General features: G+C 71.3%; 32 protein-coding genes. 8 read left to right on the forward strand and 24 right to left on the reverse strand.

Going from position 1 to position 41,447, the window contains the following annotated elements; genetic code table 11:
- Positions 1-147: 147 nt before the first annotated feature.
- From infB to rimP, 4 genes are all read right to left on the reverse strand, one after another.
- Positions 148-3,258, reverse strand: coding sequence for a translation initiation factor IF-2 (gene infB, locus ACWGKQ_RS43110; protein ID WP_453297518.1), 3,111 nt, complete (start codon positions 3,256-3,258; stop codon positions 148-150).
- A 154-nt stretch (positions 3,259-3,412) separates the two neighbouring features.
- Complete coding sequence (locus ACWGKQ_RS43115; protein WP_350792162.1) at positions 3,413-3,682, reverse strand: YlxR family protein; 270 nt, start codon at positions 3,680-3,682, stop codon at positions 3,413-3,415.
- A gap of 146 nt (positions 3,683-3,828) precedes the next feature.
- On the reverse strand, positions 3,829-4,815 hold the full coding sequence (gene nusA / locus ACWGKQ_RS43120; RefSeq protein WP_453297519.1) for a transcription termination factor NusA: 987 nt from the start codon (positions 4,813-4,815) through the stop codon (positions 3,829-3,831).
- Positions 4,816-4,817: 2 nt separating this feature from the next.
- Entirely contained in the window at positions 4,818-5,327 is a 510-nt protein-coding gene (gene rimP, locus ACWGKQ_RS43125) for a ribosome maturation factor RimP (protein ID WP_453297520.1), read from the reverse strand.
- A 321-nt stretch (positions 5,328-5,648) separates the two neighbouring features.
- Here rimP and ACWGKQ_RS43130 point away from each other — a divergent pair, with 321 nt between their 5' ends.
- Genes ACWGKQ_RS43130 through ACWGKQ_RS43140 form a run of 3 tightly spaced genes read left to right on the forward strand, consistent with a single transcriptional unit; the run spans position 5,649 to position 7,596 of the window.
- On the forward strand, positions 5,649-6,137 hold the full coding sequence (locus ACWGKQ_RS43130; protein ID WP_453297547.1) for a hypothetical protein: 489 nt from the start codon (positions 5,649-5,651) through the stop codon (positions 6,135-6,137).
- Entirely contained in the window at positions 6,134-6,676 is a 543-nt protein-coding gene (locus tag ACWGKQ_RS43135) for a ferritin-like domain-containing protein (RefSeq protein ID WP_453297521.1), read from the forward strand. Before ACWGKQ_RS43130 ends, ACWGKQ_RS43135 begins: the two co-directional genes overlap by 4 nt.
- Before the next feature lie 23 nt (positions 6,677-6,699).
- Entirely contained in the window at positions 6,700-7,596 is an 897-nt protein-coding gene (locus ACWGKQ_RS43140) for an aminoglycoside phosphotransferase family protein (RefSeq protein WP_453297522.1), read from the forward strand.
- An 86-nt stretch (positions 7,597-7,682) separates the two neighbouring features.
- On the opposite strand, the gene ACWGKQ_RS43145 is transcribed toward ACWGKQ_RS43140, so the two are convergent.
- The 11 genes from ACWGKQ_RS43145 to dxr all read right to left on the reverse strand — a co-directional run bounded on the left by ACWGKQ_RS43145 (position 7,683) and on the right by dxr (position 18,683).
- Positions 7,683-7,883, reverse strand: coding sequence for a ferredoxin (locus ACWGKQ_RS43145; RefSeq protein WP_453297523.1), 201 nt, complete (start codon positions 7,881-7,883; stop codon positions 7,683-7,685).
- A gap of 1 nt (position 7,884) precedes the next feature.
- Positions 7,885-9,102, reverse strand: coding sequence for an NADH-ubiquinone oxidoreductase-F iron-sulfur binding region domain-containing protein (locus tag ACWGKQ_RS43150; protein WP_453297524.1), 1,218 nt, complete (start codon positions 9,100-9,102; stop codon positions 7,885-7,887).
- Positions 9,099-9,677: a ferric reductase-like transmembrane domain-containing protein gene (locus ACWGKQ_RS43155; protein ID WP_453297525.1), complete on the reverse strand. Its 579-nt coding sequence runs from the start codon at positions 9,675-9,677 to the stop codon at positions 9,099-9,101. The genes ACWGKQ_RS43150 and ACWGKQ_RS43155 overlap by 4 nt, the downstream gene beginning before the upstream one ends.
- The gene (locus ACWGKQ_RS43160) at positions 9,674-10,645 is read right to left on the reverse strand and encodes an FAD:protein FMN transferase (RefSeq protein ID WP_453297526.1); all 972 of its coding nucleotides are present in this window, start codon (positions 10,643-10,645) and stop codon (positions 9,674-9,676) included. Before ACWGKQ_RS43160 ends, ACWGKQ_RS43155 begins: the two co-directional genes overlap by 4 nt.
- Positions 10,642-11,019 carry a hypothetical protein gene (locus ACWGKQ_RS43165; protein WP_453297527.1) on the reverse strand — a complete coding sequence of 126 codons (378 nt, stop codon included), beginning with the start codon at positions 11,017-11,019 and terminating at the stop codon, positions 10,642-10,644. Before ACWGKQ_RS43165 ends, ACWGKQ_RS43160 begins: the two co-directional genes overlap by 4 nt.
- A gap of 168 nt (positions 11,020-11,187) precedes the next feature.
- Entirely contained in the window at positions 11,188-12,894 is a 1,707-nt protein-coding gene (locus tag ACWGKQ_RS43170; protein ID WP_453297528.1) for a proline--tRNA ligase, read from the reverse strand.
- 87 nt (positions 12,895-12,981) lie between these two features.
- Complete coding sequence (locus tag ACWGKQ_RS43175; RefSeq protein ID WP_453297529.1) at positions 12,982-13,512, reverse strand: GNAT family N-acetyltransferase; 531 nt, start codon at positions 13,510-13,512, stop codon at positions 12,982-12,984.
- A 106-nt stretch (positions 13,513-13,618) separates the two neighbouring features.
- A complete protein-coding gene (locus ACWGKQ_RS43180; protein ID WP_453297530.1) occupies positions 13,619-14,467 on the reverse strand; it encodes a GNAT family N-acetyltransferase in 849 nt (282 codons plus the stop codon).
- A gap of 315 nt (positions 14,468-14,782) precedes the next feature.
- Positions 14,783-15,940 (reverse strand): flavodoxin-dependent (E)-4-hydroxy-3-methylbut-2-enyl-diphosphate synthase, encoded by a 1,158-nt coding sequence (gene ispG / locus ACWGKQ_RS43185; protein ID WP_453297531.1) that lies wholly within the window; start codon positions 15,938-15,940, stop codon positions 14,783-14,785.
- Between the two features lie 170 nt (positions 15,941-16,110).
- Positions 16,111-17,415, reverse strand: coding sequence for a M50 family metallopeptidase (locus tag ACWGKQ_RS43190; RefSeq protein ID WP_453297532.1), 1,305 nt, complete (start codon positions 17,413-17,415; stop codon positions 16,111-16,113).
- Positions 17,412-18,683 (reverse strand): 1-deoxy-D-xylulose-5-phosphate reductoisomerase, encoded by a 1,272-nt coding sequence (gene dxr / locus ACWGKQ_RS43195; RefSeq protein WP_453297533.1) that lies wholly within the window; start codon positions 18,681-18,683, stop codon positions 17,412-17,414. The genes ACWGKQ_RS43190 and dxr overlap by 4 nt, the downstream gene beginning before the upstream one ends.
- Before the next feature lie 201 nt (positions 18,684-18,884).
- Between dxr and ACWGKQ_RS43200 the strand changes: the two genes are divergently transcribed.
- Positions 18,885-19,343 (forward strand): lamin tail domain-containing protein, encoded by a 459-nt coding sequence (locus ACWGKQ_RS43200; protein ID WP_453297534.1) that lies wholly within the window; start codon positions 18,885-18,887, stop codon positions 19,341-19,343.
- A gap of 60 nt (positions 19,344-19,403) precedes the next feature.
- Here the strand turns inward: ACWGKQ_RS43200 and ACWGKQ_RS43205 are convergent, their stop codons facing one another.
- Positions 19,404-21,338 carry an acyl-CoA dehydrogenase family protein gene (locus ACWGKQ_RS43205; RefSeq protein ID WP_453297535.1) on the reverse strand — a complete coding sequence of 645 codons (1,935 nt, stop codon included), beginning with the start codon at positions 21,336-21,338 and terminating at the stop codon, positions 19,404-19,406.
- 143 nt (positions 21,339-21,481) lie between these two features.
- Positions 21,482-22,291, reverse strand: coding sequence for a GH12 family glycosyl hydrolase domain-containing protein (locus tag ACWGKQ_RS43210; RefSeq protein WP_453297536.1), 810 nt, complete (start codon positions 22,289-22,291; stop codon positions 21,482-21,484).
- A 253-nt stretch (positions 22,292-22,544) separates the two neighbouring features.
- On the opposite strand from ACWGKQ_RS43210, the gene ACWGKQ_RS43215 reads away from it, so the two are divergent.
- The 3 genes from ACWGKQ_RS43215 to ACWGKQ_RS43225 all read left to right on the forward strand — a co-directional run bounded on the left by ACWGKQ_RS43215 (position 22,545) and on the right by ACWGKQ_RS43225 (position 26,991).
- Positions 22,545-23,558, forward strand: coding sequence for a LacI family DNA-binding transcriptional regulator (locus tag ACWGKQ_RS43215; RefSeq protein WP_453297537.1), 1,014 nt, complete (start codon positions 22,545-22,547; stop codon positions 23,556-23,558).
- A 65-nt stretch (positions 23,559-23,623) separates the two neighbouring features.
- Positions 23,624-25,678 carry a glycoside hydrolase family 31 protein gene (locus ACWGKQ_RS43220; protein ID WP_453297538.1) on the forward strand — a complete coding sequence of 685 codons (2,055 nt, stop codon included), beginning with the start codon at positions 23,624-23,626 and terminating at the stop codon, positions 25,676-25,678.
- A gap of 131 nt (positions 25,679-25,809) precedes the next feature.
- On the forward strand, positions 25,810-26,991 hold the full coding sequence (locus ACWGKQ_RS43225; protein ID WP_453297548.1) for a sulfotransferase family protein: 1,182 nt from the start codon (positions 25,810-25,812) through the stop codon (positions 26,989-26,991).
- A gap of 45 nt (positions 26,992-27,036) precedes the next feature.
- Here the strand turns inward: ACWGKQ_RS43225 and ACWGKQ_RS43230 are convergent, their stop codons facing one another.
- From ACWGKQ_RS43230 to ACWGKQ_RS43260, 7 genes are all read right to left on the reverse strand, one after another.
- Positions 27,037-27,750, reverse strand: a complete 714-nt coding sequence (locus ACWGKQ_RS43230; RefSeq protein ID WP_453297539.1) for a glycoside hydrolase family 12 protein — start codon at positions 27,748-27,750, stop codon at positions 27,037-27,039.
- A 35-nt stretch (positions 27,751-27,785) separates the two neighbouring features.
- A complete protein-coding gene (locus ACWGKQ_RS43235; RefSeq protein ID WP_453297540.1) occupies positions 27,786-30,026 on the reverse strand; it encodes a glycosyl hydrolase family 95 catalytic domain-containing protein in 2,241 nt (746 codons plus the stop codon).
- Positions 30,023-32,008, reverse strand: coding sequence for a beta-galactosidase (locus ACWGKQ_RS43240; protein ID WP_453297541.1), 1,986 nt, complete (start codon positions 32,006-32,008; stop codon positions 30,023-30,025). The genes ACWGKQ_RS43235 and ACWGKQ_RS43240 overlap by 4 nt, the downstream gene beginning before the upstream one ends.
- Positions 32,005-34,194: a 1,4-beta-glucanase gene (locus ACWGKQ_RS43245; protein ID WP_453297542.1), complete on the reverse strand. Its 2,190-nt coding sequence runs from the start codon at positions 34,192-34,194 to the stop codon at positions 32,005-32,007. The genes ACWGKQ_RS43240 and ACWGKQ_RS43245 overlap by 4 nt, the downstream gene beginning before the upstream one ends.
- Before the next feature lie 244 nt (positions 34,195-34,438).
- Positions 34,439-35,383, reverse strand: coding sequence for a carbohydrate ABC transporter permease (locus tag ACWGKQ_RS43250; RefSeq protein ID WP_453297543.1), 945 nt, complete (start codon positions 35,381-35,383; stop codon positions 34,439-34,441).
- Entirely contained in the window at positions 35,380-36,420 is a 1,041-nt protein-coding gene (locus tag ACWGKQ_RS43255; protein ID WP_453297544.1) for an ABC transporter permease, read from the reverse strand. The genes ACWGKQ_RS43250 and ACWGKQ_RS43255 overlap by 4 nt, the downstream gene beginning before the upstream one ends.
- A gap of 27 nt (positions 36,421-36,447) precedes the next feature.
- Complete coding sequence (locus ACWGKQ_RS43260; protein WP_453297545.1) at positions 36,448-38,136, reverse strand: extracellular solute-binding protein; 1,689 nt, start codon at positions 38,134-38,136, stop codon at positions 36,448-36,450.
- Positions 38,137-38,523: 387 nt separating this feature from the next.
- Here ACWGKQ_RS43260 and ACWGKQ_RS43265 point away from each other — a divergent pair, with 387 nt between their 5' ends.
- The gene (locus tag ACWGKQ_RS43265) at positions 38,524-41,373 is read left to right on the forward strand and encodes a glycoside hydrolase family 3 C-terminal domain-containing protein (protein WP_453297546.1); all 2,850 of its coding nucleotides are present in this window, start codon (positions 38,524-38,526) and stop codon (positions 41,371-41,373) included.
- Positions 41,374-41,447 lie beyond the last annotated feature (74 nt).

Consider the following 41,447-nt stretch of genomic DNA (forward strand, 5'->3'; position numbering starts at 1 on the left):
GTCGAAGCCTTCTCGAACGACCGAGTCGGGTGGTGGGCGGGCGAAGGCCCGGGGGCCGGGGCGGAGCCGCGTGGTGGGCGCATCCCGGTGGGAAAAGTACCGGCCGACGGTACCGAAGTCCCGTCGGCCGGCTACCAACCGTAGGCCTTACACCCGCGGCTTCTCGCGCATCTCGTACGTCGCGATGACGTCGTCGATCTTGATGTCGTTGAAGTTTCCGAGGTTGATACCGCCCTCGAAGCCTTCGCGGATCTCGGTGACGTCGTCCTTGAAGCGGCGCAGGCCCTCGATGTTGAGGCTCTCCGCGATGACCTTGCCGTCGCGGATGAGGCGCGCCTTGGTGTTGCGCTTGACCTCGCCCGAGCGGATGAGGACACCGGCGATGTTGCCCAGCTTGGACGACTTGAAGACCTCGCGGATCTCCGCCGTACCGAGCTCGACCTCCTCGAACTCCGGCTTCAGCATGCCCTTCAGGGCCGCCTCGATCTCCTCGATCGCCTGGTAGATGACCGAGTAGTACCGGACGTCCACACCCTCGCGCTCGGCCATCTGCGCCGCGCGGCCGGCCGCGCGGACGTTGAAGCCGATCACGATGGCGTCGGAGCCCATCGCCAGGTCGATGTCGGACTCCGTGACCGCACCGACGCCGCGGTGCAGGACGCGGATGTCGACCTCTTCGCCGACGTCCAGCTGGAGCAGGGAGGACTCCAGGGCCTCGACGGAACCAGAAGCGTCACCCTTGATGATCAGGTTCAGCTGCTGGACCTCGCCGGCCTTGAGCACCTTGTCCAGGTCCTCCAGGGACACGCGGCGCGTGCGCTTCGCGAAGGCCGCGTTGCGCTCACGGGCGGCACGCTTCTCGGCGATCTGTCGGGCCGTACGGTCCTCTTCGACCACCAGGAAGTTGTCGCCGGCGCCCGGGACGTTGGTCAGACCCAGGACCTGGACCGGCGTGGAGGGGCCGGCCTCGGCGACGTTGTTGCCGTTGTCGTCGAGCATGGCGCGGACGCGACCGTAGGCGTCGCCCACGACCATCGTGTCGCCGACCCGCAGCGTGCCTCGCTGGACGAGGACCGTCGCCACGGCACCGCGGCCGCGGTCGAGGCGGGACTCGATCGAGATGCCCTGCGCGTCCTGGTGCGGGTTGGCCCGCAGGTCGAGCGAGGCGTCCGCGGTCAGGACGACCGCTTCGAGCAGGTCGTCGATGTACAGACCCTGCTTGGCGGAGATGTCGACGAACATGGTGTCGCCGCCGTACTCCTCGGCCACCAGGCCGTACTCGGTCAGCTGACCGCGCACCTTGGTCGGGTCGGCACCCTCGACGTCGATCTTGTTGACCGCGACGACGATCGGGACGTCGGCCGCCTTGGCGTGGTTGAGCGCCTCGACCGTCTGCGGCATGACGCCGTCGTTGGCCGCGACGACCAGGATCGCGATGTCGGTCGACTTCGCACCACGGGCACGCATGGCGGTGAACGCCTCGTGACCCGGGGTGTCGATGAAGGTGATCTTGCGCTCTTCGTCGTTGACCTCGGTCGCGACCTGGTAGGCACCGATGTGCTGGGTGATGCCGCCGGCCTCGCCCGCGATGACGTTCGTCTTGCGGATGGCGTCGAGCAGTCGGGTCTTACCGTGGTCGACGTGACCCATGACGGTGACGACCGGCGGACGGACCACCAGGTCCTCCTCGTCGCCCTCGTCCTCGCCGAACTCGATGTCGAAGGACTCGAGCAGCTCGCGGTCCTCCTCCTCCGGGCTGACGATCTGAACCTGGTAGTTCATCTCGCCGGCGAGGAGCTGGAGGGTCTCGTCGGAGACGGACTGCGTGGCAGTGACCATCTCGCCGAGGTTCATCATGACCGCGACGAGGGACGCCGGGTTGGCGTTGATCTTCTCCGCGAAGTCGGTGAGCGACGCGCCGCGGGAGAGACGGATGGTCTCGCCGTTGCCGCGCGGCAGCATCACGCCGCCGACGCTCGGGGCCTGCATGGCCTCGTACTCCTGGCGACGCTGCCGCTTCGACTTGCGACCGCGACGCGCCGGACCGCCGGGACGGCCGAAGGCGCCCTGCGTGCCACCACGGCCGCCGGGACCGCCCGGACGACCGCCGAAGCCGGGACGACCGCCGCCGCCACCGCCGGGGCCGCCGCCGAAGCCGCCGCCACCGCCGCCGGGGCCACCGCCACCGGGACGACCGGCGAAGCCGCCGCCGCCACCGGGACGGGCACCGCCGCCACCGCCGCCGGGACGACCGGCGAAGCCGCCGCCGCCACCACCGGGACGACCGGCACCGCCGGGACGACCCGCACCGCCGGGACCGCGACCGCCGCCACCGGGGCCGGGACGCGGGCCGGCAGCAGGACGCTGCGGCATCATGCCGGGGTTCGGACGCGGACCCGCGGAACCGCCGCCGGGACGCGGACCGCCCTGCGGACGGGGCATGCCGGACGGGCTCGGACGGGAACCGCCGGGAGCCTGCGGACGCGGACCGCCGCCCTGGGCGCCGGGCGCCTGCGGACGCGGACCGGCGCCGGGGGCACCGGGGCCACCCGGGCGCGGACCGCCCTGCGGGCGCGGGGCCTGCGGGCGGGCCATGCCGGTGGAGCCACCGGACGTGAAGGGGTTGTTGCCCGGACGCGGACCGGCCGGACGGGCACCGCCCGGACGGGGGGCGCGCTCACCGGGACGCTGACCGCCGCCCTGACCCGGACGGGCCTGACCCTGACCGGGGGCGGGACGACCGCCGGGACGCGGAGCGCCCTGACCGGGACGGGGACCGCCACCCTGCGGACGCTGACCCTGCGGCGCGGCGGCCGGGCTCGGCGCCGCGGCGGCCGGAGGCGCCGGCGGAGCCGTGAACTCGGGCGCGGCCGGGGCCGGGCGCGGGGCGGGCTTGGGACCCGGGACGGGACCCGGACGCGGGCCGGAGGCGGCCGGCGCGGGGGTGACCGGCGCCGGAGCCGGCGCCGAGGGCGCGGCCGGGGCCGGGGGCTGCGGGGAGGCCGGGCGCGGGGCCGGCTTCGGGGCAGCGGGACGAGCCGCCTGCGCCGGAGAGGGCGCGGCGGGCCTGGGGGCCGCCTTGCGGGGGGCGGACTTGCCGCCGCCCTGGAAGGCGTCGGTCAGCTTGCGTACAACGGGCGCCTCGATCGTCGAGGACGCCGAACGGACGAATTCACCGAGTTCTTGGAGCTTGGCCATGACGACCTTGCTCTCAACCCCGAACTCCTTGGCGAGTTCGTATACCCGGACCTTAGCCACTTCGCTCCTTTTAGGTCCGGGTGTGTCCGGACCGTCGCTACTTCATGGGCGTACTCATCGCGTGCTCATCGAGTGCTCATCGCAATCTCGACCTACTTCCAACTCGCGGGGTACCAGAGCCGCACGGATGTTCCGTACGACGCTTCTTACGGTGTTACTGCTCGACGTACCGGCGCAACGCCTTTACGTCGAGCGGACCCGGGACGCGGAGCGCCCTCGGAAGTGCCCGGCGGCGTACCGCCTGGTCCAGACAGACCTGGGCGGGGTGTACATATGCACCCCGGCCGGGCAGCGTACCGCGAGGATCGGGGACGCATTCGTCCTCGACCGCCACGATCCGCAGCAGTTCGGTCTTGGCCGCTCGCTGCCTGCACCCCACACAGGTGCGCTCAGGGCATGCGCGGGCTCGCGTCCGGCCAGACACTGCTAAGTCTACCTCCCCGCACCGACCTCACCCCTTCGGGGCAAAGATCGAACGGCTGTTGTCGTAATCCAAGCGACCTGCGGCTTGGAACTATTCCCCCCGTCCGAGTGAACCCCGGACGGGGTCGGCAGCGTCCGCCGGGTGCTCTACTCGGACACCTGTTCGGTATCCGGGCGGATGTCGATGCGCCAGCCGGTGAGCCGGGCGGCGAGCCGGGCGTTCTGTCCCTCTTTGCCGATCGCCAGCGACAGCTGGTAGTCCGGCACGGTCACCCGGGCGGACCGGGACGCCAGGTCCACGACCTCGACCTTGGAGACACGGGCCGGGGACAGCGCGTTCGCCACCATCTCGGCCGGGTCGTCCGACCAGTCGACGATGTCGATCTTCTCGCCGTTCAGCTCGCCCATCACGTTGCGGACCCGGCCGCCCATGGGGCCGATGCAGGCGCCCTTGGCGTTCAGGCCCGAACGGGTGGAACGGACCGCGATCTTCGTACGGTGACCGGCCTCGCGGGCGATGGCGGCGATCTCCACGGACCCGTCGGCGATCTCCGGCACCTCGAGCGCGAAGAGCTTCTTCACGAGGTTCGGATGCGTGCGGGAGAGCGTGACGGAGGGACCGCGGACACCCTTGGCCACCCGTACGACGTACGACCGCAGCCGCATCCCGTGCGGATAGGTCTCGCCGGGAACCTGCTCCTGCACCGGCAGGATGGCCTCCAGCTTGCCGATGTCGACGAGCACGTTCTTCGGGTCACGGCCCTGCTGGACCACTCCGGTGACGATGTCGCCCTCACGGCCGGCGTACTCGCCGAGCGTGGCGTCGTCCTCGGCGTCGCGCAGCCGTTGCAGGATCACCTGCTTGGCGGTGGTGGCGGCGATCCGCCCGAAGTCCGACGGGGTGTCGTCGAACTCGCGCGCCTCCTGCCCCTCCTCCAGGTCCTCGGGGTCCTCCTTCGCCCACACGGTCACGTGCCCGGTGTTCCGGTCGAGCACCACGCGCGCGTGGCGGCGGCTTCCCTCGGTGCGGTGGTAGGCGATGAGGAGGGCCGACTCGATCGCCTCGACCAGCAGGTCGAAGGAGATCTCCTTCTCCCGAACCAAGCCCCGCAGGGCGCTCATGTCGATGTCCACGGCTACGCCTCCTCTTCTTCCGTCATGTCCTTCTTGTCCTTGCGGTTGAACTCGACCTGCACGCGCGCCTTGTCGATCCCGGCGAAGCCGAGTCTGCGGCCGGTCGCCTTGCGCCCCTTGACACCGGGCACTTCCAGATCGAGGCCCTCGTCGTCGACGTCCAGGATCCTGGCGACCAGTTCCCCGCCCTCGGCCAGCTGGAACCGCACCAGGCGGTCCACGGCGCGCAGGTAGTGCCGGTGCTCGGTGAGCTGGCGCTCCGCACCGGGGGTGCCGACCTCCAGGGTGTACTCCCCCTCGCCCATCGCGTCCGCCTCGTCGAGCTTCGCCGAGAGCTCACGGCTCACATCGGCGATCTGGTCCAGGTCCGCCCCGGTGTCGGAGTCGACGACGACGCGCAGCACGCGCTTGCGTCCGACGGCGTCCACCGCGATCTCTTCCAGATCCAGTCCCTGGGAGGTGACGAGCGGTTCCAGGAGCTCTCGCAGCCTCTCGCTCTGGGTGGTGCTCATCCGGGTGACTCCTCGGCCGCGTGTGCTGTTGTGGGATGGGTCGCGCGTCTGGTCAAAGGGTATCGGGTCGCGGGGGGTGTTGCGTGCGGGTGCCTCCGGCGGGGGGGCCGTTCGCCTATGGGGGTGGGGGCTGTGGTGTGCGGGCGGGTGCGGGTGGTTTGTGGCTGGTCGCGCAGTTCCTCGCGCCCCTTGGGTTGGCTGTCGAGCCGGTGACATGAGTTCGAGGGGCACGCGGGTAACGTGATCACGGCGGAGTGCATGTCCGCCCGTGTGTTCGTACGAGCCCTCTTGAGGACGTCTGTCGTGTCGTTCCCCTCGCTGATGCGAAGAAGGAGCCTGATCGTTTCGGTGGCCTCGGCTGCCGTGCTGGTGGGCTGCTCCACTGATTCGGACTCCGCCGGAAGTGGTGGGAGTACGTCGGTGTCCGCGCGGGCACGCGCGCGTGCGGCACGGGACAGCCGGGAGCTGCTGCGGCAGTACGACGCCGTCCTCGCCGTCCATCCGGGGCTCGCGGAGCGGTTGCGGCCGCTGCGGGCGGAGGTGGCGGCGCATGCGGCGGCCTTCGAGGAGGGCACCGCCTCGCCCACGGCGAGCGGTTCGCCGTCGGCCACGGTGTCCCCGGCGGCCTCGCCGACCGTGCCCGCCGACGAGAAGTCCGCGCTCGCCTCACTGGCCGCGGCCGAGCGGAGCCTGGCCGACCGACGGGCCAAGGCGCTGCTGGACGTGCCGGGCGAACTGGCACGGCTGCTGGCCGGGGTGGCCGCGGCCGGAGCCGGCCACGCCTACCTGCTGACGAAGGGCGACCGGTGAGCGACGAGGCGAAGGCAGGCCTGCTCAAGGCGCTCCAGGCCGCGCTGGCGGCCGAGCACGCGGCGGTGTACGGCTACGGTGTCGTCGGCGGCCGGATCGACGGACAGCGGCTGGCCGAGGCACGCTCGGCGTACGACGCGCACCGGGCCGGCCGGGACGCGCTGGTCCGCGAGGTACGGGACCTGGGCGGTGCGCCCGTCGCCGCGAGCGCGGCGTACGCGCTGCCGTTCGCCGTCACGGACCCGGCGACGGCCGTACGGCTCGCCGCCGTGCTGGAGCAGCGGATCGCCGACGTGTACTCCGACCTGGTCCGGGCATCCTCCGGCGAGCGGCGCGGCTCGGCGGCCGGGGCGCTGCGGGAGGCCGCGGTGCGGGCGGTGCGCTGGAGCGGGGAGAGCGTAGCCTTCCCTGGGCTCGCCGAGCGGGCGAGTGCCGGGACGGGTGCCGGGGCCGCGGCCGGTGGGTCGGTCTCGCCCTCGGCTTCGCCTTCGGTATCGGTTTCGGTTTCGGTTTCGACTTCGGTTTCGGCGACTCCCTAGAGCTGGAAAGGAACGACTCGCGTATGGCTTTCGAACCGCCGCGGCGCCTGGTGAGGGCGCTCGGTGAGACGGCGCCGGACGGTGACGAGTGGCTGGACAGGCTGCCGGAAGCGGTGGAACAGGCCGTCGCGCTACGCGAGTTGACCGTGGAGCGGGTGCAGGTGCCGGGCGGGCGCAGCAGTGTGGTGCTGCTGGTGCGGCGGGCGGACGACACCCCTGCCGTGCTGAAGCTGGCGCCGCGGAGGGCTCGGCCAAAGAGCGAGGCGGTTGCGCTGGCGCACTGGGGTGGGCTCGGAGCGGTGCAGGTGCTGGAGGCCGACGGGGCCGCGGGGGTGCTGCTCCTTGAGCGGCTGCACCCGGAGGTGTCGGTGCGGTCGCTGCCCGAGGCGAAGGCGCTGCTGGAGGCGGCGGGGACGCTTCGGCGGCTCTGGGTGCGGCCGCCGCAGGAGCACGCCTTCGAGACCGTGGCCGAGCGGACGGGCCGGCAGGCCGCGGCGATGGCCTGGGCGGCCGGCGACGCCGAGTTGGCGCCGTTGGTGGCGGCGGCGGTCGCGGCCCGGGAGGAGTTGCTGGCCGCGCCGCCAGAGCGGCTGCTGCTGCACGGGACGTTCCGGCAGAGCAAGGTGCTGGCCGGGGAGCGGATGCCGTGGCTGGCGGTGGGGCCGGATCCGGTGGTCGGGGAGTGTGCGTTCGATCTGGCGCGGTTGGTGCGGGACCGGGTGGAGGATCTGATCGCGTCGCCGTCGGGGGCGAACATCACTCGGCGGCGGATCAAGCGGCTTGCGGAGTCCTTGGAGGTCGACCAGGAGCGGTTGCGGGGGTGGACGTTGTTCCGGGCGGTGGAGTCGGGTGTGCGGGCGCTTCGCGTGGGGCGGCCTAAGGATGCGGAGCTGTTGCTTGAATTCGCCGGGTGGGTTTGACGTTTTCGAGTGCGGATGCGTGGGGGCTGGTCGCGCCCCCGCGGCGGAGCCGCGTATCGACACAGCCCCGCGCCCCTAACGGGCGCTCACTCCTGCCTCAGTTTCAAAGCGAGGACCGGGCAGTCGGCGGCCGCTCTGCGGGCTCGTTTGCGGGTGCGGGGTGGGACGGGACGGCCGTCGAGCAGTGGGTAGCCCCATTCGTCGAGGGTGATGTGCTCCGGGAGGAGTTCCGCGCACAGGCCGTGGGCCTGGCAGGACGTCCAGTCGATGGTGATGTGCTGGTCCATGTCAGGTCCTTTCCGCCGGTACGGGGAGCAGCGGGGTGTGGTCGGTCGCTGTGCAGTGGCCGTGGGCGTGGGCGTCGAGTTCGGTCGCGAACGTGGTGAGCGCGCTGCGGACCAGGCGGACCGTGCCATCGGGGTGGTGGCAGGCGCCACGGCCCTCCACCAGGCCCGCCCAGCGGGAGATGTCGGTGCGGGCGGTGCCCTGGGGGCCGGGCGTGGCCAGGGTCTGGAAGGCGGCGGCGATCCGGGGCAGGCCGTTCCGGCAGGGGCCGCACTGGCCGGCGGATTCCAGGGCGAGGTGGCGCAGGACGCGGGCGGTCTCGGTCGGGCCGCAGCGGTCGGCGGGGAGGGCGGCGAGGACGCCCGCGCCCAGGTAGGCCGAGGAGAGCGGGACCTGGGCGGCCTCCGCGGCCGGGATCCAGGTGCCGTGGTAGCCGCCGACCAGGACCGCGGACGCGCCCTCCAGCGGGAGGAGCCGTCCGACGGGCATGCCGAACGGGGCTTCCACGACCCGGACTTCGCGGCCGGACACGTGCAGGGTGCAGAGGGTGCTGCCGGGTTCGGCGGGGGTGCCCGCCGAGCGGAACCAGTCGGCGCCGTACCGGGCGATCAGGGCCAGATGGGCCAGGGTTTCGACGTTCTGTACCAGGGTCGGGGCACGGCGCACCCCGCGTTCGCGGACCGGCGGGACCGGGTGGGTGGGGCGGGCGGGACCGCCGGAGAGGTACTGGACGAGGGCCGAGGCCTGGCCTGAGAGGAAGCGGGCGGGCAGCCGTACGACCTGCACGCGCACCGGGTCGCGGCGCTGGACGAGGGCCGACTCCAGGTAGGAGGCGCCGTCCTCGACGGCGAGGTACGCCTCCGCCGCGCCGATCGCCTCGGCCGCCAACTGGAGCCCGTCCAGGACCAGATGGGGCGAGAGCCGGAGCAGGGTCCGGTCCTTGTGGCTGGCCGGCTCGCTCTCCGCGCCGTTCGCGACGACGATCGGCGCGCGCTCGGTACGGCGGGCCGCGTCGGCGACCGCGGCGAACTTCCGGTACGCGGGGAAGCCCGCCCCGCCGCGTCCGGTCAGGCCGGATTCGGCCAGGGTGCGCAGGACGGCCGCCGGATCGCCGTACCCGAGCGGGCCGTAGCGCTGTTCGTGCGTGGTGAGGTCGGCCGGGGTGCCGCCGGGGGCCAGCAGGCGCGGGGACATGTAGACGTCGGTGAAGAGCGTGGTCATCGAAGGGCCCCTTCGGTGTGCAGCAGTGCGGCGGGGGTCTGGCGGGAGGCTCGGACGGCTTGCGCGGTGCGCAGGGCGAAGGCCGTGATCACCGTCGCCACGCAGGCCACGGTCAGCCAGGTCATCCAGTCGGTGCCGGCGTCCGTGCCGATACCGATGCCGTGGACCAGGGCGACGGGCCAGGAGGCGTACGCCAGCCAGTGCACGGTCCGCCAGGTGCGGTGGCCGAGGCGGTCCCTCAGGAGGCTGGTGACCAGGACCGCGAGCATCAGGTCGAAGGCGACCGTGCCGAGGCCGAGCCAGAGCGGCTGGTAGGCGGAGGCGAAGGGGACGAGGGCGTCCAGCGGACTGATGTCCACATAGCCGTCGACGACCGCGGTGGTGATGTGCAGGGCCAGGAAGGCGGTCGCGGAGAGGGAGAGCGTGCGGTGCAGGCTCATGGTGCCGAAGCGCGGAAGGCCGGGGAGGCGGGTGCGCAGGCGGACGGCGATGCCGAGGAGGACGACGACCGTGAAGAGGACCAGGCAGACGGCGCCGGTGGCACGGTTGGCGTACCAGAGGGTCTCGGAGGTCATGCGGCGGCCTCCAGCGCCGTGCGGGGTGCGGGCCAGCCGGGCGTGGTGACGACGGTGCCGTTGTGTGCGACCAGGCGGGCGGGCAGGCCCCGGCGGGTCAGCCAGCGTTCCGCGCCCGCGCCCTTGACCAGGGCGGCCGTGCTGGCGGCGTTGGCGTCGGCGCAGGTGGCCGCGGCCACCGAGACCGTGCGCCACGGGGAGCGGACCGGCAGTCCGGTGCGCGGGTCGACGATGTGGTGGAGGTCGTAGCCGCCGCGCCGCCAGCGGCGGGCGCCGGTGCCGGAGGTGGCGAGGCCGCCCGAACGCAGGCCGACGGTGTCGTACGACCCCTGCGCGGGCGTCTCGTCCACCGGTCCGGTGATGTCCTGGACGCGGATCTGCCAGCCGCCCGCCGGGGGCCCGCCGGCGACGGCGGTGTCGCCGCCGAGGCTCACCAGCACTCCGCAGCCGGCCGCGTCGGCCAGCATCTTCGCGGCCCGGTCGGCGGCCCAGGCCTTGGCGGTGGCGCCCAGGTCCAGGCGGACGCCCTCGGGGACGGTGACCCTGCCGGTCGCCGGGTCCAGGGCGACCTTGCGCCAGCCCGGGGCGCGGCGCACCCGCAGGGAGACCGGGCGGTCGTCCTCGCGGACCAGGGTGAAGTCGCGGTCGTAGCCGATCGCGTCCATCGCCGAGCCGACCGTGGGGTCCACCGCGCCGTCCGTCGCCTCGGCCGCGCGCAGGGCGACGGCGAGGGCCTCGGCGAGCAGCGGGCTGACCCGGACCGGGCGGCCGTGGCTGGTGTCGAGGGCGGCCAGTTCGGAGTCGGTGCGGAACCTGCTGCACGCCGCGTCGACCTCGGCGAGCTGCCGGACGAGGAGCAGGTTGCAGGAGTCCAGCAGGGCCGGATCGGTGACGACCAGGCGGACGGTGGTGCCGAGCGCACGCCACTCGGCGGCGGCCGTCGGCCGCGGGGCGGACCTGGTGGTCATGACGCCCCCGAGGTGGAGTCGGTGGAGCCGCTGCCGGAGGTGAGGCCGTCGGAGGAGGACTGGAGGTCCGAGGACGACGAGGACGAGTCGGTCGACGACGAGGACGACGAGGACGACGACGAGTCGGTCGAGGTGGAGGGTGAGGAACTCTCCGTGCCGGAACGTGAGTCGGAGCTGGAGCTCGACGTCGTGCCGGTGCCGCTGCTCGCCGTCGTCTCGGCGTCCGACTGCATCGTGCCGACCAGGGCGAACACCCCGGCCGCCGCGGCGAGCGTGACCGCCGCCGCCAACGCCGCCGTGCGCCGGGCTCCCCGGCGAACCGCCGCGGCCGCGCCCCGCTCCCCCTGCTCGCTGCCTTGCACTCTCTCGGTCATGACCGATCCCCTCCCACGTGACTCTCTGTCACGCATTACGTTCGGGTATCGGCCTGAGAGAAGTCTGTGAGGCTCCCATACGGAGCGGAAGAACTGTCTGAGACGTTCCTGAAAAACCGCGGCGGCCCCCGGTGTGTCACCAGGGGCCGCCGCGGCGGGAGTTGAGGCTCAGTTGGCGGTCAGGCGGGCGATCGCCTCGTCCACCGTCAGCTCCTCGCGCTCGCCCGTCCTGCGGTCCTTGAGCTCCAGGACACCCTCGCCGGAGCGGCGGCCCGCGATCAGGATCTGCGGTACGCCGATCAGCTCGGCGTCCGTGAACTTCACGCCCGGGGAGACCCCGGCCCGGTCGTCGACCAGGACGCGCAGCCCGGCCGCCCGCAGCTTCTCGGAGACGTCCAGGGCCAGTTCGGTCTGCAGGGCCTTGCCCGCGGCGACCACGTGCACGTCGGCCGGGGCGACCTCGCGGGACCAGACCAGCCCCTTCTCGTCGGCGGTCTGCTCGGCGAGGGCGGCGACGGCGCGGGAGACACCGATGCCGTAGGAGCCCATCGTCACGCGGACCGGCTTGCCGTTCTGGCCGAGGACGTCGAGCTTGAGCGCATTGGTGTACTTCTGGCCCAGCTGGAAGATGTGGCCGATCTCGATGGCACGGTCCAGCTTGAGGCCGGTGCCGCACTTCGGGCAGGGATCGCCCTCCAGCACGACGACGACATCGACGTACTCGTCGACGGTGAAGTCACGGTCCGCCACGACGTTCTTGGCGTGCGTGCCCGCCTTGTTGGCACCCGTGATCCAGGCGGTACCCGCCGCCACCCGCGGGTCGGCGATGTACTTCACCTTCTCGCCGAGGCCCTGCGGGCCGACATAGCCGCGGACCAGGTCGGGACGGCCGGCGAAGTCGGACTCGGTGACCATTTCGACGGCGGCCGGGGCGAAGTGCTCCTCGACCTTGCCCATGTCGACCTCACGGTCGCCCGGTACGCCCACGGCCACGATCTCGCCGTCGACCTTCACCAGGAGGTTCTTCAGGGTGGCGGAGGCCGGGACGCCGAGGTGGGCGGCGAGGGTCTCGATGGTCGGGGTGTCCGGGGTCGGGATCTCCTCGAGGGCGGGCACGCCGGAGGCGTCCACCGACTTCAGCTCGTACGTGATCGCCTCGGTGTTGGCCGCGAAGTCGCAGTTCGGGCAGTCGGCGAAGGTGTCCTCGCCCGCCTCGGCCGGGGCCAGGAACTCCTCCGACTTCGAGCCGCCCATGGCACCGGCGGTGGCGGCGACGATGCGGTAGTCGAGGCCGAGGCGCTCGAAGATCCGCTGGTACGCCGCGCGGTGCAGGGCGTACGACCTGGCGAGGCCGTCGTCGTCCAGGTCGAAGGAGTAGGAGTCCTTCATCAGGAACTCGCGGCCGCGCAGGATGCCGGCCCGCGGGCGGGCCTCGTCCCGGTACTTGTTCTGGATCTGGTAGAGGATGACCGGCAGGTCCTTGTAGGAGGACGCCTGGTCCTTCACCAGCAGGGTGAAGATCTCCTCGTGGGTGGGGCCGAGGAGGTAGTCGCCGCCCTTGCGGTCCTGGAGGCGGAACAGCTCCTGGCCGTACTCGTCCCAGCGGCCGGTGGCCTCGTACGGCTCCCGGGGCAGGAGGGCCGGGAGCAGCACCTCCTGGGCGCCGATCGCGTCCATCTCCTCGCGGACGACCCGCTCGATGTTGGACAGCACCTTCAGGCCCAGCGGCAGCCAGGACCAGATGCCGGCCGCCGTACGGCGGACGTAGCCGGCGCGGACGAGGAGCTTGTGGCTGAGGACCTCGGCGTCCGCCGGGTCGTCACGCAGCGTCTTCGCCATCAACTGGGACATGCGTTGGACCGGTGCGTTCGCCATGGTTCTCGTACTCCTGCCGGAAAAGGTTGATGGCTAGGAGGTTAGCCGGGCTCGCTGTGCCGGTGGAAATCGGTTAGCGGCCACGCGTCACTTACGGCGGAGCGGCAGGGGCGCGCCCATCACGGCGTACGGCTTCGGGGCGCTGGGGAAATGCACCCGGCGGGCCAGGTCGACGTAGCCGAGGGAGTGGTAGAGGCCGCGGGCCGGGCTGTCGGTGTCGATCGCGGAGAGGATCGAGCGGGGCTCGGCGGCGCCGTCGGTGATGAGGGTGATCAGGCGGCGGCCGATGCCGCGGTTCTGGTGGTGGGGGTGCACGTGCAGTTCGGTGATCACGAAGGAGTCGTCGAGCCAGTCGGCGTTGCCCTGGGAGCGGAGGTAGGGCTCCACGACCGTGGACCACCAGTGCGTGCGGGAGTTGGGCATGCCGTAGACGAATCCGACGAGCCGGCCTTCGGCCGTGGCGCCGAAGGCCCTTGCCCCGGGGTACTGCATGTGGCGGAGGACGATCTGGCGGCGGACGGCTACCTCGTCGGGGCCCAGGCCGAAGGCGATCGCTTGGACTGCCAGGGCCTCGTCCACGTGGGTGGGGAGGTCCAGGAGGCCGATCACGAGGGTCATGTGGGGAGGGTACAGGGGGCGGAGCGCAGTCGTCCGGGTGCGGCTCCATCGGGGCTGGTCGCGCAGTTCCCCGCGCCCCTTTGGGGCGCGTTTCCCCTGGCGTCGGCTAGAAAAGGACGCTCATGAACGCGCCGACCTCCTGGAAGCCCACCCTCAGATACGTCTTTCTCGCCGCGGTGTTGAAGTCGTTGACGTAGAGGCTCACCACCGGGGCCACGTCGGCCAGTGCGTAGCGCAGGACCGCTGCCATGCCGGGGGCCGCCAGGCCCATGCCCCGGTATTCGGGGGCCACCCACACGCCCTGGATCTGGCAGGCCTCGGCCGTCGCCGCGCCGATCTCCGCCTTGAAGGCGACCTTGCCGTTGTCGTCGAGCCGGGCGAACGAGCGGCCGGAGCCGACGAGTTCGGCGACCCTCGCCTGGTAGAGGAGGCCGCCGTCGCCGGCCATCGGGGAGACGCCCACCTCCTCCGTGAACATCGCGACGCACGCCGGCATGATCGTCTCCATCTCGTCCTTGCGGATGCGGCGGACGTACGGATCCGGGGCGATGTCGGCGGGCATGCGGTCGGTGACCATGAGGGGCTGCTGGGCGCGAACCTCGCGGGCCGGGCCCCAGTGCGGTTCCAGGAGGCGCCACAGCTGGGCGGTGGCCTCGGCGGGGCCGACGATCGAGGAGCAGCGGCGGCCGGCCCGGCGGGCGCGGTCGGCGAAGGCGCGGACGGCACGCGGGGTGGCGCAGATCGGGACGAGGTTGGCGCCGGCGTAGCAGAGGGACGTGAGCATGCCGTCCTCGTACCAGCCCCACATCTCGCCGCCGAGGCGCCAGGGGTCGAGGCCGGCCACCTGGACGCGGGAGGTCACGAAGGCGTTCGTGACCGGCTCGCGGTCGAGTACGGCGAGCGCGGCGTCCAGGTCACTCGGTTCGAGCACCCGTGAGGTGGTCTGCGTCAACACGTGCGGGGCCTCACACTGAGGGGTTCTGCTGATCTCCGCACTGTACCTGCGGAAGCTTGGCCGTGCCGCCCCGTGCACTGTGAAGTGGCCGCCGGCTGGCCTTCCGTCCCTGGGGGCTGCCGCCCCGGACCCCCGCTCCGGCCTCCGGCCTCGTCCTCAAACGCCGGACGGGCTGAGTATTTCAGCCCCTCCGGCGTTTGAGGAGCGGGGTCCAGGGGCGGAGCCCCTGGCGGGGTCGAAGGGGCGGAGCTCCTTCAGGACGGGACGGGCAGGGGCGGCGGGGGCGAGGAAAACCGCCGTCGCCCGAAGACGGCCTCAGCCCGCCACCGACACCGACGGCTCCCCCGACTCCGTGCCCTCCGCCTCCATCTGTTCGGCCAGCTTCATGGCCTCCTCGATGAGGGTCTCGACGATCTTGGACTCGGGGACCGTCTTGATGACCTCGCCCTTGACGAAGATCTGGCCCTTGCCGTTGCCGGATGCGACGCCGAGGTCGGCCTCGCGGGCCTCGCCGGGGCCGTTGACGACGCAGCCCATGACGGCGACGCGGAGCGGGACCTCCATGCCGGTGAGCCCGGCGGTGACCTCTTCGGCGAGCTTGTAGACGTCGACCTGGGCGCGCCCGCAGGACGGGCAGGAGACGATCTCCAGGCCGCGCTGCTTGAGGTTCAGGGACTCCAGGATCTGGTTGCCGACCTTGACCTCCTCGACCGGAGGCGCGGAGAGCGAGACGCGGATGGTGTCACCGATGCCCTGCGACAGCAACGCCCCGAAGGCGACCGCCGACTTGATGGTGCCCTGGAAGGCCGGGCCGGCCTCCGTCACGCCGAGGTGGAGGGGGTAGTCGCACTGGGCGGCCAGCTGCCGGTACGCCTCGATCATCACGACCGGGTCGTTGTGCTTGACCGAGATCTTGATCTCCCGGAAGTCGTGCTCCTCGAAGAGGGACGCCTCCCACAGGGCGGACTCGACCAGGGCCTCGGGGGTCGCCTTGCCGTACTTCTGGAGCAGCCGGCGGTCCAGGGAGCCGGCGTTGACGCCGATGCGGATCGGGGTGCCGTGGTCCTTGGCGGCCGCCGCGATCTCCTTGACCTTGTCGTCGAACTGCTTGATGTTGCCGGGGTTGACGCGGACCGCGGCGCAGCCGGCCTCGATCGCGGCGAAGACGTACTTCGGCTGGAAGTGGATGTCCGCGATGACCGGGATCTGCGACTTCCTCGCGATGGTGGCCAGCGCGTCGGCGTCGTCCTGGGTGGGGCAGGCCACCCGCACGATCTGGCAGCCGGACGCGGTGAGCTCGGCGATCTGCTGGAGGGTCGCGCCGATGTCGGACGTACGGGTCGTGGTCATCGACTGGACCGAGACCGGGGCGTCCCCGCCGACCGCCACGGAGCCGACCTGGATCTGCCGGCTCTTCCGGCGCTCGGCGAGCTTGGTCGGAACGGACGGCATGCCGAGAGAAATCGCAGTCATCTGCTGTGCAACCCCAAGTCGTGGATCTAGGTCCAGGTCCCGTCGTGAGCGGGTTCCAGGCTTCGAGATTACGGCACCGGCACCGGACCGAGCACATCCCCCACCTGTAAACCCACTCAATGGAAGCGGCCCGGAACACAGTGTTCCGGGCCGCTTCGAACGTCGTATGGCTAGGAGATTTTCACCGGGTTAACCACGTCGGCGATCAGGACGAGGACCGTGAAGCAGACGAAGATCCCCGCCACCACATAGGCCACCGGCATCAGCTTCGCCACGTCGAACGGGCCGGGGTCCGGGCGGCGCAGCACCTTGGCCAGGTTCCGGCGCAGCGACTCCCACAGGGCGCCCGCGATGTGCCCGCCGTCCAGCGGGAGCAGCGGGAGCATGTTGAAGAGGAACAGGGAGAGGTTGAAGCCGGCCACCAGCATCAGGGCCATGGCCAGCTGCTCGGTGGGCGGGATGTCCAGGGTGAAGATCTCGCCGCCGACGCGTGCCGCGCCGACCACGCCCATCGGGGAGTCCGGCTGGCGGGGGGCGCCGTCGAAGGCCGCGTCCCACAGGGCCGGGATCTTGCCGGGCAGGCTGACGATCGAGTCGACGGCCTCGCCGACGCGGTCGCCCATCCAGGTCACCGATTCACCGAAGTCCTGGCGGACGATGCCGGTGGCGGCGCTGAAGCCGAGGAAGCCGGCGGAGACGTACTGTCCCTCGACGATCTGGCCGCTGGAGTCCTTCTTGGCGACCTGGTTGGTGGCGATCTTCGCGTGCAGGGTGACGTCCTGGCCCTTGCGGTCGACGACGATCGCGACCTCCTTGCCGGGGGCGGACCGGATCAGGTCGGAGAGCTGGTTCCAGCTGGTCGTCTGCACCCCCTCGAAGGAGAGGATCTTGTCGCCCGCCTTGAGGCCCGCGGCGGCGGCCGGGGAGTCCGCGTCGGTCTTCTTGCAGGTGTCGCGGTTCTCGCTCTGCGCGATCACGCACTGGGAGACCGAGCTGACCGTGGTGGTCTGCTGGCTGATGCCGAAGCCCATCAGGACGGTGAGGAACAGCGCCACCGCCAGGATCAGGTTCATGAAGGGGCCCGCGAACATCACGATCACGCGCTTCCAGGGGGCGCGGGTGTAGAAGAGGCGGCTCTCGTCGCCGGGCTGGAGCTCCTCGAAGGCGGCCGAGCGGGCGTCCTCGATCATGCTGCGCCAGGGCGAGGTGGAGCGGGCGGTGACCCGGCCGTCGGCGCCCGGCGGGAACATGCCGATCATGCGGATGTAGCCGCCCAGCGGGACGGCCTTGATGCCGTACTCCGTGTCGCCCTTGTGCCGCGACCAGATGGTCGGGCCGAAGCCGACCATGTACTGCGGGACGCGGATGCCGAAGAGCTTGGCGGTGGAGAGATGCCCCAGCTCGTGCCAGGCGATCGACACCAGCAGGCCGATCACGAAGACGACTATGCCGAGGATCATCATCAGGGCTGTCATGCACGCGCCTCCGCGGTCGCCTTCTGCGCTGTCAGTTCCCGGGCCCGGACCCGTGCCCAGGTCTCCGCTTCGAGTACGTCCGGCACGGTGAGCGAAGTTCCCGTACGAGGGGTGCCGTGTTCCTCGACCACCCGGGTCACGGTCTCCATGATGCCGTTGAACGGCAGCAGACCGGCCCGGAAGGCCTCGACGCACTCCTCGTTGGCCGCATTGAACACCGCCGGCGCGGTGCCCGCGAGCTCACCGACGTGCCGGGCCAGGTTCACGGACGGGAAGGCCTCGTTGTCCAGCGGGAAGAACTCCCAGGTGGAGGCCTTGCTCCAGTCGAAGGCGGGCGCCGCGTCCGGGACCCGTTCGGGCCAGCCGAGACCGATGGCGATCGGCCCCCGCATGTCGGGAGGCGTCGCCTGCGCGATCGTGGATCCGTCGGTGAACTCGACCATCGAGTGGACATACGACTGCGGGTGCACGACCACCTCAATGCGGTCGAAGGGAATGTCGTAGAGGAGGTGCGCCTCGATGACTTCCAGCCCCTTGTTGACCAGGGTCGCGGAGTTGATCGTGATGACCGGCCCCATCGCCCAGGTGGGGTGGGCGAGCGCGTCCTCGACGGTGACGTGCGCCAGGTCGGCCTTGGTACGGCCGCGGAAGGGCCCGCCGGACGCGGTGACGACCAGTTTGCGGACGTCGGCCCGGGTCCCCGCCGCCAGCGACTGGAAGAGCGCCGCGTGCTCGGAGTCGACCGGGATGATCTGGCCGGGCTTGGCCAGCGCCTTGACCAGCGGGCCGCCGACGATCAGCGACTCCTTGTTGGCGAGCGCGAGGGTGCGGCCCGCCTCCAGGGCGGCCAGAGTGGGCGCGAGGCCGATGGAGCCGGTGATGCCGTTGAGGACGGTGTGGCAGTCGGAAGCGGCGACCTGGGTGGCCGCGTCGGGTCCGGCGAGGATCTCGGGGAGCGGCTCACCGGCGCCGTAGTGCGCCGTGAGCGCCTCGCGCAGGGCCGGTACGACGTCCTCGCGGGCGACCGCGACGGTCCGCACCCGCAGCCGGTGCGCCTGCTCGGCGAGGAGGGCGACCCGGCCGCCGTGGGCGGACAGGGCGGTGACCCGGAAGCGGTCGGGGTTGCGCAGGACGAGGTCGATGGCCTGGGTGCCGATCGATCCGGTGGAGCCGAGGATCACCACGTCCTTCGGGCCGTCGCCCGCGAGCGGGTCGTACACGAGGTGCGGGTCGGCGAGGGGTGCCGGACTGGCGGGACTGTCGGTCATCCCCCCATTGTGGCCGCATCCGGCGGCCGGGAGGACAGCGCGTCCCTCCCGCGGGTGCCCCCACGGGTGGCTTATCAGTTCTTGGCGCCCTATGAAGCGGAATTCCCTTTGTGAGGTTCAGGTGAAGATCGTGTGATAACACTTCTGTCGGGCCGGCGGGGATGACCGGCCCGACCGGAAGACATCTGGGGGGATCTCTCCATGCGCACTGCGCACATACGCGCCGCCCTGCCCGCGCTCGCGGGCGCCGCGCTGCTCACCGGCACCGTGTTCAGCACCCCGGCCCAGGCGGCCGGCGGCGTGACCATCTACCACGTGTGGTTCGACAGCCCGGGCGGCGACAACCGCTCCAACGCCAGCCTCAACGCCGAGTGGGTGCAGATCAAGAACACCGGCGGCTCGGCGGTCTCGCTCAAGGGCTGGGTCCTGAAGGACGTCTCCAACCACCGGTACGTCTTCGAGAACATCAAGATCGGCGCCCACAAGACGATGAAGGTGCACACCGGCCGGGGCACGGACACCGCGTCGGACAAGTACCAGAACCGTCGCGCCTACGTGTGGAACAACACCAGCGACACGGCGACGCTGACCAAGGCGAGCGGCGCCAAGGTCGACTCCTGCTCCTGGACGACGCGGGACCCGAGCGACAAGTACTGCTGAATCGCTACTTCAGCAGTATCGCGTGAGGGCCCTCGGGCGAGGGCCCTCACGCGCAGGGCCTCACTTGAACGGGCGGCGCACGTTGTCCCGCTGGGACGGTCCGGGCGCCGCGTCGGCGATCCACGGCCCCTCGCCCGACGGGTCGACGATCCCCCGTTCCAGCCATTCGAAGGAGCCGCCGAGCACGCCCTTGACGACCTTGCGGTCCAGGTCGTCGGTGTTCGACCAGAGGCGGTTGAACAGCTCGTCGACACGGATGCGGGCCTGCCGGCAGAACGCGTCGGCGAGCAGGTACGCCTCGCGGCCGTGATCGCCCTGGCGGCGCAGCAGTTCGGCGCGCACGCAGGCCGCGCTCATCGCGAACAGCTCGGCGCCGATGTCCACGACCCGGCCCAGGAAGCCCTGCTTGGTCTCCATCCGGCCCTGCCAGCGGGACATGGCGTAGAAGGTGGACCGGGCCAGCTTGCGGGCGTGCCGCTCCACGTAGCGCAGGTGCGGGGCGAGGTCCACGCCGTGCTTGAAGTCGCCGTACGACGTGGGCAGCTGGCCCGGTCCCGCGACCAGCTTCGGCAGCCACTTGGCGTAGAAGACGCCCGCGTTGGCGCCCGCCTTCGCCTTGTCCTGGAGGGACTTGTCGGGGTCGATGAGGTCGCCGGCGACCGAGAGGTGGGCATCGACGGCCTCGCGGGCGATCAGCAGGTGCATGATCTCCGTGGAACCCTCGAAGATGCGGTTGATGCGCAGGTCGCGCAGGAGCTGCTCGGCGGGGACGGCGCGTTCGCCGCGGGCCGCCAGCGACTCGGCCGTCTCGAAGCCGCGGCCGCCGCGGATCTGGACCAGCTCGTCCGCCATCAGGCAGGCCATCTCGGAACCGTAGAGCTTGGCGAGGGCGGCCTCGATGCGGATGTCGTTGCGGTTCTCGTCGGCCATCTGGGAGGAAAGGTCGACGACCGCCTCCAGGGCGAAGGTGGTCGCCGCGATGAAGCTGATCTTGGAGCCGACCGCCTCGTGCAGCGCGACCGGCTTGCCCCACTGCTCGCGGACCGCCGACCACTCGCGGGCGATCTTCAGGCACCACTTGCCGGCGCCTACGCACATCGCGGGCAGCGAGAGCCGGCCGGTGTTGAGCGTGGTGAGGGCGATCTTCAGGCCCGCGCCCTCGGCGCCGATGCGGTTGGCGGCCGGGACCCGGACCTGGTGGAAGCGGGTGACGCCGTTCTCGATGCCGCGCAGGCCCATGAAGGCGTTGCGGTTCTCGACGGTGATGCCCGGCGAGTCCGCCTCGACGACGAAGGCCGTGATACCGCCCTTGCTGTCCTCGGTCTTCGGGACGCGGGCCATGACGACCAGGAGGTCGGCGACCACGCCGTTGGTGGTCCAGAGCTTCACCCCGTCGAGGACGTAGTCGTCCCCGTCCGGTACGGCGGTGGTGGCCAGGCGTGCCGGGTCCGAGCCGACGTCCGGCTCGGTGAGCAGGAACGCCGAGATGTCGGTGCGGGCGCAGCGCGGCAGGAAGGCGTCCTTCTGCTCCTGGGTGCCGAAGATCTTCAGCGGCTGCGGGACGCCGATCGACTGGTGGGCGGAGAGCAGCGCGCCGACCGCCGGGTTCGCGGAGCCGACCAGGGAGAGGGCCCGGTTGTAGTAGACCTGGGTGAGGCCGAGGCCGCCGTACTTGGTGTCGATCTTCATGCCGAGGGCGCCGAGCTCCTTGAGGCCGGCGATCACCTCGTCCGGGATGCGCGCCTCGCGCTCGATGAGCGCCGAGTCGATCTTCGTCTCGCAGAACTCGCGGAGCCGGGCCAGGAACTCCTCGCCGCGCCGTACGTCGTCGTCCGCCGGGAGCGGATGCGGGTGGATGAGGTCGAGCCGGAAGCGCCCGAGGAACAGCTCCTTGGCGAAACTGGGTTTGCGCCAGTCCTGTTCCCGGGCGGCCTCCGCCACCTGGCGGGCCTCCCGCTCGGTGACGGTGGGTTTCTTGGCGGTGGGGGCGGACATTGAGGCTCACCTCGCCACAAAAGGGGTTTTTAGGACCGTTCGTTACCGACCAGTGCTACTGGATCGTTGGTACCCGAAACGGGCCGCCCCCACCAGTCCTCGCGGTCCGATCGGCTGACGGGCCGGCCGGCGCGATGCGATTCTCAGCCGATGTCGACCGAGTACGACGTGGTGTCCAGCCGCCCCGAGCCCTTGAAGACCTCGGTGCCGGCTTCGATGCCTGAGAGGTACTTGTCGTTGCCGAGCAGTCCGCGGCGGACCAGGGCCTGGGTGAAGTCATCGATGTTCAGCGTGGCGCCTGTGGTGTTGGCACGGCGGACGAAGGAGTAGACGTTCCAGCCGATGTCGCCCCGGTAGATGTCCCACATCGCGCCGCCGAGGCTGACGCTGCCGTACTTGGTGCCCAGCGGGCCGGCGCCGCCCTGGCGGTTGAGCCAGATCATGATCTCGTCGGTGGGCTGGTCCTGCCAGTCCGCGGTGTTCTTGGCGTGCAGCCAGAGGTCGTAGGCCACGTCCAGGGTCCCTGGGTCGGAGCTGAGCGAGAAGTTCCACTTGGCGGTGATCTTCTTGCGGTCGCCGACCCGGACCGGCAGGCCGGTGGACGCCTTGTCGACCTTCCAGCCCCAGTGCCAGCCGAGCACCGTACTGGCGTACGACTTGACGTCCGCGTCGGTGCCCTTGCTGTTGTTCGCCCAGCTGTACGACGTCCCCCAGGAGATCGTCGAGCCCGATGCGGAGTTGTCCCAGACGCACTGGGTGCCCGTTCCCTTGTCCTGCCCCCAGAGGTTGTTGTTCAGGTAATACTTGCCGAGCGTGACGGTGTCGAAGGCGGTGCACTTCTTGCTCGGCTCGCCGGCCTGCGCCACGGTGACACCCGCGGCGGCGGTGAGCGCGACCGAGGCGGCCAGCAGCGTCTTCGCCGTCTTGGACAGGCGCGGTCTGCGGTGTTGCATCGAGGGGTCCTTCCGGGGGACGGTTCGGGGTACGACCCGTCGGACGGCCGTACGACCTCCTGGTGGCCGCCGCCCTCCGGAAAGGTTGCCGAGGGCGCCTCATCAACGCGAAGGGCGTCTCGTCAATTCGGTGTCGAAGCGCTTCGACAACCTATGGACACCCACCCCCACTGAAGCTACTGTCGAACCACCCTCACTCGCCCCTGTCAGCAATGCGCACTGTCGAAGCGCTTCACAAAGCTTGGAGAGCTGGATGGTCACCCTCGCCGAGGTCGCCCAGCACGCCGGAGTCTCGGCGAGCACGGTGAGCTATGTCCTCAGCGGCAAGCGGTCCATCTCCACCACCACCCGGCAGCGGGTCGAGCAGAGCATCCGGGAGCTGGGCTACCACCCGAACGCGGGCGCCCGGGCCCTGGCCAGCAGCCGGTCGAACATCATCGCGCTGATGATCCCGCTGCGTACGGACATGTACGTGCCGGTGATGATGGAGATCGCGATCGCGGTGGCCACCACGGCCCGGCTGCACGGCTACGACGTACTGCTGCTCACGGGCGAGGAGGGCCCGGACGCGGTGCGCCGGGTGACCGGCAGCGGGCTCGCCGACGCCATGATCCTGATGGACGTGGAGCTGGAGGACGAGCGGCTGCCGCTGCTGAGGCAGACCGACCAGCCCTCCGTGCTCATCGGCCTGCCCGCCGCCACCTCCGGGCTGACCTGCGTCGATCTTGACTTCGGGGCGACCGGCGCTTTGTGTGCGGAGCACCTCGCGAAGCTCGGTCACCGTGACATCGCTGTCATCGGCGAGGCCCCGGCGGTCTACGAGCGGCACACCGGCTTCGCCGAGCGCACCCTGGACGGACTGCGGTCCCGGGCCCGGGAGTTGGGCCTTCGGGTGCTGCACCGGCCGTGCGAGGGCGGGTACGACGCGATGACCGTCACGCTGGCCCGGATCTTCGACGAACGTCCGGGCACCACGGGCTTCGTCGTCCAGAACGAGTCGGCGGTGGAGCCGCTGCTCGCGCTGCTGCGCCAGCAGGGCCGGGCGGTGCCGGAGGACGTGTCCGTGGTCGCGATCTGCCCGGACCAGGTCGCCGTCCAGGCCTCGGTGCGGCTGACCTCGGTCGCCATCCCCGCGCAGGAGATGGGACGGTATGCCGTGGAACACCTGGTCGCCAAGCTGGACGGCCGGGGCAGTGACGAAGTCGTCCTGATCGCCCCGGAGTTGACGGTACGAGCGAGCACGGGACCGGCGCCGGCCGGGTCCTGAACCCTTTGTAGTGCCCCGCCGTTCCGGGGCACCCCCATGTCTGCACTCATTCAGGAGCGCGCCTCGTGAATCAGCCTGCCGAAAACCCGTCTGCCGCAGCGCAGCCCAAGGTCAGTCTCGCGCAGTCCTCCCCCACCGTCGGGACGTTCCGTGAGCGGGACGGTGCGCTGGAGTGGAGCGGCCGTCAGGAGACGCTGCGGATCGAGCCGTGGGGGCCGGACGCGGTCCGGGTGCGGGCCCGGCTCGGCGGCCCGGTCCTCGAAGGCCTGCCGGGAGCCCTGCTCGACGAGCCTCCGGCCACCGAGGCGACCGTCAAGATCAGCGACGGGGAAGGGCAGTTGACGGTCGGGGCCCTGACCGTCGAGGTGTCCGCCGAGGGCCTGGTCCGCTTCCTGCGCACCGACGACGGCTCGGAGGTGCTGGCCGAGCAGCGCGCCCACTTCTGGTGGCCCGGCTCGCGCCTGTACACCGCGGTCGGCAACGGCCACCACCGCCTGGAGCAGCGGTTCGCGGCCTACGAGGGCGAGCGGCTGTTCGGCCTGGGCCAGCACCAGCACGGGCGCCTCGACCAGAAGGGCCTGGTCCTCGACCTGGTCCAGCGCAACGCCGAGGTCTCGATCCCGGTCCTGGTCTCCAGCCGCGGCTACACCCTGCTCTGGAACAACCCGGCGATCGGCCGCGTGGAGCTGGCCGGCAACGGCACCCGCTGGGTGGCCGACTCGGCCCGCCAGCTCGACTACTGGATCACCGTCGGCACCCCTGCCGACGGGCAGCGCAACTACAGTGCGGTGAGCGGGCGTTCGCCGATGCTGCCGGAGTGGGCGGCGGGCTTCTGGCAGTGCAAGCTGCGCTACCGCACCCAGGACGAACTGCTCGCCGTGGCACGGGAGTACAAACGCCGGGGCCTGCCCGTCTCGGCGATCGTCTGCGACTTCTTCCACTGGACCCACCTGGGCGACTGGAAGTTCGACCCGAAGGAATGGCCGGACCCGGCCGCGATGGTCCGCGAACTCGACGAGCTCGGCATCAAGCTGGTGGTGAGCGTCTGGCCGTCGGTGTCCCCGCTGAGCGAGAACCACCCGGTGATGGAGCAGCGCGGCTACTTCATCGGCACCCAGTACGGCCCGACGGCGCACGCCGACTGGCCGGACAAGGAGGTGGCGTCGACCGTGCAGGTGGCGTTCTACGACGCCACCAACCCGGAGGCCCGGGAGTTCGTGTGGTCGAAGGTCAAGGAGAACTACCTGGACCCGTACGGCATCACGGCCTTCTGGCTGGACGCCTGCGAGCCCGAGCTGAAGCCGGGCTTCCAGGAGAACCTGCGCTACTGGACGGGCCCGGGTCTGGAGGTCGGCAACAGCTACCCCGCCGAGAACTCCCGGACCTTCTACGAGGGCCTGCGGGCGCGGGGCGAGGAGGTCGTCACCCTCAACCGTTCGGCGTGGGCGGGCAGTCAGCGCTACGGCGCCGCGCTGTGGTCCGGTGACATCGGCACCGACTTCACGACCCTGCGCCACCAGATCGCGGCCGGCCTCAACACCGCCCTGTCCGGCATCCCCTGGTGGAACACCGACATCGGCGGCTTCCACGGCGGCGACCCGGACGACCCGGCCTACCGCGAGGTGATGGTCCGCTGGTTCCAGTTCGGCGCGCTCTCCCCGCTGATGCGCCTGCACGGCTTCCGCGACCCGGGCATGCCGCTGGGCCCGGACATGACCGGCGGCCCGAACGAGGTGTGGTCGTACGGCGAGGAGCCCGGCGCGATCCTGGAGAAGTACCTGCGGCTGCGCGAGCGCCTGAAGCCGTACGTCCTCCGGGTGATGCGGGAGGCCCACGAGCAGGGCCTGCCGGTGCTGCGGCCGCTGTTCCTGGAGTTCCCCGAGGACCAGGCGGCCTGGACGGTCGACGACGCGTATCTCTTCGGCCGTGACCTCCTGGTGGCGCCGGTACTGACGGCGGGCGCCACGGTCCGCACGGCGTATCTGCCGGCGGGGGCCTGGTGGACGGACGCGTGGACGGGCGAGTCGTACGAGGGCGGTACGGCGGTGACGGTGGACGCGCCGCTGGACCGTATCCCGCTGTTCCTGCGCGACGGGGTGGAGCTACCGGTCGCGGAGTAGTCCGGCCGGATTACGACGTCTCTCATTACCGGCCGGTAAATGTCTCAACTCGGCGGTGTGGTGGGTCAGTTGGAGGGGGTAGTCAGTATCCCCTCCGCTGTCCCCCCACGAAGGGTTCCGCTGCCGTGCCCATGGACCCGTTCCCCCTCACGCTCGCCAACCTGCTCCTCAGACCCGGCTTCCGTGCCCGCCGCACCCCGGACCGGGCCTTCGGCCGGCTGCTCGACGCGGCCGGACCGGCAAAGGACGACGAGCGGTTCGCCGACGACTTCCGTCACCTGCTTCGATGTTGGGCGGCGGCCGAGCGTCTCACCCCGGTCGGCTGGCTGTCCGCCCGCGGACACGTCGGCCGGCATCTCGCCAACCGCGCCCGGATCCGGCGGCTGCTCGCCGCACACCCCGAGATCGAGCGGGAGCCGATCGAGCGCCCGGTGTTCGTGGTGGGCCTGCCGCGCACCGCCACCACGCTCACCCACGGCATCCTCGCCCTCTCCGCGGACCACCGCTGCCCGCTGCTCTGGGAGCTGCTCTCCCCCGACCTGGAACTCCCGGCGGAGGAACGCGAGAAGGCGATCACCGCCGCCCGCCGCCTGGTCGGCGGCATCAACCTCTTCTCCCCGCGCTTCCGGCACATCCACAACCTGCGCCCCGAGGGCCCGGAGGAGTGCACCTTCGCGCTGCCGCACACCGTGATGCCGCTGTCCCAGGCGGTGATCCCCGAGTACCTGCCCTGGCACGAGACCCATGACTTCGGCGCCGACTACCGCTACCTCAAGCAGATCTACCAGGTGCTCCAGTACGGCCGCCCGCGCCGCCGCTGGGTGCTGAAGTCGCCGCTGCACCTGGAGAACCTGGACGCGCTGCGCGCGGTCTTCCCGGACGCCACGATCGTGTGGACGCACCGCGATCCGGCCACCGCCGTGGCCTCGTTCTGCAGCCTGGTCGAGCACGGCATGGCGGTGAACACCCGGCCCCTGGACCTGGGTCAGCTCGGCGCCACCTGGCTGCAGCTGCTGGCCCGCTCGGCCGCCCGCGGCCTCGCCTCCCGCGCCGGCATCCCCCGCGAATCCCTCGTCGACGTGCCGTACTCCTGGCTGGGCTCCGACCCGGCCGCGGGTGCCCCGAAGCTCTACGCGGCCGTCGGCGCCGCCTGGACCGAGGCCGACGCAGCCCGCCTGCCCGCGGCCGTCGCCCGCCCCAGGGGCGCCCGGGCCCACAGCTACGACCTGGCCCGCTACGGCCTCACCCGCGCGGACGTCGACGCGGCCTTCGCCGACTACAACGCGTTGCGCGCCGAGGTCGACCGGGCGTGACGGCGCAAGGGGCGGTCCCGCCTGTGGCGGGGCCGCCCCGGTGACTCAACTGCTGCTGACACTCTCGCTGTTGACGGTGAAGTCCAGCCCGCCGGACGAGCTGGTGATCTCGAAGCCGAACTGCACGTCACCGATGGTGACATTGCCGAACCAGCCCTTGGTGTCCTTGATCCACTTCAGGATCGGCAGGATGTCGACCGTGCCGGAGGTGGAGTTGGAGCTGCGGACGAACGAATAGACGTTGTTCGCACCGTTGTTGCCCTTGTACACGGTCCAGGTGTTGCTGCCCAGCGTGAGCGTGCCCTGCGAGGTGCCGAGCGGTCCGACGGCCCCGGTCTTGTTGACCCAGAGCATGATCTCGTTGGCGTATCCGGTGTCCCAGATGTCGTACGACGTGTTGTACGCGCCGGACGACGGGACGGTCACGTTGTAGCTGCTGGTGAGCGACCCGAGAGAGGTGATCGTCTTGTTGATCACCTTCTTGGAGTTGGGGTACGACTTGATGCCGCCGGTGTTGGGGTGGTTGGCGTTGACGCCCCAGTTGGTACCGGAGTTGGCCCAGATGCACTGGGCTCCGGCGCCGGAGCCCCAGATGTTGTTGTAGAGGGTGTAGCCGTTCAGCGTGGTGTTGCCCCACTGGTCGCAGGAGCTCCAGACGGCGGCCGAGGCGGGGGCCGCGGCGAGGCCGACGGTGGCGCCGAGGGCTAGTGCGGGGGCGATCAGGGCGGTGGCGACCCTGCCGAGTGTGCGTGTTGCCATGGTGTCCCTTCCATGGGTGGGGGGAGGTGCGGTGGCTACCACGTCCCCAGGGTGAGGACGTGGTCTTCTCCGGCGACGAGGTCGAGCGGCCGACGGCCGGAGGAAGTCCACAGGTCGATGCGGAGCGACCGGTGCGGTGTGAGGACGGCTCGGGCGCCGTCGGGGGTCCAGGAGAGGTCGAGTTCGGCGCCGAAGCGGGTGCGGATGCCGGTCAGCCGGCCTCGGCCCAGGGCTGCCGGGGGTGCGGGGAGCAGAACGAGCCGGTCCGGGGTCGACTGGACGAGGGCCTCGATCAGTACCGCGGGCAGGGCGTGTGCGGCGTCGGCGTTGTAGACGTGGCGGTGCGGGTAGTGGGCGCTCATCAGGGAGGCGTGGAAGAAGTCGCCGTCCAGGACCTGGGCGAGGGCGGCGGAGACGCGGGCGGCGTCGCGCAGGCGGGCGGCGACGAGCGCGTGGTGGAGGTGGCCGTGGGCCGAGTCGTTCTCGGCGCCGCGCAGTTCGAGCGCGCGGTGGGCGGCGGCCGCGAGCTCCGGGGTGTCGTACGGGGTGATCTCGTCGAGCGGCCAGACGCCGTAGAGGTGGCTGAGGTGGCGGTGGTCGTAGGTGTCGTCGAGGCCGGGCCAGGCCCATTCGGCGAGCGCGCCGTCGGCGTTGGTGCGGTGCGGGGGCAGCCGGTCGGCGAGGGCGCGCCAGCGGTCGGCGTCCGGGCCCGGGTGGTAGTCGGCCGCGGTGCGCAGGGCGTGCCGGGCGGCGGAGAGGTCCATCGCCGCGTTGACGGCGCCCCAGCTCGCGTTCGCGGGCCGGTTCTCGGGTGAGTAGGAGGGCACGATCACGAGGTGGCCGTCGCCGTCGGTCCGGGTCAGGAAGTCCTCGTAGAACCAGGCGACTTCGGCCAGCGCCGCCGCCGTACCCGGATCGCGCTCGCCGCGGATCTCGTCGTGGTCGACGAGCGGCTTGAGCAGCCAGTCGGCGCCGGCCGTCCACAGGTGCAGGGGGTATTCCCGGCTGAAGTGGTAGGCCAGCCCGGACTCGCCGTCGCTGTGCGCGGGCGCGACCGCGCCCCGGGCACCGAACACCGCGCGGGCGTTCTCCCGCCAGTCGCCGAGCTGACGCCGGATCAGTGCGGCGCAGGCCTGCGTGACTTCGGGCAGCGCGGCGGCCGCGGCCGAGGCCGTCTGGAGGTTGACGTTGGCGTCGTTGGTGAAGGCGCCGGACCAGGCGGTGTCCCAGTCACCGGTCCACAGTCCGGTCAGGCGGGGCGGGTTGAGGCCGGAGGCGGAGAGCAGGTGGTAGCGGCCGGCGGCGAAGAGCCGTTCCAGGAGGGCAGCTCCGGCGGGCTTCCGGAGCAACTGGGAGCCGGGCAGGGCGCGTTCGGCCGGGTCGGCGGCCAGGTCCAGAGCGGCCCGCGTGTAGGCGGTGCGGTGCGGGCCGAGGTGGCGGGCGAGCAGCGCGTCGTACGACTGCCGGCCGGCGAGCAGGTCGCCCAGTTCGCGGGCCTCGGCGGTCACGTCGAGTTCGCCGGTGTGGCGGCGGACGCGGGTGAGGAGGAGGACGGACTCGGCGCCGCTCGCGCGGACGCCCGGCGGGACGAGTTCGGTGGTGCCGCCGGTGACGGCGACGAGGGTGATGCCGGTGTAGGCGCGGTCGCTGTCGGGGTAGCGGGCGCGCAGGCTGAGCAGTGCGCCCTCGGGGGTGCGCAGCGCGCCGTGCCCGACGCCCAGGCCGGACGGCGCGCCGGGGAGCCGGTGGTCGAGGGCGATGTCGAGGTCGAGGGCGAGGCCGGCGGTGCCGGTGACCTGCTGCACGATCACGTCGTCCGCGCGGGAGACGAAGACCCGGCTGGTCCAGTCGGCGGCGGTGGCGGTGACCTCGCCGGTGGTGAAGTCGATGGAGCGGCGGTAGCCGTCGGGGCGGCCGTGCGGTCTGCGCAGCCGGATCTGGAAGGCGGGGTGGAAGGGCTGGACCCACTGGAGCGGGCGGCCGTCGGTGAAGCTCTCGGCGGCGTCGGACTCCCCGGCGAGCAACCTGTCCTGAACGCCCGTGAGTTCGGCCGCCAGGCGGGGCGGGCGGGCGTGTTCGCCGCCGTTCGGGCGGACGAGGGTGTGATGGGTGACGATGACGCGATCGTCGTTCGGATCGCCGAACACGAGGACGCCGTGTCGGCCGTTGCCGCTCAGGAAGGCGTCCTCCCAGCACGCGGCCGGGGCGGGCTCCCAGGTGCCGTGGACGGGGCCGGTGGCGGCGCCGGCTTCTTCGGTGGTGCCGGTGGCGGTCATGGCTTGAGCACCGCCGCTCCGTAGCGGCCGAGGACGACCTCGCCCGTGACGGTCGTACCGGTCAGCAGGTCTCGATGTGTTCCCATGAAGGGGATCTTCACCTCTTCACGGCCGTGGTTGAACAGGAACAGCAGTTCGCCCCGGCGGACCGCCTCGACGCCCGCGGGCAGGCCGTCGAGCACCGGGCGCACCCCCGCGTCCGCCGCGATCCGGCCGAGCAGCCGCCGCAGCGCCTCCGGCTCCGGGAGCGTGGAGAGGTACCAGGCCCGTCCGGTGCGCAGCACGGCGGGCAGCCCGTCGAGTTCCCCGCCCTGGTAAGGCACGGTCTCCGTGACGCCGGGCGCGGCCTCGATCTCCTCCGACCACAGGGTTCCCCGGAAGCCCTCGCACGCGACGGTCTCCCCCGCGTCCAGCGGCCACCACTCGTGCAGGGTGCGGATGCCGAAGAGCTCGCGCAGCCGTACGTCCATGCCGCCCGGGCGGATCCGGTCGTCCTCGTCGGCGATGCCGGTCAGGAAGCCGCTGACCAGGGTGCCGCCGCCGCGGACATAGGCGAGGAGGTTGTCGATCGCGGTGTCGGTGAGGAGGTAGAGCTGCGGGACGACGACCAGCTTGTAGGAGGACAGGTCGTGTTCGGGGTGGGCGAAGTCGGTGGTGAGGTTGGACTCCCACAGGGCCCGGTGCCAGGCGTGCAGGACGTCCGGGAGGTCCACCTCGGCGGAGAGCCGGCCCCCGTGGGCGCCGGCCCACCAGGAGTGCCAGTCGTGGAGCACCGCGATGCCGGCATTGACGTGACGGTCGGTCACCTCACGGCTGATTCCGGCCAGTTCGGCGCCGAGCCGCTTGACCTCCTGGAACGTACGGCCCTCCTCCCCCGCGTGGCTGACCATCCCGGAGTGGAACTTCTCCGCGCCCTGTCTCGACTGCCGCCACTGGAAGTAGCAGACGGCGTCCGCGCCCCGGGCCACGGCCTGGAGGGACCACTGGCGGTTGAGGCCGCGGGGCTTGGGGTGGTTCACCCCGCGCCAGTTGACCGACCCGGCGGCCTGTTCCATGAGCATCCAGGGGCCGCGCGCCTGGGAGCGGGTGAGGTCGTGGACGAGCGCGCCGTGCTGTGGGCCCAGCGGGTCCCGCGGGTCGGGGTAGAGGTCGACGGAGACGACGTCCTCCTCGGCCGCCCAGCGCCAGGCGTCCTGGCCGCTCCACAGCGGCATGAAGTTGGTGGTCACCGGGATGTGCGGGGTGTGCCGGGCGACGATGTCCCGTTCGGCCGCGTAGCACTCCAGGAGCATGTCGGAGGTGAAGCGGCGGAAGTCCAGCACCTGGGTGGGGTTCTTCATGTAGTGCGCGTGGCGAGGCGGCAGGATGCCGTCCCAGGTGTCGTAGCCCTGGCTCCAGAAGGCCGTGCCCCAGGCGGAGTTGAGGGCGTCGAGGGTGCCGTAGCGCTCCCGCAGCCAGCGGCGGAAGGCGGCGGCGGCCTCGTCGCCGTAGTCGAAGGTGCAGTACTCGTTGTTGATGTGCCACAGGGTGAGGGCGGGGTGGCCGGCGTAGCGGGCGGCGAGGTCCTCGGTGATGGCGGCGGCGTGGCGGCGATAGGTGGCGCTGGAGTGCGAGAAGTGCTGGCGGCCGCCCCACCACTCGGTGCGGCCGTCGGCGTCCCGGGGCAGGGTGTCCGGGTGCAGCCGCCCCAGCCACGGCGGCGGTGACGAGGTGGGGGTGGCGAGGACGACGCCGATGCCGTGGTCGTGCATCAGGTCCATGAGCCGGTCCAGCCAGCCGAAGTCCCGCTCCCCCGGCCGCGGTTCGAGCCTTGCCCAGGAGAAGACACCCATGGTCACGGAGTTGACGCCGGCGTCCGTCATCAGCCGGACGTCCTCCTGCCAGGTCTCCTCGGGCCACTGCTCGGGGTTGTAGTCGCCGCCGAAGAGAATCCGCCCGCGGGTGGCGTCGGAGAGCCTCGGCCGCTGTGTCCCGCCGGTCATCGGACCAGGTCCCCGTACTGGATGCCGCGCCCGTTGGTGGCCAGGTAGACCCTGCCGTACACGCGCGGGTCGCCGGTGACGGCCTGCCCGATCCAGCCCCACTGGTGGCGGTCGTCGTTGATACGGACCCAGGTCCCGGCCTCGTCGTCGGAACGGTAGACGGCCGTGACGGCCTCCGTGGAGCCGACGAGATAGATCGCCGGGTAACCGGCGCCGTCGGCGGCCCTGCCGAAGCCGAGCGTGTAGGCCGCCCAGCAGCTGGCGACCTTGGTGAACGTGGTGCCCCCGTCAGTGGACCGGTACAACCCGTTCCACTTGACGCTCAGCCACAGGTCACCGGACCTGCCCGGGGCCGCGACCAGCTGGAACTGGCTGTCGCCGGAGGGCAGCCCGGTTGCACGCGCCGTGAACGAACGGCCACTGTCAGTGCTGGCTTGTAGCGTTCCTGTGTCGGTGTCGTACGCGTAGAACAGCGTCGGGTCGGCCGGGTCGGCGACCGGCGTGGCGCCCTTCGGGAAGGAGGAGATCTCGGTCCAGGTGGCGCCGTTGTCGTCCGACCGGTGGGCGGGGTACTTGGTCCCGTCCCAGTGCACGAAGGACCACAGCAGCACGCTGCCATCGGCGTTGGCGGCGATCGGCCCCGGCGCGTCGTGGGCGAGGGAGGGCTGGGCGGCGAAGGGCGCCCAGGTCCGGCCCCCGTCGTCCGAGAAGGCGCCGTTGCCGTTGTCGCCCCAGCCGGTGCGGACCACGTACGCCGGCCTGCCCGCGGCCTGCGCGAGCCCCGTCGCCGACCCGAACACCGGGTTCGTGGCCATCCCGCGGGACGGAGACGCGGTGAGCCGCTCGTGGTACAGGACGCCGATGTCCCCCGAGCCGCTCAGCAGGTGCGCCTCCCCGGCCGGGGGCGACACCAGCTGCAGTACGGAGGTCTCCTCCAGGCCGCGGATCCGCGGGGCCCAGTGGACGAGGTCGCGGGTGCCGTAGAGGGTGGCGCCGGTGCCGTAGACGATGTGCTCCGAGTCGTACGGGTCGACGGCCACGGCCTGGATCCACCAGCCGAACTTCGGCTGGTCGCCGCCCCACTTGAGGAAGGGAGTCTCCGACACGTCGAAGACGGCGGAGTCCTTGAGGGACGTCCAGGTGCGGCCGCCGTCGGTGGTCCGGTAGAGGGTGTCCACGGCCGTCCACCGGTTGTTCGTGGAGACGACGACGGTGCCGGGCCGGCGGGCGTCGACGGCGACCCCGCCGTAGCCGAAGGTGTCGCCGGCGCCGGGCACGGCCGGGGTGACGTCCGTCCACCGCCCGGTGGCCACGGCGAGCTTGTGCACGCTGCCGTCCGCCTGGCCGTTGGGGCCGGGGGCGTCGGCGTACGTCACGTACAGCTCCCGGGCATGGCGGTCGTAGGCGGCGCGGACCGGGATCCTGGCGGCGGTGCCGGTGGGTTGGCCGGGGACGGCCTCCCAGGTGGTGCCGTCGGTGGTGCGGTGGAGATTGACGGCGAAAGCCTCGCCGTCCCCGTCCGCCCAGCCGGCGTAGACGGCACGGCCGACGGCGACGAGCAGGCTGACGCCCTGGCCGGAGGCGGACGGGGCGGCCGGGAAGCCGGTGGCCGCCGCCCAGGTGGCGCCCCGGTCCGTCGACTTGAGCAGCCCGTCGTGTCTGGTCCCCAGCCACAGGGTGTCGCTGTCCCGCGGGTCGACGAGGAGCCGCTCGCCCATGCCCCGGCCGTCCTCGTTGGCGCCGAGTTTCACGGTGAGGTCGCTGCGGGTCCAGGTGGCGCCGCGGTCGTCGGAGCGCAGGACCGCGCCGTTGCCGGCCCAGGACTGGGCGTAGGTGCCGAGGGCGAGGTAGAGCCGGTCGGGATGGGCGGGGTCGACGGCGAGGGCCTCCACACCGAGGAGGTTCCAGTCGTCCCAGCCGAGGTGGTCGGTGAGAGGGGTCCAGCGGGCGGTACGGGCGTCCCAGCGGTAGGCGCCGCCGATGTCGGTGCGGGCGTAGGCGAGGCCGGGGGTGGTGGGGTGGAAGAGGACGCCGGTGACGAATCCGGTGCCGCCGATCACCGCGTTGCGCCAGCGGTACGCCTGCGGCTGGGGCTCGGCCGCGTGGGCGGTGGGGATCGGGAGGGCGGTGAGGGCGGCGGTCGCTGCGGTGCCGGCGAGGACGGTTCTGCGGCTCAGGATGGGCATGGGGGACCTTCGGTGAGTTCGGTGTGTGGGCCGGGGTGGGGGCGGGGGGTGTCGCTTACCGGCGCTGGCAGGGTGCCGCTGCGCCCACCCGTGCCGCCCCAGCGGCACGACTGCCCGCAGCTGTGCGCCCTGAAGGGGCGCGGGGCTGTATCGATGAGCGGCTGCCGCCGCGTGGGCGCGACCAGCCACATCGCAACCGCGGTCGCCGGCGCTCCCCGCCACCCCCTCCGGAAGGAGAAGTCGGCTACCCCTTCACCGCCCCGGTCAGCATCCCCTTCTTGAAGTGCTTCTGGACGAAAGGCGAAAGCACCGCCACCGGCAGCAGTGCCATCACCATCACCGCCATCTGGACGGACAGGTACGACAGCTCGCCCGTCTTGATCGCCTGACCCAGCCCCACCGGGGCCTGCTGCTTCTGGACCAGTTGGATCATGACGTTCTGCAACGGCATCTTGTCCTGGTCGTTGAGGTACAGGGACGCGTTGAACCAGGCGCTCCAGTACCCGACCGCGTAGAAGAGGGTGATGACCGCGAGGACCGCCCGGGACAGCGGCATGACGATCTGCCACAGGATCCGGAGGTCGCCCGCACCGTCGATGCGCGCGCTGTCGGTCAGTTCGGGCGAGATGCCCATGAAGAACCCGCGCAGGACGAGGATGTTGAAGACGCTCACCGCGCTCGGCAGGATCAGGGCGAGGTAGCTGTCGGTCAGGCCCAGGGACTGGACCAGCAGGTAGGTCGGGATCAGGCCGGCGCTGAAGAACATCGTCGCCATCAGCAGCATCAGGAACCAGCGGTGGCCGAGCGACCCGATGCGGGAGAGGCCGTAGGCGCACAGGACCGACACGGTCATCGAGAACGCCGTGCCGACGAGGGTGATCAGGATGCTGATGACCGTGGCCCGGGTGACCTGGCCGCCGCTGAGGAGTTCCCGGTAGGCGACGAAGGTGATGCCCTTGGGGATCATCACGAGGCCGCCGGCCTCGTCGATGGTCTTGCGGGAGGACAGGCTGGTGACGACCACGATCCAGAGCGGGAAGAGGACGCCGAGGCAGGCCAGGGTCAGGACCAGGCCCTTGCCGGCCACGCCGGCCGCGCTCGGTTCCTCCTCCCACGCCGGGCGGGGCGGCGCGGCCCACCGGGACGGCGGCCGTTCCCGCGTGGGCGGTTTGTCGATGACGGCGGTCATTTCTTGTACACCCCCTGCTCGCCCATGAGATGGGCCACCTTGTTCGCGGCGAGGACCAGGCCGAGGCTGACCACGCCCTTGATGAGCCCGGCGGCGGCCGCGTAGCCGAAGTCCTGGTTGCGGACGCCGTTCCACCAGACGAAGGTGTCGAGGACCTCGGCGGCCCCCGGCCCGACGGCATCGCGTTGCAACAGGATCTGTTCGAAGCCGACCGTCAGCGCGTCGCCCACCCGCAGCACCAGCAGCAGTGCGATCACCGGGCGCAGGGCGGGGAGCGTGACGTGCCAGATGCGGCGCCAGCGGCCCGCGCCGTCCATCGCGGCGGCCTCGTAGAGGTCCGGGCTCACGGACGCCAGCGCCGCCAGGAAGACGATGATCCCCCAGCCCGCGTCCTTCCAGACGCCCTCCGCCGTGACCAGGAACTTGAAGGTCGACGGGTCGGTCATGATGTCCAGGCCGTCGTAGCCGTGCTGCCGCAGCAGCTGTGACAACAGGCCCGCGCCGCCGAAGATCTGCTGGAAGACGGAGATGACCAGCACCCAGGAGAAGAAGTGCGGGAGGTACAGGACCGCCTGCGCGAGCGCCCGCACCCGGGGGCGGAGCACGCTGTTGATGAGCAGTGCGAGGGCGATCGGGATCGGGAAGAAGAGCACGAGCTGGAGGAAGAACAGCACCAGGGTGTTCTTCACCGCGTTCCAGAAGGCGGAGTCGGCGAAGATCTGCTGGAAGTTCTCGACGCCCACCCATGCGCTGTGCAGCATGGAGACGATGCCGTTGTCGCTGACGTACGGGTCGTAGTCCTGGAAGGCGACGATGTTGCCGAGGATCGGCAGGTAGTTGAAGACCAGGAGCAGCAGGACCGCCGGCAGGGTCATCAGGATCAGGGTGCGGTCGCGTCTGAATCTGAGACGCAGGCCGAGCTTCCCGGTCTTCGTCCTCTTCCCGGTTCCGGTGGCGCCGCCGGACGCCACCGGAGTCCGCCCCGCGCCGTCGTCGTCTGCCTCGGCCCTGCTGCGAGGCACCGTGCTGTGGGACACGGCCGTTCTCCTTGCCTCAGTGCCCGGTCAGCTCGCCGAACCGCTGTCGTCGAGCAGCTTCTGGTACCAGTCGCGCAGCTTGTCGCCGCCCTTGGTCTTCCATTCGGCGACGGCCTGCTGCATGTCGCTGATCTTCTTGCGGCCGCGGGTGATGTCGTCTTCCAGCGTCTCGAAGTCGTCCATGAGGTTGGTGTAGCGGGACGGCTCGGTGATCATCTGGCCGAAGAAGCTGGATTTCCTGGTGAAGGAGCCCATCCGCTGCTGCCACTCCACCTGGGCCTTGGCGACGTCCGGGAAGTCGGGGTGGGCGATGGTGGCGGCGGGGCTCGCGATCATGACGTAGGCGTTGAGAACCTCGTTGTTGCCCCGGGTGGTCTTGGTGGGCACGCCGTTCTTGACGGTGTAGTGGGTGCCCTCGACGCCGTACTCGGTGGCCATGTACTCCTTGGTGCCGTACGGCGCGGCGGTGACGTTGGCGACGGCCAGCACGTCGCGGATGACGGACTCGGAGGCCTTCTTGTTGACGAAGGCGAAGATGCCGGCCGGCTGCTCGGCCCAGACCTGCGGGTTGCCGCCGTCGTGGGCGTAGACGTCCATGCCCCAGATCTTGTAGTCCGGGTTCTGGGTGGCCTGTTCGGCGGTGCGGCTCCACCACTGGCTGATGTCCTGGGCGTAGACGAGGAACTCGCCGGCCGCGAACTTGGGGCCCGGGTCGGGGGCGTTCTTGCCGAGCAGGGCGTCGGGGTGCACGACCCCGGCGGCGAAGAGCTTGCGGGTCCACTCCAGCGCTTCGAGGTACTCGTCGGTCTCGATGCGGTTGATGAGCTTGCCGTCGACGAGGTTCCAGCCGAGCGGCTTCTCGCTGCCGGACAGGACGCTGAACATCTGCCAGGCGGTCCACTTCATGTCCATGCAGGCCCAGCGCTTGGCCTTGGCGTTGGTGATCTCCTTGGCGAGGGACATGAACTCGTCCGCCGAGCGCGGGACCTGGTAGCCCTCCTTGTCGAAGATGTCCTTGCGGTAGAAGGGCACGATGTTGGTGACGTACGAGGACGGCATCGGCAGTCCGCGCAGCTTGCCGCCGAAGATGCAGCGCCGCCAGGCGTCGGTCGGGATGGCGGCGAGGTTCGGGTAGTCCTTGACCTTGTCGCCCGACAGGTACGGGCCGAGGTCGGCGAACTTGCTGATGATGGCGGTGGGTATCTTCCCGCCCATGTTCCAGTTCGGGATGACCACGACGTCCGGTACGTCGCTGGAGGCGAGGACCGCGCCCAGCTTCTGGTCGTAGGTGTTGCCGTCCTGGTTCTGCCACTCGACGTCGACGCCGATCATGTCGTTCATCGCGTTGTAGTAGGGGTTGTCCTGCTTGGGCGGGGAACCCCAGAACGGCGACATGACGGTGACCTTGCCGCCCTTGCCGAGCTTCTTCGGGACCGAGGTCTTCAGGGTCGCCAGGTCGAGCTTGCTGGTGAAGCCGATCGACGAGCCGTACTTCGACGGGATGTCCGGGGTCACCACGTTGTTGGCGACGTAGGCCGGCAGCAGCTTCTTCGCATCCTTCCCCGAGGAGGAGCCCCCTCCCGAACCGCTGTCCGCCGCCCCGCAGGCGGCGAGCAGCGGCATCCCGCCCGCCACCGCTGCGGTGGCGACGGCCGTGGAGGCGAGGAAACTTCTCCGGCTCGGCCCGGAGGAGGCGGAAGCGGCGTTCGGCGTCATTGCGTCAACCCTTCATGGCGCACCAGGACACCCGGCGGTGGCCGTCGGCTGCGGTGTCTCGAGTGGAACTGGCTGAGCTGAAGCGATCCTCCGACCCGTTGTCATGCGTCCCTGGCAGGAACCGGCTGACCGGCTCACCGGAGGACCGACTGACCGGTTGACCGGCTGTTCGACTAGTCGAAGCGCTTCGATGTTGCTGCGAGGTTAAGTGAACACCCGGGGGTACACAAGGGTCGCCTCCAAGATTCCTCCGAGGTATCGGGGGTGACCTGTCCGTATGCGCCACTTGAAATCTCGCTGAGCATCCCTTGACACCCACCCCTGCGTCGAATGAGCATCGAAGCGCTTCGAAAGAGCCTCACCGCTCCAGCGCAAGGGGAACCGCACGTGACCGCAAAAACGCCGCCCGCGCCGCCTTTCCGCGATCCGCACCTGCCGTTCGCGAAGCGCATCGACGATCTGCTGGCACGGCTCACCCTGGACGAGAAGGTCTCCTTCCTGCACCAGTTCGCGCCCGCCGTGGAGCGCCTCGGCATCGCCGCCTTCCGCACCGGCCAGGAGGCCCTGCACGGGGTGGCCTGGATGGGCCCGGCGACGGTGTTCCCGCAGGCGGTGGGGCTCGGCGCGACCTGGAACACCGATCTCGTACGACGGGTCGGGGAGGCCGTGTCCGAGGAGGTGCGGGCCATGCGCGCCCGCGACGACCGGGTCGGCCTCAACGTCTGGGCCCCCACGGTGAACCTGCTGCGCCACCCGCTGTGGGGCCGCAACGAGGAGGGCTACTCCGAGGACCCGAAGCTCACCTCCGCCATCGCCACCGCCTACACCCGCGGCCTGCGCGGCGACCACCCGGTGTACTGGCGCACGGCCCCCGTCCTGAAGCACTGGCTGGCCCACAACAACGAGACGGACCGGGCCGTCTCCTCGTCCTCGGTCCGCCCGCGGGTGCTGCACGAGTACGACCTGCGCGCCTTCCGGGAGACCGTGGAGGCGGGCGCGGTGGCCGGGGTGATGCCCGCGTACAACCTGGTCAACGGCCGCCCCAACCACGTCTCCCCGTACCTGCGCGAGCAGTTGCGCACCTGGACCGACGAGGAGCTGCTGGTCTGCTCGGACGCCGGCGCGCCCAGCAACCTGGTCGACCACGAGCACTACTTCGACACGCACGAGGAGGCCACGGCGGCCGCCCTCCTCGCCGGCGTCGACAGCTTCACCGACCACGGCACGGACAGCTCGCAGATCGTCGCACGGGTCCAGGGGGCGCTGGCTCAGGGCCTGTTGACCGAGGCCGACATCGACGCGGCCGTGCGCCGCCAGCTCTCGGTCCGCTTCCGCCTCGGCGAGTTCGACCCGCAGGACGGACCGGACGCGAGCTCCGCGGGGTCCGCCGCGTTCGACACCCCGGCGCACCGCGCCCTCGCCCAGGAGGCGGCCGAGCAGGCGGTCGTCCTGCTCAAGAACGACGGCGACCTGCTGCCGCTCGCGCCCGACGCCCGGATCGCCGTGGTCGGCCTGCTCGCCGACGAGTGCAAACTCGACTGGTACAGCGGCACCCTGATCCACCGCTCCACCCCGCTGGAGGGCCTGTACGAGCGGTTCGGCGCGCAGCGCGTGGAGTTCGCGGAGGGGGTGGACCGGGTCCGGCTGCGGCTCATGGACGGCACCTTCCTGCACGTGCCGACCGCCCCCGAGGCCGCCGACGAGGTGCGCGGCGAGGAGGGCGCCCTGGACCCGGCACTGCTCGCGGGCCGCACCGACCTCCCTCCCCTCACCACCGACCCCACCGGCACCGAGTTCGCACTGGCCGACTGGGGCGAGGACGTCCTCACCCTCCGCGCCCCGGACGGCCGCTATCTCTCCGTCGCCGAGGACGGCTTCGTCCGCGCCGCCGCGGACCAGCCCGGTGGCTGGGTCGTCCAGGAGACATTCCGCCTGGAACCCCATGAGAACGGTCACCTCCTCCGGCATCTCGGCACGGGTCGCCACGTCTCTGTCGCCGCCGACGGGGTGAAGGTTGCCGACGAAAACGCATCGATCTTCGAATTGATCATCGTCGAACGCGGTACGGACGCCGTCGCCAGGGTCGCCGCCGCGGCCGACGCGGTCCTGGTGGTAGCGGGAAACGACCCGCACATCAACGGCCGCGAGACCGAGGACCGCACGACCCTGGCCCTGCCCCCGCACCAGGAGCGCCTGCTGCGCGCCGCCCGCGCCGCGAACCCGCACACGGTGCTGGCACTGGTGTCGTCGTACCCGTACGCGGTGGACACGGCCCGGCTGCCGGCCGTGCTCTGGACGGCGCACGGCGGCCAGGCGGCCGGCACCGCCCTCGCCCGCGTCCTCGCCGGGGACGTCTCCCCCGCGGGCCGCCTCCCGCAGACCTGGTACGCGGCCGACGCCGACCTGCCCGGCCTGCTCGACTACGACGTGCTGGGCTCCCGCCAGACGTACCTCTACTTCGAGGGCACCCCGCTCTTCCCGTTCGGCCACGGCCTGTCCTACGCGTCCTTCGCCTACGCGGATCTGGCGACCGAGGTGGCGGACGGCACGCTCCGGGTCTCCTTCACGGTCGCCAACACGGGCGATGTGACGGCGGACGAGGTGGCCCAGCTCTACACCCGGGCCGTCGAGCCGTCGTCGGTACGCCCGCGCCGCGAACTCCTCGCCCACCACAGGCTCACCCTGCGCCCCGGCGAGTGGACCGCTCTGACCTTCGAAGTCCCCCTCTCCGCCTTCGAGTTCTGGGACGTGGCACGCGGCGGACCACGCCTGGAGGGCGGCCCGTACGACGTGCTGGCCGGCGCGTCCAGCGAGGACATCCGCCTCCGTACGACCGTGGTTCTGGACGGCGAGCCGACGGCACCGCGCCCCGCCGCCGAACACGGCCTGGCGGCGGCGGACTTCGACGAGCAGTCGGGTATCGCGATCGTGGACCGCACGAAGACGGACGGCGACGCGGTCACGCCGCAGGGCGACGGCCCGGGCGAACTCCTCTACCGGGGCTGCGACTTCGGCACCGGGGTCACGGCGGTGACCGCACGGGTGTCGGGCTCGGGCACGCTGGAACTCTCCCTCGACGGCGGCCCGTTGCTGGCGGCGCTGACGCTCGCCGAGCCGACGCCGGATCCGTACACGTACACCTCGCTCACCGCCGGCATCGTCACCGAGGGCGTCCACGACGTCCGCATCGGACTGCGCGGCCCACTGCGGCTCGCGCATGTCGGCTTCTCCGGTTGAGGGTCCGGAGCGGCCGGCACGGAGAAGGGGCCCGGCACCGGAAGGCATCGGGGGCGGGCCCCATCGAGGGGACG

The sequence above is a fragment of the Streptomyces sp. NPDC054770 genome (assembly GCF_053611985.1).

Excerpts from the sequence above, each read along its gene's own strand:
- rimP (WP_453297520.1), bottom strand. The coding sequence starts at position 5,327 with ATGAGCACCACCCAGAGCGAGAGGCTGCGAGAGCTCCTGGAACCGCTC.
- ACWGKQ_RS43230 (WP_453297539.1), bottom strand. The coding sequence starts at position 27,750 with ATGGCAACACGCACACTCGGCAGGGTCGCCACCGCCCTGATCGCCCCC.
- dxr (WP_453297533.1), bottom strand. The coding sequence starts at position 18,683 with ATGACCGACAGTCCCGCCAGTCCGGCACCCCTCGCCGACCCGCACCTC.
- ACWGKQ_RS43205 (WP_453297535.1), bottom strand. The coding sequence starts at position 21,338 with ATGTCCGCCCCCACCGCCAAGAAACCCACCGTCACCGAGCGGGAGGCC.
- ACWGKQ_RS43225 (WP_453297548.1), top strand. The coding sequence starts at position 25,810 with ATGGACCCGTTCCCCCTCACGCTCGCCAACCTGCTCCTCAGACCCGGC.
- ACWGKQ_RS43190 (WP_453297532.1), bottom strand. The coding sequence starts at position 17,415 with ATGACAGCCCTGATGATGATCCTCGGCATAGTCGTCTTCGTGATCGGC.
- ACWGKQ_RS43160 (WP_453297526.1), bottom strand. The coding sequence starts at position 10,645 with ATGACCACCAGGTCCGCCCCGCGGCCGACGGCCGCCGCCGAGTGGCGT.
- ACWGKQ_RS43200 (WP_453297534.1), top strand. The coding sequence starts at position 18,885 with ATGCGCACTGCGCACATACGCGCCGCCCTGCCCGCGCTCGCGGGCGCC.
- ACWGKQ_RS43210 (WP_453297536.1), bottom strand. The coding sequence starts at position 22,291 with ATGCAACACCGCAGACCGCGCCTGTCCAAGACGGCGAAGACGCTGCTG.
- ACWGKQ_RS43130 (WP_453297547.1), top strand. The coding sequence starts at position 5,649 with ATGCGAAGAAGGAGCCTGATCGTTTCGGTGGCCTCGGCTGCCGTGCTG.
- ACWGKQ_RS43240 (WP_453297541.1), bottom strand. The coding sequence starts at position 32,008 with ATGACCGGCGGGACACAGCGGCCGAGGCTCTCCGACGCCACCCGCGGG.
- ACWGKQ_RS43170 (WP_453297528.1), bottom strand. The coding sequence starts at position 12,894 with ATGGCGAACGCACCGGTCCAACGCATGTCCCAGTTGATGGCGAAGACG.
- ACWGKQ_RS43140 (WP_453297522.1), top strand. The coding sequence starts at position 6,700 with ATGGCTTTCGAACCGCCGCGGCGCCTGGTGAGGGCGCTCGGTGAGACG.
- ACWGKQ_RS43165 (WP_453297527.1), bottom strand. The coding sequence starts at position 11,019 with ATGACCGAGAGAGTGCAAGGCAGCGAGCAGGGGGAGCGGGGCGCGGCC.
- ACWGKQ_RS43245 (WP_453297542.1), bottom strand. The coding sequence starts at position 34,194 with ATGCCCATCCTGAGCCGCAGAACCGTCCTCGCCGGCACCGCAGCGACC.
- ACWGKQ_RS43250 (WP_453297543.1), bottom strand. The coding sequence starts at position 35,383 with ATGACCGCCGTCATCGACAAACCGCCCACGCGGGAACGGCCGCCGTCC.
- ACWGKQ_RS43235 (WP_453297540.1), bottom strand. The coding sequence starts at position 30,026 with ATGACCGCCACCGGCACCACCGAAGAAGCCGGCGCCGCCACCGGCCCC.
- ACWGKQ_RS43145 (WP_453297523.1), bottom strand. The coding sequence starts at position 7,883 with ATGGACCAGCACATCACCATCGACTGGACGTCCTGCCAGGCCCACGGC.
- ispG (WP_453297531.1), bottom strand. The coding sequence starts at position 15,940 with ATGACTGCGATTTCTCTCGGCATGCCGTCCGTTCCGACCAAGCTCGCC.
- ACWGKQ_RS43150 (WP_453297524.1), bottom strand. The coding sequence starts at position 9,102 with ATGACCACGCTCTTCACCGACGTCTACATGTCCCCGCGCCTGCTGGCC.
- ACWGKQ_RS43260 (WP_453297545.1), bottom strand. The coding sequence starts at position 38,136 with ATGACGCCGAACGCCGCTTCCGCCTCCTCCGGGCCGAGCCGGAGAAGT.
- ACWGKQ_RS43175 (WP_453297529.1), bottom strand. The coding sequence starts at position 13,512 with ATGACCCTCGTGATCGGCCTCCTGGACCTCCCCACCCACGTGGACGAG.
- ACWGKQ_RS43215 (WP_453297537.1), top strand. The coding sequence starts at position 22,545 with ATGGTCACCCTCGCCGAGGTCGCCCAGCACGCCGGAGTCTCGGCGAGC.
- ACWGKQ_RS43155 (WP_453297525.1), bottom strand. The coding sequence starts at position 9,677 with ATGACCTCCGAGACCCTCTGGTACGCCAACCGTGCCACCGGCGCCGTC.